Annotated in this window: 47 protein-coding genes (1 of these 47 running past the window's edge); 25 read left to right on the forward strand and 22 right to left on the reverse strand. The window is 69.3% G+C overall.

What is annotated here, in order from left to right:
- Nucleotides 1-150 precede the first annotated feature (150 nt).
- Both leuS and NF4_RS04330 read left to right on the forward strand, forming a co-directional pair.
- The gene (leuS, locus tag NF4_RS04325; protein WP_063125998.1) at nucleotides 151-3,045 is read left to right on the forward strand and encodes a leucine--tRNA ligase; all 2,895 of its coding nucleotides are present in this window, start codon (nucleotides 151-153) and stop codon (nucleotides 3,043-3,045) included.
- A gap of 130 nt (nucleotides 3,046-3,175) precedes the next feature.
- A complete protein-coding gene (locus tag NF4_RS04330; RefSeq protein WP_084532857.1) occupies nucleotides 3,176-5,215 on the forward strand; it encodes a PhoX family protein in 2,040 nt (679 codons plus the stop codon).
- Between the two features lie 211 nt (nucleotides 5,216-5,426).
- Here the strand turns inward: NF4_RS04330 and NF4_RS04335 are convergent, their stop codons facing one another.
- A complete protein-coding gene (locus NF4_RS04335) occupies nucleotides 5,427-6,230 on the reverse strand; it encodes a glycoside hydrolase family 25 protein (RefSeq protein ID WP_084532852.1) in 804 nt (267 codons plus the stop codon).
- 308 nt (nucleotides 6,231-6,538) lie between these two features.
- On the opposite strand from NF4_RS04335, the gene NF4_RS04340 reads away from it, so the two are divergent.
- Genes NF4_RS04340 through NF4_RS04350 form a run of 3 tightly spaced genes read left to right on the forward strand, consistent with a single transcriptional unit; the run spans nucleotide 6,539 to nucleotide 8,655 of the window.
- A complete protein-coding gene (locus tag NF4_RS04340; RefSeq protein WP_063126001.1) occupies nucleotides 6,539-7,441 on the forward strand; it encodes a TIGR04222 domain-containing membrane protein in 903 nt (300 codons plus the stop codon).
- Between the two features lie 3 nt (nucleotides 7,442-7,444).
- Nucleotides 7,445-8,305, forward strand: a complete 861-nt coding sequence (locus NF4_RS04345; RefSeq protein WP_063126002.1) for an MbnB/TglH/ChrH family RiPP precursor modification enzyme — start codon at nucleotides 7,445-7,447, stop codon at nucleotides 8,303-8,305.
- On the forward strand, nucleotides 8,302-8,655 hold the full coding sequence (locus NF4_RS04350) for an SCO6045 C-terminal-like domain-containing protein (protein ID WP_063814500.1): 354 nt from the start codon (nucleotides 8,302-8,304) through the stop codon (nucleotides 8,653-8,655). The genes NF4_RS04345 and NF4_RS04350 overlap by 4 nt, the downstream gene beginning before the upstream one ends.
- Before the next feature lie 197 nt (nucleotides 8,656-8,852).
- Here NF4_RS04350 and NF4_RS04355 read toward each other — a convergent pair whose 3' ends face one another.
- The gene (locus NF4_RS04355) at nucleotides 8,853-9,353 is read right to left on the reverse strand and encodes a hypothetical protein (RefSeq protein WP_063126003.1); all 501 of its coding nucleotides are present in this window, start codon (nucleotides 9,351-9,353) and stop codon (nucleotides 8,853-8,855) included.
- 188 nt (nucleotides 9,354-9,541) lie between these two features.
- Between NF4_RS04355 and NF4_RS04360 the strand changes: the two genes are divergently transcribed.
- Together NF4_RS04360 and NF4_RS04365 are read left to right on the forward strand one after the other, a co-directional pair.
- A complete protein-coding gene (locus tag NF4_RS04360; RefSeq protein WP_063126004.1) occupies nucleotides 9,542-10,054 on the forward strand; it encodes an EXLDI protein in 513 nt (170 codons plus the stop codon).
- Between the two features lie 179 nt (nucleotides 10,055-10,233).
- Nucleotides 10,234-10,455 carry an aldo/keto reductase gene (locus NF4_RS04365; RefSeq protein ID WP_063126005.1) on the forward strand — a complete coding sequence of 74 codons (222 nt, stop codon included), beginning with the start codon at nucleotides 10,234-10,236 and terminating at the stop codon, nucleotides 10,453-10,455.
- Between the two features lie 181 nt (nucleotides 10,456-10,636).
- Here NF4_RS04365 and NF4_RS04370 read toward each other — a convergent pair whose 3' ends face one another.
- Nucleotides 10,637-11,296 carry a YqgE/AlgH family protein gene (locus NF4_RS04370; RefSeq protein ID WP_084532853.1) on the reverse strand — a complete coding sequence of 220 codons (660 nt, stop codon included), beginning with the start codon at nucleotides 11,294-11,296 and terminating at the stop codon, nucleotides 10,637-10,639.
- A 127-nt stretch (nucleotides 11,297-11,423) separates the two neighbouring features.
- On the opposite strand from NF4_RS04370, the gene NF4_RS04375 reads away from it, so the two are divergent.
- A complete protein-coding gene (locus tag NF4_RS04375) occupies nucleotides 11,424-12,185 on the forward strand; it encodes a lysophospholipid acyltransferase family protein (protein ID WP_063126007.1) in 762 nt (253 codons plus the stop codon).
- Between the two features lie 322 nt (nucleotides 12,186-12,507).
- Here NF4_RS04375 and NF4_RS04380 read toward each other — a convergent pair whose 3' ends face one another.
- Together NF4_RS04380 and NF4_RS04385 are read right to left on the reverse strand one after the other, a co-directional pair.
- Nucleotides 12,508-12,819: a GNAT family N-acetyltransferase gene (locus NF4_RS04380; RefSeq protein ID WP_063126008.1), complete on the reverse strand. Its 312-nt coding sequence runs from the start codon at nucleotides 12,817-12,819 to the stop codon at nucleotides 12,508-12,510.
- 52 nt (nucleotides 12,820-12,871) lie between these two features.
- A complete protein-coding gene (locus NF4_RS04385; RefSeq protein WP_063126009.1) occupies nucleotides 12,872-13,969 on the reverse strand; it encodes a zinc-binding dehydrogenase in 1,098 nt (365 codons plus the stop codon).
- Nucleotides 13,970-14,233: 264 nt separating this feature from the next.
- On the opposite strand from NF4_RS04385, the gene NF4_RS04390 reads away from it, so the two are divergent.
- The gene (locus NF4_RS04390) at nucleotides 14,234-14,689 is read left to right on the forward strand and encodes a nitroreductase/quinone reductase family protein (RefSeq protein ID WP_063126010.1); all 456 of its coding nucleotides are present in this window, start codon (nucleotides 14,234-14,236) and stop codon (nucleotides 14,687-14,689) included.
- 21 nt (nucleotides 14,690-14,710) lie between these two features.
- Here the strand turns inward: NF4_RS04390 and aroQ are convergent, their stop codons facing one another.
- On the reverse strand, nucleotides 14,711-15,175 hold the full coding sequence (aroQ, locus tag NF4_RS04395) for a type II 3-dehydroquinate dehydratase (RefSeq protein ID WP_063126011.1): 465 nt from the start codon (nucleotides 15,173-15,175) through the stop codon (nucleotides 14,711-14,713).
- Nucleotides 15,176-15,563: 388 nt separating this feature from the next.
- Here aroQ and NF4_RS04400 point away from each other — a divergent pair, with 388 nt between their 5' ends.
- The gene (locus tag NF4_RS04400; protein ID WP_084532854.1) at nucleotides 15,564-17,159 is read left to right on the forward strand and encodes an NTF2-like N-terminal transpeptidase domain-containing protein; all 1,596 of its coding nucleotides are present in this window, start codon (nucleotides 15,564-15,566) and stop codon (nucleotides 17,157-17,159) included.
- Between the two features lie 15 nt (nucleotides 17,160-17,174).
- On the opposite strand, the gene NF4_RS04405 is transcribed toward NF4_RS04400, so the two are convergent.
- The 3 genes from NF4_RS04405 to NF4_RS04415 all read right to left on the reverse strand — a co-directional run bounded on the left by NF4_RS04405 (nucleotide 17,175) and on the right by NF4_RS04415 (nucleotide 20,254).
- A complete protein-coding gene (locus NF4_RS04405; protein ID WP_063126013.1) occupies nucleotides 17,175-17,543 on the reverse strand; it encodes a DUF3054 domain-containing protein in 369 nt (122 codons plus the stop codon).
- A gap of 54 nt (nucleotides 17,544-17,597) precedes the next feature.
- Nucleotides 17,598-18,701: a lysylphosphatidylglycerol synthase transmembrane domain-containing protein gene (locus tag NF4_RS04410; RefSeq protein WP_063126014.1), complete on the reverse strand. Its 1,104-nt coding sequence runs from the start codon at nucleotides 18,699-18,701 to the stop codon at nucleotides 17,598-17,600.
- 74 nt (nucleotides 18,702-18,775) lie between these two features.
- Complete coding sequence (locus tag NF4_RS04415; protein WP_030524890.1) at nucleotides 18,776-20,254, reverse strand: adenylate/guanylate cyclase domain-containing protein; 1,479 nt, start codon at nucleotides 20,252-20,254, stop codon at nucleotides 18,776-18,778.
- A gap of 204 nt (nucleotides 20,255-20,458) precedes the next feature.
- Here NF4_RS04415 and NF4_RS04420 point away from each other — a divergent pair, with 204 nt between their 5' ends.
- Together NF4_RS04420 and NF4_RS04425 are read left to right on the forward strand one after the other, a co-directional pair.
- Nucleotides 20,459-21,775: an AI-2E family transporter gene (locus tag NF4_RS04420; RefSeq protein ID WP_063126015.1), complete on the forward strand. Its 1,317-nt coding sequence runs from the start codon at nucleotides 20,459-20,461 to the stop codon at nucleotides 21,773-21,775.
- A 122-nt stretch (nucleotides 21,776-21,897) separates the two neighbouring features.
- Nucleotides 21,898-22,548 (forward strand): DUF1707 SHOCT-like domain-containing protein, encoded by a 651-nt coding sequence (locus NF4_RS04425; protein ID WP_157119963.1) that lies wholly within the window; start codon nucleotides 21,898-21,900, stop codon nucleotides 22,546-22,548.
- An 18-nt stretch (nucleotides 22,549-22,566) separates the two neighbouring features.
- Here NF4_RS04425 and NF4_RS04430 read toward each other — a convergent pair whose 3' ends face one another.
- From NF4_RS04430 to trmB, 3 genes are read right to left on the reverse strand one after another with little or no spacing between them, the layout of a single operon-like run.
- Nucleotides 22,567-26,211 (reverse strand): MMPL family transporter, encoded by a 3,645-nt coding sequence (locus tag NF4_RS04430; protein ID WP_063126017.1) that lies wholly within the window; start codon nucleotides 26,209-26,211, stop codon nucleotides 22,567-22,569.
- Nucleotides 26,212-26,940, reverse strand: a complete 729-nt coding sequence (locus NF4_RS04435) for an NYN domain-containing protein (protein ID WP_063126018.1) — start codon at nucleotides 26,938-26,940, stop codon at nucleotides 26,212-26,214.
- Nucleotides 26,940-27,758: a tRNA (guanosine(46)-N7)-methyltransferase TrmB gene (gene trmB / locus NF4_RS04440; RefSeq protein ID WP_063126019.1), complete on the reverse strand. Its 819-nt coding sequence runs from the start codon at nucleotides 27,756-27,758 to the stop codon at nucleotides 26,940-26,942. Before trmB ends, NF4_RS04435 begins: the two co-directional genes overlap by 1 nt.
- Nucleotides 27,759-27,883: 125 nt before the next feature.
- Here trmB and NF4_RS04445 point away from each other — a divergent pair, with 125 nt between their 5' ends.
- From NF4_RS04445 to NF4_RS04465, 5 genes are all read left to right on the forward strand, one after another.
- Entirely contained in the window at nucleotides 27,884-29,008 is a 1,125-nt protein-coding gene (locus tag NF4_RS04445; protein ID WP_063126020.1) for a hypothetical protein, read from the forward strand.
- Entirely contained in the window at nucleotides 28,995-30,551 is a 1,557-nt protein-coding gene (locus NF4_RS04450) for a hypothetical protein (RefSeq protein WP_084532855.1), read from the forward strand. The genes NF4_RS04445 and NF4_RS04450 overlap by 14 nt, the downstream gene beginning before the upstream one ends.
- A gap of 240 nt (nucleotides 30,552-30,791) precedes the next feature.
- The gene (locus tag NF4_RS04455) at nucleotides 30,792-32,624 is read left to right on the forward strand and encodes a phosphoenolpyruvate carboxykinase (GTP) (protein ID WP_063126021.1); all 1,833 of its coding nucleotides are present in this window, start codon (nucleotides 30,792-30,794) and stop codon (nucleotides 32,622-32,624) included.
- A 599-nt stretch (nucleotides 32,625-33,223) separates the two neighbouring features.
- A complete protein-coding gene (locus NF4_RS04460; RefSeq protein ID WP_063126022.1) occupies nucleotides 33,224-33,787 on the forward strand; it encodes a hypothetical protein in 564 nt (187 codons plus the stop codon).
- Between the two features lie 515 nt (nucleotides 33,788-34,302).
- Nucleotides 34,303-34,617, forward strand: a complete 315-nt coding sequence (locus NF4_RS04465; RefSeq protein WP_063126023.1) for a hypothetical protein — start codon at nucleotides 34,303-34,305, stop codon at nucleotides 34,615-34,617.
- A gap of 3 nt (nucleotides 34,618-34,620) precedes the next feature.
- Here NF4_RS04465 and NF4_RS04470 read toward each other — a convergent pair whose 3' ends face one another.
- A complete protein-coding gene (locus tag NF4_RS04470; RefSeq protein ID WP_439956730.1) occupies nucleotides 34,621-35,421 on the reverse strand; it encodes a class I SAM-dependent methyltransferase in 801 nt (266 codons plus the stop codon).
- Nucleotides 35,422-35,668: 247 nt separating this feature from the next.
- Here NF4_RS04470 and NF4_RS04475 point away from each other — a divergent pair, with 247 nt between their 5' ends.
- Nucleotides 35,669-36,877 carry a glycosyltransferase family 4 protein gene (locus NF4_RS04475; protein WP_063126024.1) on the forward strand — a complete coding sequence of 403 codons (1,209 nt, stop codon included), beginning with the start codon at nucleotides 35,669-35,671 and terminating at the stop codon, nucleotides 36,875-36,877.
- Between the two features lie 340 nt (nucleotides 36,878-37,217).
- Here NF4_RS04475 and NF4_RS04480 read toward each other — a convergent pair whose 3' ends face one another.
- Nucleotides 37,218-39,008, reverse strand: a complete 1,791-nt coding sequence (locus NF4_RS04480) for an MmpA family trehalose lipid delivery protein (protein ID WP_198165212.1) — start codon at nucleotides 39,006-39,008, stop codon at nucleotides 37,218-37,220.
- A 137-nt stretch (nucleotides 39,009-39,145) separates the two neighbouring features.
- Between NF4_RS04480 and NF4_RS04485 the strand changes: the two genes are divergently transcribed.
- The gene (locus NF4_RS04485; RefSeq protein WP_439956731.1) at nucleotides 39,146-40,342 is read left to right on the forward strand and encodes a polysaccharide biosynthesis protein; all 1,197 of its coding nucleotides are present in this window, start codon (nucleotides 39,146-39,148) and stop codon (nucleotides 40,340-40,342) included.
- Here the strand turns inward: NF4_RS04485 and NF4_RS04490 are convergent.
- The 4 genes from NF4_RS04490 to NF4_RS04500 form a co-directional block, all read right to left on the reverse strand.
- Nucleotides 40,299-44,579 (reverse strand): alpha-(1->3)-arabinofuranosyltransferase, encoded by a 4,281-nt coding sequence (locus NF4_RS04490; RefSeq protein WP_439956729.1) that lies wholly within the window; start codon nucleotides 44,577-44,579, stop codon nucleotides 40,299-40,301. The two genes, NF4_RS04485 and NF4_RS04490, sit on opposite strands and share 44 nt — an antisense overlap.
- Nucleotides 44,580-44,647: 68 nt before the next feature.
- Nucleotides 44,648-44,818, reverse strand: a complete 171-nt coding sequence (locus NF4_RS36260; RefSeq protein ID WP_081877246.1) for a DUF2613 domain-containing protein — start codon at nucleotides 44,816-44,818, stop codon at nucleotides 44,648-44,650.
- A 164-nt stretch (nucleotides 44,819-44,982) separates the two neighbouring features.
- On the reverse strand, nucleotides 44,983-46,083 hold the full coding sequence (locus NF4_RS04495; protein WP_063126026.1) for an isochorismate synthase: 1,101 nt from the start codon (nucleotides 46,081-46,083) through the stop codon (nucleotides 44,983-44,985).
- A gap of 31 nt (nucleotides 46,084-46,114) precedes the next feature.
- Complete coding sequence (locus NF4_RS04500) at nucleotides 46,115-46,627, reverse strand: universal stress protein (RefSeq protein WP_063126027.1); 513 nt, start codon at nucleotides 46,625-46,627, stop codon at nucleotides 46,115-46,117.
- 103 nt (nucleotides 46,628-46,730) lie between these two features.
- On the opposite strand from NF4_RS04500, the gene NF4_RS04505 reads away from it, so the two are divergent.
- The 3 genes from NF4_RS04505 (at nucleotide 46,731) to NF4_RS04515 (ending at nucleotide 50,002) form a co-directional block, all read left to right on the forward strand.
- On the forward strand, nucleotides 46,731-47,909 hold the full coding sequence (locus tag NF4_RS04505) for a glycoside hydrolase family 3 N-terminal domain-containing protein (protein ID WP_063126028.1): 1,179 nt from the start codon (nucleotides 46,731-46,733) through the stop codon (nucleotides 47,907-47,909).
- 161 nt (nucleotides 47,910-48,070) lie between these two features.
- Nucleotides 48,071-48,703, forward strand: coding sequence for a TetR/AcrR family transcriptional regulator (locus tag NF4_RS04510; protein ID WP_063126029.1), 633 nt, complete (start codon nucleotides 48,071-48,073; stop codon nucleotides 48,701-48,703).
- 63 nt (nucleotides 48,704-48,766) lie between these two features.
- Nucleotides 48,767-50,002 carry a DUF5685 family protein gene (locus tag NF4_RS04515; protein ID WP_232330316.1) on the forward strand — a complete coding sequence of 412 codons (1,236 nt, stop codon included), beginning with the start codon at nucleotides 48,767-48,769 and terminating at the stop codon, nucleotides 50,000-50,002.
- Nucleotides 50,003-50,011: 9 nt separating this feature from the next.
- Here the strand turns inward: NF4_RS04515 and NF4_RS04520 are convergent, their stop codons facing one another.
- Nucleotides 50,012-51,247, reverse strand: coding sequence for an acyltransferase family protein (locus tag NF4_RS04520; protein WP_063126030.1), 1,236 nt, complete (start codon nucleotides 51,245-51,247; stop codon nucleotides 50,012-50,014).
- A gap of 204 nt (nucleotides 51,248-51,451) precedes the next feature.
- On the opposite strand from NF4_RS04520, the gene pgfA reads away from it, so the two are divergent.
- Both pgfA and NF4_RS39945 read left to right on the forward strand, forming a co-directional pair.
- Nucleotides 51,452-52,627 (forward strand): cell envelope lipid trafficking protein PgfA, encoded by a 1,176-nt coding sequence (gene pgfA / locus NF4_RS04525; protein WP_063126031.1) that lies wholly within the window; start codon nucleotides 51,452-51,454, stop codon nucleotides 52,625-52,627.
- Between the two features lie 112 nt (nucleotides 52,628-52,739).
- Nucleotides 52,740-53,432: a GNAT family N-acetyltransferase gene (locus tag NF4_RS39945; RefSeq protein WP_198165213.1), complete on the forward strand. Its 693-nt coding sequence runs from the start codon at nucleotides 52,740-52,742 to the stop codon at nucleotides 53,430-53,432.
- A gap of 416 nt (nucleotides 53,433-53,848) precedes the next feature.
- Here NF4_RS39945 and NF4_RS04535 read toward each other — a convergent pair whose 3' ends face one another.
- The 3 genes from NF4_RS04535 to NF4_RS04545 form a co-directional block, all read right to left on the reverse strand.
- Nucleotides 53,849-54,685 (reverse strand): DUF418 domain-containing protein, encoded by an 837-nt coding sequence (locus tag NF4_RS04535; protein WP_063126033.1) that lies wholly within the window; start codon nucleotides 54,683-54,685, stop codon nucleotides 53,849-53,851.
- Between the two features lie 317 nt (nucleotides 54,686-55,002).
- A complete protein-coding gene (locus tag NF4_RS04540) occupies nucleotides 55,003-55,863 on the reverse strand; it encodes a MaoC family dehydratase (protein WP_063126034.1) in 861 nt (286 codons plus the stop codon).
- Nucleotides 55,863-57,221, reverse strand: a complete 1,359-nt coding sequence (locus tag NF4_RS04545) for a 3-oxoacyl-ACP reductase (protein WP_063126035.1) — start codon at nucleotides 57,219-57,221, stop codon at nucleotides 55,863-55,865. The genes NF4_RS04540 and NF4_RS04545 overlap by 1 nt, the downstream gene beginning before the upstream one ends.
- A gap of 190 nt (nucleotides 57,222-57,411) precedes the next feature.
- On the opposite strand from NF4_RS04545, the gene NF4_RS04550 reads away from it, so the two are divergent.
- Nucleotides 57,412-57,671: the beginning of an acetyl-CoA C-acetyltransferase gene (locus NF4_RS04550; protein WP_063126036.1), read on the forward strand. It continues 1,033 nt past the right edge of the window; only the first 260 of its 1,293 coding nucleotides appear in the window; its start codon is at nucleotides 57,412-57,414; its stop codon lies beyond the right edge, outside the window.

Raw genomic sequence — 57,671 nt, forward strand, 5'->3', positions numbered from 1 at the left:
ACCACGGATGTCGACCGTCCGGGGTAGGTAGAAAAATTGTGATCTCATTCCGGAGGCGGGCTCGCCTCCCTACCCTTTTGGGCTTGTCAGGGCGTAAGTCTTAGGCTGTCGAGACGGATTTTTCCACCAGCAGCTAGAGAAGGCAGGACCGTGCAGGACTCCCGCGCAACCGAGACGGCCGGGCAGGGCTCGGTAGACCACGGCGCACCCCAGGGTCGCGCCGGTGATACGCCCGCTCATCGGTACACCGCCGAGCTCGCCGGGGAGATCGAGCGCCGGTGGCAGCAGCGGTGGAACGAGCGCGGCACCTTCTTCGCCCCGAACCCGGTGGGTCCGCTGGCCGGTGAGGTCCCGGCCGACAAGCTGTTCGTCCAGGACATGTTCCCGTACCCGTCGGGGGCGGGGCTGCACGTGGGCCATCCGCTGGGCTATATCGCCACCGATGTGTTCGCCCGCTACCACCGGATGCGGGGCCGCAATGTGCTGCACGCGCTGGGGTACGACGCGTTCGGGCTGCCCGCCGAGCAGTACGCGGTGCAGACGGGGGCGCATCCGCGCGCCACCACCGAATCCAATATCGCCACCATGCAGCGGCAGCTGGACCGGCTGGGCCTGGGGCACGACCGGCGGCGTTCGTTCGCGACCACCGACCCCGAGTACTACAGGTGGACGCAGTGGATATTCCTGCGTATCTACAACGCCTGGTACGACCAGGAGATCGGCCGCGCCCGTCCGATCGCGGAGCTGGAACAGCAGTTCGCGACGGGGGCCCGGCCGGTGCCGGACGGTAAGGACTGGGCGACTATGCCCGCCGCCGAACGCAATGCCGTGCTCGACTCGTACCGGCTGGTCTACCAGACCGATTCGGTGGTGAACTGGTGTCCGGGGCTGGGCACGGTGCTCTCCAACGAAGAGGTCACCGCCGACGGCCGCAGTGAACGCGGTAACTTCCCGGTGTTCCGTAAACGCCTGTGGCAGTGGATGATGCGGATCACCGCCTACTCCGATCGGCTGATCGACGATCTGGACCGGGTGGACTGGCCGGAGAACGTCAAGGCCATGCAGCGCAACTGGATCGGGCGCTCGCGCGGCGCGCGGGTCGAGTTCGCTACCGCGGCAGGCGATGTGGAGGTCTTCACCACGCGCCCCGACACCCTGTTCGGCGCGACCTATATGGTGCTGGCCCCCGAGCACGAGACGGTGGACCGGTTGGTCGCCGCCGCCTGGCCGGAGGGCACCGATCCGCGCTGGACGGCCGGTAGTGCCACGCCGGCCGAAGCCGTGGCGGCCTACCGCAAATCCATTGCCGCGAAATCGGATCTGGAGCGCCAGGAGAACAAGGACAAGTCCGGCGTCTTCCTGGGCGCCTACGCCACCAACCCGGTCAACGGCGCGCAGATCCCGATCTTCATCGCCGACTACGTGCTGAGCGGCTACGGCACCGGCGCGATCATGGCGGTGCCCGGGCAGGATCAGCGCGACTGGGATTTCGCGACGACCTTCGGCCTGCCGATCATCCGGACCGTGCAACCGCCCGCGGATTTCGACGGCGAGGCCTACGCGGGTGAAGGGCCGGCGATCAACTCCGACTACCTGGACGGCCTGAACATCGCCGACGCCAAGGCGACCGTGATCGCCCGGCTGGAAGCCGACGGCCACGGCGCGGGCACCGTCCAGTACAAATTGCGGGACTGGCTGTTCGCGCGGCAGCGGTACTGGGGTGAACCGTTCCCGATCGTCTACGACGAGGCCGGCGCGCCGCACGCGCTGCCGGAATCGATGCTGCCGGTGCGGCTGCCCGAACTCGACGATTTCGCGCCCGTCACCTTCGACCCCGACGACGCGAACTCCGAACCGTCCCCGCCGCTGGCCAAGGCCACCGACTGGGTCGAGGTCGAGCTGGATCTGGGCGACGGCCCGCGCAGGTACCGCCGGGACACCAATGTGATGCCCAACTGGGCGGGGAGCTCCTGGTACCAGCTGCGCTACGCCGACCCGACCAACTCCGCGGAATTCTGCGCCGAAGAGAACGAGACCTACTGGCTGGGCCCGCGGCCCGCCGAGCACGGCGCCGACGATCCGGGCGGGGTCGACCTGTACGTCGGCGGCGTGGAGCACGCGGTGCTGCATCTGCTGTACGCGCGATTCTGGCAGAAGGTCCTGTTCGACCTGGGTGAGGTGAGCAGCAGCGAACCGTATCGGCGGCTGTTCAACCAGGGCTACATCCAGGCATTCGCCTATACCGACGCGCGCGGCGCCTACGTGCCCGCCGCCGAGGTGACCGAACGCGCCGGCCGGTTCTACTGGACCGACACCACGGGCACCGAGGTCGAGGTGCAGCAGGAGTACGGCAAGATCGGCAAATCGCTGAAGAACGCGATCGCCCCCGACGAGATCTGCGATCTCTACGGGGCCGACACCTTCCGCTTCTACGAGATGTCGATGGGCCCGCTGGACACCTCCCGGCCGTGGGCGACCAAGGACGTCATCGGCGCGCACCGGTTCCTGCAGCGGGTGTGGCGGCTGGTGGTGGACGAGGAGACCGGCGCGACCCGGGTCACCGAGGACAATCCCGCCGACGAGACGCTGCGGCTGCTGCACCGGACCATCGCCGGTGTCGACGAGGATCTGGCGGCCATGCGCGACAACACCGCGGGCGCCAAACTGATCGAACTGACCAACCACCTGACCAAGGCCTATCCCGGCGGCGCGCCGCGTTCGGCGGTGGAACCGGTGGTGCTCATGCTGGCCCCGCTGGCCCCGCATATGACCGAGGAGCTGTGGGAGCGGCTGGGGCACACCCACTCGCTGGCCCACGGACCGTTCCCGGTGGCCGACCCGGCGTTGCTCACCGCGGAAACGGTGGAATACCCGATCCAGGTCAACGGCAAGGTCCGCAGCCGGATCCAGGTCGATCCGGAGGCCGACCGGTCCGCCATCGAGGCGGCCGCGCTGGCCGACGAGAAGATCGCCGCCCTGCTCGACGGCAAGGCCCCGCGCAAATTGATCGTGGTCCCCGGCCGCTTGGTCAACATAGTCGCGTGAAGGTGACGGTCGACATGGTGGCCTGGGCTTTCCCAGGTCTCCGTGTTGGCCGGTCGTTAATCCGTCGGTCTCCTGAGACTCGCCTGGGTGGGCTAGCGTGCGTGCGTTCAGCCCGGAACAGGAGTCCACTGTGAAACCTCTAGCGCTCTTTGCCGCCCACGAACCCGCGGGGTCGCGGGCTCGCGTCACCTGTCAGTACAAATGCGGAAACGCCTGCTTCCACGAGGTGCCCAACACCTCGGCGAACACCTACTTCGGGGATATCGTCGCGGGGATCTCCCGGCGGCGCCTGCTGCAGGGCAGTGCGGCCGCGGTGGTCGCGATCGGCGCGGCGAGCGCGCTCGCCGCCTGCGGCGACGGGACCGAGGTCGGCCCGGCCGCGAATTCCGGGGGCACGGGGACCGGGTTCGCGCCGGTCGCGCCGAACACCGAGGACGCGCTCGTCGTTCCGGAGGGTTACGAGCAGGGCGTCGTCATCCGCTGGGGTGATCCGCTGTTCGAGGACGCGCCCGAATTCGATTTCTTCGGCCAGACCCCGGCCGCGCAGGCCGAGCAGTTCGGTTACAACAACGATTTCGCCGGCCTGCTGCCGATCGAGGGACAGCCGGGCAAGTACCTGCTCGTGGTGAACCACGAGTACACGACCGAACAGTTCATGTTCCCCGGCTACAAGCCCGAGGCGATCACCCGGGAACAGGTCGAGATCGCGATGGCCGCGCACGGTCTGTCCGTGGTCGAGGTGCACGGTGACCCCGGGAGTGGCCGGCTGAAACCCGTTTTCGGGAAGTACAACCGGCGCATCACCGCGACCACCGAGTTCCGGCTGACCGGGCCCGCGGCCGGCAGCCCGCTGCTGAAGACCTCCGCCGACCCCACCGGCACGAAGGTCCTCGGTACGATCAACAACTGTTCCGGCGGGGTGACCCCGTGGGGCACGGTGCTGTCCGGTGAGGAGAACTTCAACGCCTACTTCGTGGGCAAATCCGCCGATCCGGTGGCGGCGGCGCGGCTGAAACGCTACGGCATCGGCGAATCCGACGCCCCGCACTACTGGGAGAAGTTCGACAAGCGTTTCGATATCGCCGCCGAACCCAACGAATCCCACCGCTTCGGCTGGGTCGTCGAGGTGGACCCGTGGGATCCCGCCTCCACCCCGGTCAAGCACACCGCGCTGGGCCGGTTCAAGCACGAGGCGGCGAATATCCACGTCGCCGCCGACGGCACCGTCGTCGCCTACACCGGTGACGACGAGCGGTTCGACTACATGTACAAGTTCGTCTCCGCGCGCAAGGTCGAGCCCGGTACCGGGGCCGCGAGCCGCCGCCACAATATGACCATCCTGGCCGCCGGCACCCTCTACGTCGCGAAACTCACCGGCGATCACCCGGACCGGGTCGACGGTTCGGGCACCGTCCCCTCCGATCAGGGTTTCACCGGCACCGGGCAGTGGATCCCGATCCTGCGCACGGCCGAGGACGGTCGCGGCGAATCGCTGGTGGACGGGATGACCGCCGAGGAGGTCGCGGTGTTCACCCGCCTCGCCGGGGACAAGGTAGGCGCCACCAAGATGGACCGTCCCGAGGATTTCGAGGCCAACCCGAAAACCGGCAAGGTCTATGTGGCGCTGACCAACAACGACAAGCGCGGCACCGACGGCAAACCCGGGGTCGACGAGGCCAACCCGCGCAACAAGAACAAGAACGGCCAGGTACTCGAGCTCACCGACGATCACGCCGGCACCTCGTTCACCTGGACCCTGTTGCTGGTCTGCGGTGACCCGGCCGCCGCCGACACCTACTTCGCGGGCTACGACAAGACGAAGGTCAGCCCCATCTCCTGCCCCGACAACCTCGCCTTCGATCCGTACGGCAACCTGTGGATCAGCACCGACGGCAATGCGCTCGACGCCAACGACGGACTGTTCGCGGTGGTGCTCGACGGTGACCGGCGTGGCGAGACCAAACAGTTCCTGTCGGTTCCGGTCGGCGCCGAGACCTGCGGTCCGGTGATCACCGAGGAGCGGGTCATGGTGTGCGTCCAGCATCCGGGCGAAACCGACGATGCCTCGGTGGAGAACCCGGCCTCGCATTGGCCGGACGGCGGAACGACCCAGCCGCGCCCGGCCGTGGTGGCGGTATGGAAATCCGGGGGCGGCCGGATCGGCGTGTAGGCGTACCTCCGCCTTCGCTCCGGCCGTGCGCGTCGGTGCGTACCTCCGCCTTCGCTCGGGCCGTGCGCGTCGGTGCGTACCTCCGCCTTCGCTCCGGCCGTGCGCGTCGGTGCGTACCTCCGCCTTCGCTCGGGCCGTGCGCGTCCGTATATCGGGGCGTTCGGCCACAGCTCGGTTGGGGAGTTGTCCTCGGAGTGTGGCGGCGTACAGGCTATCCGCTGCCGGTGAGCCCGCCCATCCGGGCGAAGCGGGCGAAATCACCCTGTGCGCCGCTGTATACGTTGATATCGGTGTTGCCGTGGATACCCGGGATCGAGCCGGAGTCGGTCTGCTGCCAGAAGGCCCACGCGGGCCAGCGCCCGGGTACCTCCGGTTCGGCGCGGTCACGATAGTCGGCGATCCACAGCGGGTAGCGGTGGAACTGGTCGCTGTCGGCCATCGCGGTCTGCCAGAACCGCGGGTAGGTGTAGACGATCGGCACACGTCCGGTGAGGGTTTGCACGGTGTTGAGGTAGCGGTGGGTCCAGTCGATCAGCGCGCCCGGCGCCAGACCGCCGGAATGCTCGATATCCAGTACCGGCGGTAGGTCCAGCGGGCCGTTCTGGCCGAGGACGATCGTCGCGTAGAGGGCAGCCTGCGGTTCCGGCGGGAGTTCCGGGCGGGCGTAGTGATAGGTACCGCGCGCCATCCCGGCCAACCGCATCTGCAGACTGTCCTGAACGAAGAACGGGTTGACGTAGTCCAGGCCCTCGGTGGCCTTGACCATGGCGAAACGGTGACCCGCGGCGCGGACAGAGAACCAGTCGATGGGCCGTCCACCACTGTGTTGCCAGGACGAGACATCCGGGCCGGTGGGTTCGGCGTGCGCGGGTGCGGAAACGAGCGCGAGGCCCGCCACCAGCGCGAACGTCAGCAGGCCTACGCCGGTGGGCCGGCGGCGGACTCGAACGAAGCTGCCCGGCCCCAAGCGCGAGCCGGACTTTCGCACGGTCGATCTCAATCGGGCAGTGTTCATGGTCCGACCCTAGGCACGCGGAGCGGGACTCCTCGGTATTGCGCCGCCGTGTCCGACGGCGACGCGCTGTGTGGGCCTACTGAGGTTGGCCGAGGTGTACGTCCGTGTACACCTTTCGGCTACTCCGGGTGGTCAGCATTGATGGCCGGGGCCCGTCCCGTGTCCGGACCGACCGGCGGAAGGAAGGCTCGGGATCACCAGGGCCCCGAGCCCCCGTAGGCGGGACGAACAAGTCTCGAATCGTCGTGGCGTGGTCGGGATCCGGTCCGGATACTGGTTTCAATATTGTGCGGAGCCGGAGGTGGGTTATGCGCACTGTCGGATGGTCGGCGGCGGAAACGCAACTGTTCGCGGGAGAGACCTGGGGCGTCTCCGGCCCCGCGTTCCTGCTGCTCTACCTACCGATCGCGGTTGTCGCCGTGGTGATCGGATGGCGGCTGCGGCACCGTATCGTGCACGCGCCCGCGTCGGCTCCGCCCGGTGAGCTCACCGCACCCGAACTCGGTCTGCTGACCAGCGATCGGCGGGCAGTGATGGCTTCGGTCGCGCTGCTGCGCGGTCACGATCTCATCGACGCCGGTGGTAGTCCGGTCGGGTCCGCCGCCGCGGCGGTCGCGCTGGATCCGTTCACCGTCGCGGTGCGCGACCGGCTCGACGAGTCGAAGCAGAGCATCACCCTGGTGACCCATCGGCTCCGGGCCGAACTCGACCGAATGCGTAAGACTCTCGCAGATCGCGGTAATCTGGCCGACGGCCGGTACACGAAGCAGTTGCGGGAAGCCGCACTGCCCATTCTGGTCGTCGGCCTGTTCGGGGTGGCCCGGCTGGTCACCGGTCTGGCCAACGGAAAGCCGGTGCTCTTCCTCCTGCTCGTGCTGGTCGGGCTGGGAATCGCCGGATGGCGGGTCGCGACGCCGGTGCGGGTCACGCCCGCGGGCCGGGCGGCGCTGGCGGAGGCCGCCGACGGCAACCGGTATCTGCGCCCGGCGAACTCGCCCTCCTATCAGACCTACGGACCCGCGGCCGCCGGGTTGGCGGTCGCGCTGTTCGGCGTGCAGGCGCTGATACTGCTCGATCCGGCGCTGAACACCGCCATGTCCGGTTCCAGCGCCGACGGTGTCTCCGGGGGCGATTCCGGAGGGAGCGACGCGGGTGGCGGCGGTGGTTGCGGTGGGGGCAGCGGCTGCGGTGGGGGCGGTTGCGGTGGCTGACCGGTGACCGGCCCGCTACCGGAAACCGCGCTCGGGATCGGCTGGCGACCGGAGATCTGCGGTGTGATCGACCGGCTGGACGGTCTCGATTTCTGTGAGGTCATCGCGGAATCGCTACGTCCGGGCGCCCGCGGTGGGGTCGAGGTGCCGGTGGAACTGGCGGCGCTGCGCGACCGGGGTACCGCTGTTGTCCCGCACGGTATCTCGTTGTCGCTGGGCGGTGCCGAGCCGGTGGACGGGCGCCGCATCGAACATCTGGCCGCATGCGCGCGGGCGGTATCGGCGCCGCTGGTGAGTGAGCACATAGCCTTCGTGCGGGCGGGGGGACTCGAGGCCGGTCATCTGCTGCCGGTGCCGCGCAGCCGGGAAGCGCTCGACGTACTGTCCGCGAATATCGCCCGCACCCGGGCCGGTTTGGACGTGCCGCTCGCGGTGGAGAACATCGCGGCGCTGTTCGACTGGCCCGACGACGAATTCAGCGAGGCGGAATTCCTGACCGAGATCGTCGAACGCACCGGGGCGTATCTGCTGCTGGATATCGCCAATGTGTACGCGAACGCGCGCAACCGGGGCCGCGACCCGCGCACCGAACTGCGGCGCCTGCCCACCGAGCGGATCGCCTACTGCCATATCGCCGGCGGCCACGAATCCGGCGGTCGCTACCACGACACCCATCTGCATCCGATACCCGCGGAGGTGCTCGCGCTGGTCACCGAGTTCGTACCCGATCACCCGGTTCCGCTCATGCTCGAACGGGACGGTAACTATCCGCCTGCCCACGAGCTGCTCGACGAGCTGGACGCGATAGCCAACGCCGCGGCCCGCGCACCGGTCACCGCGGCCGCCCGGGCGGGATCGCGGTGACGGACGCGCAGGCGCCCGGATTGGCCGATCGGCAGGCGGCCCTGGTGCGTGCCCTGGTGGTGGGGGAAGCGGTCCCGGCGGGTTTCGACCCGGCCGCGGTGGGTGCGGCGGCACACGCACTGCGGCACAAACGGGCCCGGGAGGTCGCGGCCCGCCATCCCGAACTGGTGCACGCCACCGGTCCGGATTTCACCGAGCGGTTCGTCGAATGGGCGCGGAATCGGCCGAAGGACGCGACCGCGGCCGATGCCCTGCGTTTCGCCCGCGAGTGCGGTATCCCGTGGCCGCCGTCGCGTCCAGGACTCCTCGCCCCGGTGTCCGGGCTGCTACGGCGACTTCGCTCGTGGTGACCCGAAGTCATCGCCCCGCCGCGACCGCGGTTCGGTGCCGCGGGCCGATTCGGCCCGGCCGTTCGCCCATTCCATAGCCGGTGTCAGAGCCGGACACCCCGATGTGGAAACCCGCCACCTGCTTATTACAACGATTCACCAGATAATGAACCGCTAAACAACGGCAACTTGATGGCGTGTTTATCGACGCTGTCGGCTCAGGGGAGGCGCGGCAGGCCGGGCAGCGCGAACGGCAGTTGCGGCAGCGGCAGGTGAACCGCCGGCAGCAGGCTCGGCGCCGGCGCGGGGATGTGGGGGTTGGGTGTGTTCCAGACGGCCGGGCTCTCGGTGCCGCCGCCATGGCCCGCCCGGTCCCAACCCGCCGGCTGGTCGTAGCCGTTATCGTTGTGTGAGTCGCGGTCGGGGTACTGGTTGCCGCCACTGTTGAGGTGGTCTTCGTACCCGTCGTAGTTGTGCTGGTTGTGATCCACGTAGCCGTACTGGCCGTTGTCGTCCCAGCCGAAATCCCCGTTGCCGTTCCAGCTGTCGCTATCGCCGAAGCTGTCGCCGGAATCGTGGGAATCGCTGATCTGGGTCGCCTGGCCGGTGTCGGCGAAAGCGGAAGCGGCGGTGATGACCAGTGGTGTGAGGGCGATGACCGCGATCGCGGCGATTCGCGCGGCGAGGCGGCGGGTGCGCTGTGCGGGGTTCGTGTTCATCGGTGGGTCCTCACTCGATCGCACTTGCTGGAGTGCTTTATTGGAACATCGTCTACCGTACCGCTATCTAACGGCACGTTCAATAGATAGCCGTCAATGGGCGTGAACGGGCTCACTTCGGGACGACGCGCACCGTGGGCACTCCAGCTCTTGTTGCCTATACGTATATGTCTACGTATAGTTGGCTCATGCCGAACAAGACCATCTACGTCGCCGACGACGACCTGCCGCTGTTCCAGCGCGCGCAGGAGTTGGTCGGCGGCAATCTGTCCGGCGCGGTGGTCACCGCGCTCAAACGCTTCATCGAATTGGAGGAGGGCAAGGTCGAGGGGTACGAGGAAATCGTGCTCCGGGTCGGCCACAACGGTGTCCGGCAGGTGCGCTTCCAGGGCTCCCTGCTCGGTGAACATCGGGACGTGGGCGATGAGCGGATGGAACACATCCGGGTGTTCCGCGGCCGCAAGGGGAAATACGCGCTGCACGAGCAGTATTCGAATTGGTCGGACTATCCCGAATCGGCGAACTGGCTGCGTGACCTGAAGAACTGGCGCCGCATGCTCGGTATCGAGCACGACTGGGGAGACTATAGGTTCACGGTCGTGGACACCCTGGAGGAATTGCGGGACAAGATCCCGGACCAGCTCTACCAGCGGATCTCCGGGATCGCCGATCGTCCACCTGTGGAAGAACTCGATATCTGATCCGTTCCGGCCCGCAACGGCCGTGACCGCGTACTGAAAACACCGCACCGCGACCAGGGGGCGGTGTCGAACATCCCTACGTACGGAAACTCCGCGCGGCCGGTCGAGTTCGGACCCCGGATTCCCGGCCGGGCGAACCGCGACGGATCAGAGCCGATCCGGGCCGAGGAGAGTGGCGGGTGGGCTCTGCCGCCCGAGGCGCGTCCGCCGCCGACGTCGCCACCGCCTGGGCCATCGCCAAGGGGGCCACCCCGATCATCGGGGTCACGAAGGCGGGTTACATCGACGGGTTGGTCCGAGCTCACGGCATCGAGCTGGCCGACGAGGAGATCGCGGAGCTGGAGGCGCTGGCGGATGCTGCGGACGTCGACACGCACGGCAGCTGGGAGCACGACATGTAGCAGTCGTCGGCGGACCGAAGGAGAGACCACGCGGGAAAGGCCGTCACGATCATGCCGATCGTCTCGCCGGCGAGCGGCCTGGACGGTGTCCTCTGGTCGACCACGGTGTTCCGGCGCGCCAGGGCCGCTGACGCCCGCCTGTGCCGATCCCCGCCGGTTCGCCGGCGCGGATCGGGGCGAACTAGTTGCGTTCCACCTCGATCGGATGGGTGGCCAGCAGTGACAGCGGCAACGGCTGCCGGCGCAGCACCTGCGCCCACATATCGGTGCGCCGCCCGGCGATCGGATCACTGGGCAGGGCGGACACCACGATCCAGTCGTCGTTGGCCAGTTCGCTGTCCAATTGACCGAAGGTCCAGCCCGCGTACCCGGCGAAGATCCGGACGCCCTCGACCAGCGGGCCGATCCGGTCCGGTTCGGCATCCAGATCGACCAGCACCACCCGGCCGTCCACCCGGCGCAGCCCCGGCGTCCCGTCGATGGACGCGCCCACCCGCAAGGTGCCCAGGCACAGCGCGGCATCCCGTTTGACGGGCCCGCCCACGAACAGGGTGTGCGGCCGGGCCGAAAGCTCCGCCCATTGCGGCAGCACATCGTGCACCGGGGTGTCGCTGGGCCGGTTCAGCACCACTCCGAGCGTGCCCGCGTCGTTGTGCTCGATGATGTAGACCACCGTGCGGCGGAACGTGGGCTCGGCCAGGTCGGTCGAGGAAACGAGTAGTGTCCCGGCCCGCACCGTCTGCTCACCCTGCCGGTTACCGCGACGACCAGGTTCGGGCTCGTGCCCGTCACCGCGGCCGCCCCGGGTCTTGCGATCATCGGGGTCATCTGCCTGCGCCACCTGGCCATCATCGCAGTTATTGCCCGACTGTGCCGCTCTGATCAACTGTTCACTTCGCGCGAAGTTCGCTCGGGAGCCGTTTCCGCGCCATCTGGACATACCGCGACAGCCTCGTAGAGTCAGCCGTATGCGTCCCCCCGAGGTGCTCCTGGACAACAGCGACGATGTGTACGCCTTCTACCGCGAACACCGGCAGAACCGCCTGCAGGCGATGGGCGCCTACGCCCTGCTGGGGCGGCGCTACCGGCCGCGGGTCGCCTACGCGACCGGGGCACGTGAGGCGATCGGCGCCCTCATCCGCTCCCGGACCCCGCTGCTGATCGCGGTGAACCACCTGTCCCGGCTGGATCCCTACACCCTCGCGGCCGCCGCCTGGCGCAGTGAACTGCGGCCCATCATCGGCCGCACCCGGGTGCTGGCCAAGGACGAGCTGTTCGAGGAGGCCAAATTGCGCCGCCGCATCGACATGATGGGCGGCATCCCGGTGTTCCGCGGGCGCGACCACGGGCTGCGGGCGGTGAACGCGGCGGGGCAGCGGATGATGGATATCTGCGCCGAACGCCTGGCCGGTGGGGACAGCCTGGCGATCTTCCCGGAGGGCACCTGCAACGATGTCGACCCGGCGCAGGTGCAGGCGGTCGGAACGGGAATCGGGCATATCGCCTTCCGGACCACCAGACTCGGCGCCCGGCCCGCACTGATCGGTCTCGGTCTGAGTTACGGCCCACGCGCCGACCCGGCGGTCGAGCCGACCAAGGAGCAGGCGAAAGCGGCGAGCTTCTACTTCGGAATGCCCCGAACCGAACTGCCGACCCGGCCCGCGGAGATCGCCCGGCTGGTTCGCACCGACCTGCAACAGGCCCTCGACGGCGCCGTGGCCGCCTACTGAGACCTCTTCTGCGGTCCTACGGGGCGCGCTGTGAGCGGGGGTGTCTTTGCGGAAAGTTCCCTTTCCCGAGGCGCCGGTCTCTCGCCCCCTCGCACAAGCAGCAGCGCGCCTCGCGGGGGAGCGGGTGGAGTTCGTTTCCGGAGAGGATTCACCTCGGAGGCGCTGGAGGGCCCCTTTCGAGCAGATGTGCGCGCGCAGGTGTCCGACACCCGGATCGTCGCGTCCTCGAACAACTAGCTGCGGGGGCCGTGTGGGGCGTTTTGCGGATGGGTGTGCTTCTCAGGCGCTGGATTGTCGCAATCCCGAACGGTAACTGCGCGGCCTACTGCGGCAACCCCAGCCGGTCGCGAGCCCAGTGCGGCACCATCGACAGGTATTGCGGTCTGGTCTCGATGAAATGCTGGACCACCCGGCACATGGGCAACACGCCCAGCCCTTCGGCGTGGGTGGCGGCCAGGGCCGACTCGACGAGGACCCGGGCGTAATCCCGGTCGTCGAATCCCGGGTCGACCTCGGTGTGCACGAATGCGCGCTCGCCGGCGGTGTCCTGATATTCGGTATATCCCGCGACCTCGCCCTCGACCGTGATCTCGAAGCGTTCCAGTGCGGTGTTGTTGCGGACCTCCGTCGGCATGGCTCGACGTTACTCGCTCGGCGGTGAATTCTCGCATCGATTGCGCGGCGGGTCAGTCCATTTCGATGATCGCCCGCCCGACGATCTCGCCGCGGGCCAGTGCGCCGTAGGCCTCGTCGGCGCGGTCCAGCGAGTAGCGGCGGGTGATGACCTCCTGCGGCCGGACCGTATTCGCCGCGACCATCCGCAGCAGCGCGGGCATATCGGTGCGCGCCTTCGCGCCGTAGGAGCCGCGGATCTGCAGTTTGCGGCGCACCAGCCGGGCCAGGTCCACCGCGCCGGTGGCGCCGGCGGGTGCGATGCCCACCACCACCGCCCGGCCGCCGTCGTCCAGTACGTCCAGGGCCGTCGCGAACGTCGCGGCGCTGCCCAGCGCCTCGAACGCCACGTCCACCCCGTGCCCTTCGGTCAGCTCCCGGACCCGGGCCGCGGCGTCCTCGGTGCGGGAGTTGATCGTATGGGTGGCACCGAGTTTCGCGACCGCGGCCAGTTTGTCGTCGCTGATATCGATCGCGATGATCCGGGCGACCCCGGCCGCCGCCGCGAACTGCACGATCGACGACCCCACGCCACCGGCCGCGACCACCGCGATCCGGTCGCCGAGCGCGAGTTCGGCGGTGTGCACGGCGCCGAGCGCGGTGAACGAACTACAACCCAGAATCGATACGGCCTCGAGTCCGACATCCGCGGGTACTGCGAAGACATCGGAGGCGGGCACCACGCAGTATTCGGCGAGCCCGCCCATCGAGTACATGGCGAGTGGGGTTCCGTCGGCACGGGCGAGGCGGGTCGTACCGTCGTAGAGGGTGCCGCCCAGCCGGTTGTAGGCGAAGAATTTCTCGCACAGGTCCTCGGCGCCGCGGACACAGTGACGGCAGTCGCCGCAGGGCATGATGAAGCTGCAGACCACGTTGTCGCCGACCGCGATCGTCTCCACGCCTTCGCCGAGTTGTTCGACCACACCGGACACCTCATGGCCGAGCACCGCGGGCGCGGGAAATTTCACCTCGGAGCGCAGGACGTGCAGGTCGGTGTGGCAGACCCCGCAGGCGGTGACCCGCAACAGGACCTCGCCGCGCCGGGGGACCGGCACCGGGATGTCCTCGATCACCAATCGGGGTTCGGTTCCGTGGAAAACTGCGGCCCGCACGCCACTCTCCTTCATTCGTTCCGGCACACGCGCCCGATGTCCGCGTGGGAACAGCCGGGCTCGACCACCGTCTCAGAAAAAGGTGCTGTCGGGAGCCGGTTCGGCCGTCCGGCCGGTAATTGCCGCTCGAACCATCGCACGTGTGCGGTCCGTTATAGACCCTACCTGCGGGTTCATATAAACGAGAGCACTGCTCTTGACATGGCAGCCGGGAGATGCGATTGTTGTTCACAACAGAGAGCACCGCTCACAAAGGAGTAAACGATGACCGCCGCGACCCGCTACCTCGCCCCCACCGGTTTCGACCCGATCTTCAACCGGCTCGCCAACCTGCTGCCCAAGCTCGGGATCAGCGTCGCCGGTTCCCGGTTGCTGGCGGTGCGCGGGCGCAAGTCCGGGGAGTGGCGGACCACCATGGTCAACCTGATGACCGCCGCCGACGGGCAGCGTTATCTCGTGGCGCCGCGCGGCCACACGCAGTGGGTGCGCAATCTGCGGGTCGCCGGTACCGGTGAGCTGCGGCTGGGCCGGCGGACCGAAGCCTTCACCGGGATCGAGGTCGCCGACGCGGACAAGGTGCCGTTGCTGCGGCTCTACCTCGAACGCTGGGGCTGGGAGGTCGGCCGCTTCTTCGAGGGCATCACCAAGGACTCCACCGACGCCGAACTCGCCGAAATCGCCCCGGGCTTCCCGGTTTTCCGGATCGAGAACGCGAGTTGAGGCAGGGCCGGCAACCGGGTGTCAGGACCGCCGGGTCAGCAGGTATTCGATCGCGGCGGCATAGCCCTGGATGCCCATCCCGGCGACGACCGCGTCGGCGATGGGGGAGATGTAGGAGTGCCGGCGGAACTCCTCGCGTGCGTGCACATTGCTGATGTGCACCTCGACGATCGGCACCTCCGGAACGACCAGCGCATCGCGCAGCGCCACCGAGGTGTGGGTCAGGCCGCCGGGATTTATCACGATCGCCGACACCGTACCGCGCGCCTCGTGGATCCGGTCGATCAGCGCGCCCTCGGAATTCGACTGGAAATGGGCTATCTCCCACCCGTGCGCCGCCGCGACCCGACGACACAATTCGATTACATCGTCGAGGGTCTCCGACCCATATATCTCGGGTTGCCGAGTGCCGAGCATATTCAGGTTGGGCCCGTTGAGGACCAGAATCGGGCTGCTCGAGGTTTGCGGGACGGCGGCATCGGACATGACAGCAACCCTACCGACACCTCCCGCGCGGGCGGATGGTTCTGGGCTACCGTAACGGGGTATCTCTTCGATGAATGCGGACCTGCGGGGTAACGGCGCACCGCTTCTGATCGATCGGTAGCGTAGCGTCGCCGGGTGTTCTCGGGCGCTCCGATAATTGATCATGGTCCGCTGTGTGACGAGTTGGGCTCGGCCGCAACCGCACACGGTGGGGCAAGGTATGGTTTCGGGTTTGCGATGACTCGCAAGCAGGCATTTTTCAGGTACGGTGGTCTTGTTACCGGTGTGACAAGAGTGAAGAGTGGGCGACATGGACGTGAGGGGATCCCGCCGCTTTCGCTTCCGGGGCGCAATAGCCCTTACGGGGGTGGCGGCTCTGGCAATTGCGATGGGATCGTGCGGGTCCGGGACCGAGACGGCCGGACCCGAAGCGGTCGTCGACCAATTCACCGAACTGCTCGACGAGCACGACTACGCCGCTGCGGCGGAGTTGACCTCCTACCCCTCCGCGGCTTCGGCAACCCTTCAGCAAATGTTCGAGGGGCTCGAATCGGGCACCGCCGACTACGAGAAGGCGCAATTCATCGAACTCGACGCCGAATCCGGCATCTTCAGTCTCGATGTGCAGTGGAGCTTCGGCGAGCAGAAGAACTGGTCCTACGGGCTGGAGGGCACCGTCCGCAAGCTCGCGAACGGCTGGCGGATCTCCTGGGACCCGGCCGTGGTCATGCCCGAACTCAGCCAGAACCGCACCGTGCGGTTGGTGCGCACCACACCGGATCCGCCGCCGAAGGTCGTCGACAACATCGGTAAACCGTTGATGACCCAGCAGATCATCAATGTCGTCGAACTCGATCCGTCGCGGATGCCGGATCCGGTTGCCTCCACCGACGCGCTGGCCCGTGCCATCGAACCGGTGGCACCCCTGATCACTGGCGCCTCACTCCGCGACGACCTGGCCGCCGCCGGCGGAAAGCCGATCACGGCGGTCAGCCTGCGCGAGGGCGATTTCGCGATCCTGGAACCGCGGATGGCGCCGATCCCGGGCGTGGTGATGAAACAGGAGCCGCGGCTCATCGTCTCCGATCGCCGGATCTTCTCGCCGATGCTCGATGCCATGAAGAAGGTCTGGGAACAGAGCCAGGACCAGCATTCCGGCTGGGGGGTGCAACTGTTCGAGAACGGCCGCTTCGTCAAACAGCTGGCGGGCAACCAGGGCCCGGCCGGTCCCGATATCGCGGGCACCATGGACCAGCGGTTGCAGCGTGCCGCCGAGGACGCGGTGGTCAGCGTGGGTTCACCCGCCTCCATCGTGGTCACCCAGCCCTCCACGGGAGCCGTGGTGGCGGCGGCGCAGAACAACTACTCGAGCGCGCAGGGTCCGGTTGCGTTCACCGGGCTGTACCCGGTGGGCGGTGCCATCGAATTATTCAAGAAGGCGGCCGGGGCGGCCAAGGGCAAAGCGCCCGAGGACGTCACCGACCAGGAGGTGATCGAGGCGGCCGCGATGCTCGGCGTCGGCGTGGACTTCCGGGTCCCCGGGCTCGAGGAAGTGACCGGGCGCCCGGCCGGGGCGGGCGGCGCGGAACCGGTTCGCCAGGGCGGTGGAACGGACGCGCTGCTGGTCAGCCCGTTCGGCATGGCTATCGCGGCGGCGGCCATCACCAACGGTACGGCTCGCCCGCCGATGCTCGAACGGGGTCGGCCCGGCGACACCGACGCGCCCATGGGCCCGCTGCCGGGGCCTGTCGACGCGGCCCTGCGCGCGGCGATGCGCGACGGGATGAACGCGCCCCAGATGGCGCGGCTGCGCGGATTCCGTGACGTCACCGGGTTCTCGGCGAAGGCCGGCGACGACGGCTGGCTGATCGCGAGTATGGGTGACCTGGCCTTCGCCATCCACATCGCCGATGTCGACAGCGGCGATATGGTCGTCCGGATGGGCGAGCGGATGTTGCAGTCGCTGGCCAAGCCGGACGAATGAGCGGCGGCCGGGTGATCACCTGATCGCCGCGACGGCCCCGCGCCAGCCCAGCAGGAAGAACGCCAGCACCAGCGCCGCCACCACGATGAAACTGAAGGCGGTGCCCTGACCGGCGACCACCCGCAGCAGCATGCCGATCACCAGGGTGCACAACCAGATCACCACACCGGCGGGCCACAGGCGCGAGCCGTCGACCGGTTCGGTACCGGTCCGGCCGCGCTCGAACAGCACCGCCGCGACCCAGCCCACGGCCAGCCCGGCCACGAACGGCCACGCCGTGTTCAGCAGGCCGGTGAGCACGGCCTCGTCGTGACTGCGGCGGCCGATGGCGCAGAACAGCACCACCAGGACGAAGTCGGCACCGATCGCAACGATCCATTTCACTCCGAGCAGCCTAGTCGCGGCGTCGGCACCGCAGCGACGGTGTGCGCTGCCGGCTCAGGCGTTGCGCTGGGAGAATTCCTTCTCGTACTCGTCGTCCTCGGCATTGCGGGTGCGGAACAGGAACGCGAAGACGATCCAGCCGATGATCGCGATCAGCACGAAACTCACCAGCCGGTACACGAACGCGGCGGCGACCGCCTGCGCCGCGGGCAGCCCGGCGGCCGCGGTGAGACCGTAGATCAGGGTCGCGTCCACGTAGACGATCCCACCCGGCGCGAACGGGATCGAACCGACGGCCTTACCCGCCGCGAACGCGATCAGCAGCCCCGCCCACCGGGGGTCGCCGCCGATGGCATAGCAGGCAGCGCCCAGGCAGACGATATCGGCGAGCCGGTGGATCACCGCCCACCAGGTGACCCACGCGCCGTCCCGGGTGCCCAGTTTCACCGATTCGACCTGGTCGAGCATTTCCCGGATCTTGTCGATACCGGTCTCCGCGGACCGTTTGCGTGCCCGGTTCACCAGGAGCAGCGCGCGGTGCAGCACCTTCTCGAGCGTGCCGGGATGCCGCGAGACGTAGTTCCCCGCCCAGACCAGCGCCACCACCGCGGCCACCGAGACGATCAGATTCACCGGACCCACCCGGCCACCCGCGAGGACGGTGCCGAGTACGCCGATCAGGGCCAGACCCGCCGCGGAGACCACACCGGAGAAGACCAGCTGCCACGACGCGACCACCGGGCTGGCGCCCCAGCGCCGGGTCTGCCGATAGGTGAACGCGGTGGAGAACACCTGACCGGCGGGCAGGGTCACCGACATGGCGGTGGCGCCGTAGACGACCGCTACCGACCGATGCTGGCTCACCTCCACGCCGCCCGCGCGCAGCAGTTGTTTCTGGACGTGGCCGAACCCGGTCATGGACAGCATTTGCGCCGCAATACACAGCGCGACCCAGCCCCAATGGATTTCGGTGAGTTTGCGCCACGACTCGTGTAATCGCGGCCACAGATAAAATGCTTCGCCTATCAGCAGGATAAGCACGATCGAAACGGCCAGCCATTTGAGCCAGCGGACTTTGCGGCGGCGATTCTCGGTGTGTTCCGGTGCCCCGGCCCCGGGCACAGCAGCGGTGCCCGCTGCATCACCGTTGGCCGTCACGGGCCCAGCCTAATGGACACCCCCCGCCGAAGTCCGCTGCCTGGTCCGATACCGCCGCGAGCGCCGAGGTACGCCTAGTCCACCGTTTCGCTCGGCCAGGACAGCCGGGTCTTGCGGCGGCGTCCGCGCAGTTGCACCTCTTCGCCGGCCGTCCAGTGCCGCTGCTCGCCGTCCTCGGCGAAATACAGCGCCGAACCGGAGGCGAGCACCCGGCCGGGGTGGTCCTTGGCGAGTTCGGTGAGCCGGGACGCCTCGTTCACCGGATCGCCGATAACGGTGTATTCGAAGCGGTTGGCGGCACCGATATTCCCCGCGACCGCCAGGCCCGCGGAAACTCCGATACCTATATCCAGTCCGGCGACCGCGCGCAATGCCTCGCGCAGATCGCGGGCGGCGGCAAGTGCGGCCGTCGGTGCGTCCGGGCGGTCCAGCGGCGCGCCGAAAATCGCGAGCGCGGCGTCGCCGACGAATTTGTTGACGAACCCGTGGTGGCGGTCGATCACATCCACCACTACCCGGAAGAATTCGTTGAGCAGGCTGACCACTTCGGTGGGCGGGTGTTCGGCGGCGGTCGCGGTGGAGCCGACCATGTCCACGAACAGGACTGCCACGAATCGGGTTTCCCCGCCGAGTTCGGTGCCGTAGTCGAGGGCGCGCTGGGCCACCTCGGCGCCCACATGCTGGCCGAACAGTTCCTGCAGCCGCTGCCGGGTGGCCGCCTCCTCCATCATCCGGTTGAAACCGACCTGCAGCAGACCGATCTCGCTCCCGTCGAAGACCTCCACCTGAACATCGCGGGCACCGTTCTGCACCTGGTCGATGGCCTGACTGAGCTGACGGACCGGGTCGGAGATGCTGGACGCGGTGAGCATGGACAGGGCCAGCGCCTGCATGATCACCACCCCGCACAGCAGCAGGATCGATACCGCCAGCGACTGCGCGGAGAACTTCACATCCGACGAGATCTGGGTGACACACAGCAGCACGATGGCGATGGTCGGGGCGAAGGTGCCCAGCCCCCAGGTCATCGCCATCCGGGTCCCGACACCGGGAGTCAGGGTGTGGTCGAAACGCCCGGCGGTGAGTGCTTCGGCCGCCACCGGGCGCAGAATACGTTCACCGAGCATGTAGGTGAAACCGAACACGATGGTCGCGGCCATACATTCGGTGATGATCACGGTGCCGGCCAGGGCCGGGGTCTCGGAGATGATCGCCGCGCCCAGCACCCCGCCGCCGAGGATCCACAGGGCCAGATGCAGAATCGCCTGCCGCAGCGGCGCGTGCAGGGCGGCCATCTGTTCCTGCCGGCTGGGCGGACCACCGCGCACCTGCCAGCGCATCACCGGACGGAGCATCAGAGCCGAGGCCGCCACACTGAGGAAACCGCCGGTGAGGAAGACGATGGCCGGGACCAGCAATCCGACCTGCCGGGTACCGGGCTCCTCACCTTCGGGGACCGGCAGTCCGTACTGGATGAACGCCCACACCAATACGGCGCCGAAAGCATTCGCGAGCAGCATCGAGGTGAGGTACAGGGGCCAGCGCGTATGCATGGTCTGTTTGACCGCTTCCAATGGCGCTGACACGTGTACCAATCTAGCGTCAGGTGCCGACCGCTCTGTGTGCCCGGGTTATCGGCGTACCTCCGCGTTCGCTCCGGCGGTGCGCTCTATGCGTACCTCCGCGTTCGCTCGGCTCTACATCTGCTCCGGCAGTGCGCGGTCTGTGCGTGGGCTTCGCTCACTAGGCTCGGTCGGGTGACCGAGCCGAAACCATCTGCCGCAGACGCCGTTCACCCCATCGTCCGGCAGACCGCCGAATGGGCCTGGCGGCTGCTGGTGATCTTTGCCCTGGTCGCGGTGCTGGCGGCGGCGGTGCGGCGACTCGACACGGTGGTGATCCCGCTGGCCATCGCCATGCTGGCGGCCGCGCTGCTGGCACCGCTGGTCGACTGGATGCAGCGCCGCGGGGTGCCGCGCGGGCTCGGTGTTTTCGTCGCGCTGGTCGGTTCGCTCGGGCTGGTCGCCGGTGTGGTGACCTTCGTGGTGGAGCAGTTCGTGGTGGGTGTGCCACAGCTGTCCGACGAGTTCACCAACAGCATCCACAAGGTCCAGGACTGGGCCATCAACGGTCCGATGCACCTGAGCGACGACCAGATCCGCAATGCCGGCGATGCCACGGTCCGGGCCATCCAGTCCAATCAGGACACGCTCACCAGCGGCGCGCTGACCACCGCGACCATGATCGGCCACATCCTGACCGGCACCTTCCTCACCCTGTTCATCCTCATTTTCCTGCTCTACAGCGGCGACCAGATCTGGCGTTTCGTCACCCGCGTCGTGCCGACCGAGCATCGGGAACGGGTGCGCACCGCCGGGGAACTCGGGTTCGGCTCGCTGGTGGGCTTCGTGCGGGCCACCGTCGTGGTCGCCGCGGTGGACGCGATCGGGATCGGCGCCGGGCTGGCCCTGCTCGGTGTGCCGCTCGCGCTGCCGCTGGGCTCGCTGGTGTTCATCAGCGCGTTCATCCCGATCATCGGTGCGTTCCTGGCCGGTTCCGTGGCGGTGTTCATCGCGCTGGTGACCAAGGGTTTCGTGACCGCGCTCATCGTGCTCGGCATCATCGTCGCGGTGATGCAGCTGGAGGGGCATGTGCTGCAACCGTTGTTGCTCGGCCGCGCCGTACGGATCCATCCGCTGGCGGTGGTACTCGCGATCGCCGCGGGTGTGGTGCTGGGCGGTATCGCGGGCGGTCTGCTCGCGGTACCGCTGGTCGCGGTGCTCAACACCGCGATCCGCTCGCTGCTCGCCGCGGACCCCGAGGAGGTGCTCGGCGAACCGGCACCCGATCGTAAAGGGATCTATGTGGCCGAACCGGATTCACCGGAGGACGGCGAGCATTCCGTGAGCGGCCCCCAGGTGCTGGGCCGCTTCGATATCGGGGCCCTGCTCGCCGAAGCGCAGCGCCGGCTACCGCTGACCCGGACCGCCGATCCACAGCCGCGCCGGGACGGTGCGGATCCCGGGCCGAGCAGCTCCGCCACCCGGCGGGAAACCCGAGATGAGCAGGGCTGACCTGGTGCCTGCCACCCCCGCATCCGGGAATGCCCTGATGCGGGATCCGGGCTGGGCTGGGTAATCTCGGTCCTATGAACGGCCCCGATCCGGTATTCGACGGTGCGGGTTCCGGTGGCCAGGTGGGCAACCGGGACCTGCGTGTATCCGACGCCGAACGGGAACATGTCGGGCAGCTCCTGCAGCGCGCGGTGGGTCTGGGCATGCTCTCCCTGGGGGAGTTCACCGAGCGGATGGACACCGCGCTGGCCGCCAAGACCCGCGGCGAGCTGAACTCGGTGCTCGTCGACCTGCCCGGGGTCCGGTTGATCGGCGAACCCACCACCGAGCGGACCGGTCACGGCAAACCGGTACCGCTACCGCGACCCGGGGACGCCGCCCGCGCGGGGCTGTCGGGGATGGTGCAGGGCGGGGTCATCCGGCCGCGCATGTCGGGGTTGAACCGCCGGGGCAACTGGCAGGTCGCCCCGATGTTGCGGGTCAACAGCTGGCTGTCCGGGGTGACTCTGGATTTCACCCAGGCGATCATGACCACCCAGGTGGTGGAGATCCAGGTCGACGACTACGCCAGTTCCCTCACCCTGGTGGTGCCGCAGGAGGCGACGGTCGACCTGGACGGTCTCGAACTGGTCGGGTCCAGCGTGAACAACAAGGTGCGCAGCGGTCCGCCGATCGGACCGTTGCATCTGCTGGTGCACGGCCGGGTCCGGTTCGGCTCGGTCACCGCCAAACAACCCTTCGCTGCCCATTGGCGCCGGTTGCTCGGGCACTGACCTGTCTGCCCGGCGGCGTCAATCCTGTTCGCGGCGGCGCAGCAGTTCGTTCACGCTGACCGAACGGCCCTCGTTCTGCTGGTGGCGGCCCGAGTCGTCGGCCGGCATCCCGGCCTGCTGACGCCGCGCGGACCGCAGTCCCGCCATCCACGATTCGATGCTGTTGCGTTCGCGCGGGTCCGCGTTCTGCTGCGGGCCGACCTCACCGGCGGACTGCTGCGCCAGGCTGTCGGGCCGCGATCCGGTGGGGGCCGGACGTTCGGCGGGCCGGGTCGGTGGTTCCGGCGCGGGGTAGAGACCGGGTACCGCCGGGGGCTGAGCGCCCGGTACCCGGCGCGGGAGTTCGGGCAGACCCGAGGCGGGTCCGGCCGGGCCGGGGCTGCCGGGTTCGGGAGTCCGGGGTATCGGCCGCGGCTGCGAACCCTGGTCCTGCCGCAGGCGCGCGTCCGCCGGGCCCGGCTGTCCGTCCGGTCCGGGGCGGCGAGGCGGTGCGGGCGGTCGTGCCGGACCCTGGCCGGGTGCCGGGCGGTTACCGTCGCCTGCCCATCCGCCCGGCTGTCCGGGACCGGGACGACCGGGCGGCCGGCCCTCGGGCGCCGCGGGACGCGGCGGCGCGGGCGGGCGGGCCGCGCCGCCGGGCTGGCCGGGGAGCCGCGGTGAACTGTCCGGCCGGGGGCGGCCCGCGCCGCCGGTGGTCCGGGCCTGCTGCGGGGTGGGCGGTGCCGGGGGAGCGTCGGCGGGGCTCGGGTAGACGGTGCGGCCACCGGCGTTCTGGGTCTCGCCGTCCTCGGTCGGTTCGGAGGCGAACAGACCGCGCAGGTTCGGGGTGGCGAAACCTGGCCGGGGCGAGCCGGCCGACGGACGGGCCGGACCACCGGGCGGGGTGCGCTGCGCGTCCGACGGCGGCGTGGGCTGCTCCGGGCCCGGCTGATTGGGACGGCCTGGTCCGGGCTGACCGCCAGGGGTACGGGCGGGCAGCGGCCGGAAGTCGTTGCGCGGGCCGGGAACACGGCCCGGCTCGGCGGCGGTGCCGTCCGGACCGCGGCCGGGTTCGGGAGCTCGGCTCGGGAGACGGCCCGGTGCCGGGCCGGACGACGGTGCCGGGCCGGGCTGCTGTGGGTTCCGGTTCGGGGTCGCCGGGCTCTCTGCGGGCCGTGGTCCGCGTCCGGATTCCTCGGCGGTGCCGCGGCCGGGTTCGGCCGCGCCGTCCGCGGGCGGATTGGCGCGCGGCCGGGTCGGGTCCGGCGGGGTGGGCATCTGCTGTTTGGGTGCCGACTGTGCGGCGGGAGGCTGCTTGCCCCCGGCCTTGCGCGGCCCCTTGGGCACCGCCTGCATATGCGTGGTGGGCGCGGCGGCCTCGATCTCCTCGCGGGTGCGTTTGAGCACCGGGGTCTTGCGATGCTTCTCGGCGTCGAGCGCCGGCATCTGCATGGTGACCGGATCGGTGACCGGGGTGGTCTTGACCAGGTCGACCACATCGCCGCCGCCGGGACGCTCATCGTCCAGGATCGGTTCGCCCAGGCCGATCTTCTGCTGGATCCGTTTCATCCAGGCCGGAGCCCACCAGCAATCGTCGCCGAGCAGTTTCATGGTCGCCGGCACGAGCAGCATGCGCAGGATGGTGGCGTCGATGATGAGCGCCGCGATCATGCCGTAGGCGATGTACTGCATCATCACCAGATCGGAGAACGCGAACGCGCCGGTCACCACCAGCAGGATCAACGCCGCGGCGGTGATGATGCGTCCGGTGTGCGCGGTGCCGATCCGCACCGCCTCGGTGGTCGAGGCACCCATCGCGCGGGCCTCGACCATGCGCGAGAGCAGGAACACCTCGTAGTCGGTCGACAGGCCGTAGATGATCGCGATGATCAGCACCAGCACCGGCGACATGATCGGCTGCGGCGTGAAGTTCAGCAGACCGGCACCGTGACCGTCGACGAAGATCCAGGTCAGGATGCCGAGGGTGGAGCCGAGACCGAGCGCGCTCATCAGCGCGGCCTTGATGGGTAGCACGAGGGAGCCGAAGGTGAGGAACATCAGCACCGTGGTGACCAGCAGCACCAGGGCGATCATCAGCGGCATCCGGTCCAGCAGCGCGTCGATACTGTCGCCCTGCAGGGTCGGCTGACCGCCGACGTACATGGTCACGCCGTCGGGTACTTCGATCGCCCGCAGATACTCGACGGTCGGCCGGTAGTCCTCGGAATCGAGGAGCGTCGCGCTGCTCCGGAAGACTCCGGACTGCTCCGGCGACTCGGACGGCACCGAGAAACCGGACGCGTCGGCCAGGCCCGGCGCCTTGTCGGCCTCGCGTACCACCTTCGCGATGGCCCGGGTGTCCTCGCCGACGAACACCAGCTGGATGGGGTCGGACTGACGCAGTGGGAAGGTCTTGTCGAAATCCTCCTGCGCGACGCGGGTGGCGTTGTCCGGCGGCAGGTAGCGTTCGCTCATACCGCCGAAGGCCAGGTTCTTCACCGGGATGATCAGCAGCAGGAGCAACACACAGATCGGAATGGCGATCTTGAGCGGATGCTGCATGACCCAGGTGGTGGCCCGGCCCCAGAAACTGGCCTCCACCTCCTCGGCGGATTTGGTCTTGCGGATCTGCTTGAAGCTGAGCATGTCCACCCGTTTGCCCAGCACACTCAGCATGGCGGGCAGCAGGGTGATCGACGCCAGGGCGGCCAGCGCGACGGTCGCGATGGTGCCGTAGGCCATGGATTTGAGGAAGCCCTGCGGGAACAGCAACAGGCCGCCGAGGCTCGCGATGATCATGGTCGCGGAGAAGACGACCGTACGCCCGGCGGTGACCACCGAACGGCGGACCGCGGCGCGGGTGTCGTACCCCTCGGCCAATTCCTCACGGAACCGGCTGACGATGAACAGGCCGTAGTCGATGGCCAGCCCCAGACCGATCATGGAGACCACCGCGCCGACGAACGTGTTCACCTCGGTGACCTTCGTCAGCATCATGATGATGCCGTTGGCGCTGATGATGGTCAGGCCGCCGATGATCAGCGGCAGCGCCGCCGCGACCACGCCACCGAAGATGAAGAACAGCAGGATGCCCACGGCGGGGATGGCCAGGATCTCCATCCGGTGCTGGTCGTGGGCCATGGTGTCGTTGAGGGTGCCCGCCACCGGTTGCAGGCCCGCGACCTGCACGTTCACGCCCTCGATATCGAAGACGTCCTTGACCGCGCGGTAGTTGCGGACCATATCGGTGTCGTTGTCGCCGACGATCGCGATGGAAGCGAAGGTCTTCGTCTTGTCCTGGGAGCCGAACACCGCGGGCTGGGCTTCGCCGGTCTCGGTCTTCCAGTAGGCGCCGTTCACCTTGGCGATCTGGTCCGGATGTTCCCGGGGCAACCGGTTCAGGCTGTCGACGATCTTGTCCCGGAAGGCCGGATCGCTGTCGACGGTCTGGCCCTCGGGCGCGGTGTAGAGCACCAGCACATCGGCATTGTGGTCGCGGCCGAACGCCTCGTCGGACAGTTCGGCGGCCTTCACCGATTCGGAGTTCGGATCGAACAGACCGCTGGAGCTCAGATGGTCGGCCAGGCCGAGACCGTAGGCCCCCAGGCCCAGCATCCCGGCGACGACAACTCCGATGACGGCGAATCGCAACCGATAGACCAGATCGCCCCAGCGGGTGAACACTTAAGCGACTCCTTGTGCGGGGCGAGAGGTGAGCAGCGCCGACAGCGGCCGGAACGGCTGCAGCCAGGCACCCTCGTCGGGCAGCGAGTCGAGGCTCACCCGCGGCAGCGGTTCACGGAAAACTCCCGGGATGTCCTCGAGGTCGACGAATTCGAGAGTATCGGATGTTACTGCCCAACTCGCGTGCTCGCGGAAGCCGAGCACCTGAACCGGGATACCGTCGGAGGCGAGTTGCTCCAACGGCTCCCGGAAGGCCTGACCGTCGGCCGAGGCCACGATGATCCCGGCCAGGCCGGCACCCCGGGTGCGCTGGGTGATATGGCCGAGCATGTCCGAATCGACATCGGAATCCTCGTCGATCTTCGGTTTGGCGAAAACGGCGTAACCGACATTACGTAGCGCCTCGACCCACGGCCGGACCACATCCGCGGTGCCGGGGGCGATATTGGTGAACACGGTCGCTTCGGGTTCCAGTCGGCTGTTCTCGCCGGCGGAGAGTTCGGCGGTGCGCGCCAGCAGCCACCGGCCGAGCGCGTCGAAGCGAGGCCGGTAGGCGGCGGTGGGCCGTCCACCCAGGATGGCGCCCAGTCCCATGTCCAGGTTCGGCGCGTCCCAGACCAACAGGACCCGCCGCAGACCGTCCGTATCCGGCCCTACCGACTCGTCGCCGGATTCGTGCAGACTTCCGGCAACCTCGTCGCCGGCCGGGGCCATCTCACTGACGCTCATCATTCGATCTTGCCCCATATGAACTCGTTGATCGCACTACCGGCGGTGTGTGCCTTGCTCTCGAATTTGGTGACCGGCCGCTCGAAACCGATCGGCGCGGTGTCGCGTTGCGCGGTACCGGCTCCCCCCACGGCCCCATTCCACCCGATGAGCAGGGGTTCGGCCGCGCCGACCTCGGCGATGTGCTCGGCGTATCCGGCGTGGTCGGTCGCCACGTGCAGGATCCCGCCGGGCCGTAGCCGATCGGCGATGAGCGCGAGCGTGGCCGGTTGCAGCAGCCGGCGCTTGTGGTGCCGCGCCTTGGGCCACGGGTCCGGGAAGAATACGCGCACACCGGTCAGCGATCCGGGAGCAATCATGTTCTCCAGCACGTCCACGGCATCACCGCGCAGCAGCCGGATATTACCGATCTCCTCGCGTTCGATCCGCTGGACGAGCTGGGCCAGCCCGGGCTGGTAGACCTCGATACCGATCAGGTTCAGATGCGGTTCGGCCAGCGCCATGGCGGCGGTCGCCGTCCCGGTACCGCACCCGATCTCGATGACCAGGGGTGCCGAGCGGCCGAACCACGCCTCGGCGTCGAGCGGTTCGTCGGCGACCTCCCGGCCGAGCACCGGCCAGCTGCGATCCCAGGATTTCTGCTGGTTGGGGGTGAGGGCGCCGCGCCGGGACCGGAAGCTGGTGACCCGGGGGTAGAGCCGGGAACCGGCATGCCGTCGCCGCCGGTCTCCGGTATCGCCGGAGGTTTTCGAGAGGGCGACCGGAACGGACTCGGAGCTGGGGTGCACAGCGTCGTTCACAGCCCCATTGTCCAGCATGGCCGGTTCCGGGCCGCAGCGGACCGGTAGGGGGCTACCCGTTGGTAGGGCGTACGTGGTCCGCACCCGGGGCGTAGCGGCCTTGGTTCTGACAGAATGCGCACCGGAAGAAGGGGGTGTGGCGTATGTCGGCAGTCGAGGGATCGGACAGGTATATGCGGGAGGCCGGGGCCGGGGATCCGCTGGACCGGCTGATCTCCACGCTCCGGATGGGTGACGGTGCCGACGCGGGTATCGCGAACGGTATCGAGGTGGCGGTGCAGCGCTGGCGGACCCTGCCGCGCGCGCAGGTCGCCGGGCGCGCTCGGGCGGGACGCACCACCGTGGCCCGGGCACTGGGACTGCAGCAGGCGGTGGAGACCGCGCCCGTCGACGAACCGGGCTTCCCCGATCCGGTGCTCGACGCCGATATCGTCGTCTACGTCCTGGCCAGCACTCCGTCCCCGGGTGACCGGCGGTTGCTCGGGTCGCTGCGCCCGGAACGCACGATTCTGGTGCTGAACAAGGCCGACGCGATCGGCACCGGCTGGGCGGACGCGGTGGGCGCGGCCCGGCAGTTCGGCCGGGAATTCCGGCTGCCCGCGTTCCCGATGGTGGGTTCGCTGGCCGCGCGGACCATCTCCGGTGCCTTCCAGGAAACCGATCTGGCGCTGCTGCGCCGGCTGGCGCAGTCCGGTATCGCGGCGGCCCTGTCCGCCGAGGCATTCGTCTCGCCGGCGATGGGCCCCGATACCGCCGCACGCACGGAACTGCTCGAACGCTGGGATCTTTACGGGCTGGCCTGTGTACTGGCCGCCCTGGAACGCGACCCGGATCTCGCCCCGCAGACCGTGCTGCAGATCCTGCACACCGTCAGCGGGGTCGACCCGGTGGCCCAGCTGCTCGGTCAGCGCTATCGGCAGGCGGTATCGCGGCGGGCGGGTGTGCTGATCGATGAACTGACCAGGCTCGCGGCGCGTGCCGTGCCGCACGGGAGCAGCCGGGCGCGGGCACTGATCACCGAATACCTGGACACCGACGAGGCCCGGTGGCTGGCGCTGTGCGGCGGGCTGGTCGATCCGGAGGTCGCCCATCTGGCCGCGGGCTATCCCCGCCCCGAACCCGAGGACGCAGACGACGCGCTGGCCCGTGCCATCCGGTGGCGGGCGGTGGTGGCCGGGGATATGGCGCCGGGGGCGCGCCGTGCGGCCATCCGGGTCCACAACGGATACGTCCGGATGTGGGAGCGGATGAGCAGTGTCGGACTCTGACCCGGGGCCGCCGGGTCTCCCGGGCTCTTCCGATATCGCGGCGGCCGCGGACACCGCGGCGGTGCATACGCTGCCCGACACCGTGGCCGAGGTGGTGGCGCGCTGGAATCCGCAGGGTATGGCGTTGCTGCGCGCGATGCCGGTATCCGGTGGCGCGGCCGGGGTCCGGCTCATCGGCGCCGACGACGCGAACACCGCCCTGCTGCGCACCGAACTGACCCGCATCGAGCCTCGGATCGAGCTCGGCGCGCTCACGGCCGATCCTCGGGTGAGCGCCGCCCCGGGCAGTGTGGTGCTGCTGATCCTCGACGCCGGTGTGGTGATCGGCGCGGCGGAGCTGGATACGGTGCGCCGGCTGTGTACCGAGGGAGCCCGGGTACTACTGGTGCTGAACGGCACCGACGCGCACAAGGACTGGCAGCTGGTCCGCGACCGCAGCGCCGAACTGCTGGCCGCCGCGGCGCTGGACTGCGAGATCGTGCCGGTATCGGCCCGGTTGGCCCTGGCCGCCCGGACCGGGGCCGATTCGACGCTGCTCGACCGGTCCGGGCTGGTCGCGCTGCATACCCGGCTGGTCGCGCTCACCACCGATACCGCGACCGCGGGCGCCCGCCGCGCGGCGGCCCTCGCCCAGGTGGTCGCCGGAACCCGGGAACGCATCGTGCAGGAGGAAGCGCAGCTCCGGTCGGGTACCGAGGTGGAGCTGCTGCGGGCGGAACGGGCCCGGCTGCTCGCCGATCGCGACGGCGGGCGCGCGGTGGTGGTGTCCACCTTGCGGGCCCAGATCAACCTGGCCCGGGTGGACCTGCTCACCCAGGTCGGCTCCCGCGTAAGGGCACTGCACGCGGAGGCCCGGGCCGAACTGGACAGCATGGATCGCGCGGGCCGGCGCCACTTCCCGGAGCGGCTGCGGCAGGCGGTCGGGCAGCTGACCGGGACGGTGGATCTGGATATCGCCGCCCGGCTGACCGAACTGCGGGCGCGGGCGGCCGCCGCGCACCCGGCGAGCGTCCCACCTGCGGAGGGGACCCCCGCACCGCGGTACGAGCCCGCGCCCACGCTCGGTCCCGATCCGCAACCCCGGCGCGGGGGTGTCGAAGATCACCTGATGATCGTCCTGGGTGCCTCGGCCGGGGTCGGTCTGGGACGGCTGATGGTGTCGCCACTCGCGCTGGTACCGGCATTGGACGCCGCGAGCGTGCCGGTGACCCTGCTACTCGGCGCGGGCGCGGCCGCGTGGGTGGTGCGGGCGCGCCGTCAGCTCGCCGACCGCGATCATCTGCGACACTGGGTCGCCGACGCGGTGGCGAATGTGAAAGCCCAGCTCGAGCAGCGAGCGGTGACCGCGCTGGTGGAGACCGAATCCGACCTTTCCGACGAGATGGTGCGGGCCGCGGCGGCCGGCATGGTGGAGGTGGACCGGCGGGTCGCCGAACTGGAGGCGGCATTGCGCCGGGCCACCACCGGACAGCCCGGCCGGCTCGCCGCGTGTGCCCGTGACCGGCAGATACTGGACCAGTGGACCCCGACCGCCGGAAAATAGTTTGTCCACCCCTATTGATAGGCAACCCGCTTCCATAGGGGGCGCAATACCGCGTTAACCTCTAGACAGGAACCTGGGCGTCCGCTCCGCCCTATGTGCACCGCCTCGATCCGGCGGCGCGCACGACGGGCCGTTGCGGAAGCCTCACCCGCCAATGGTGGCGCTAGGTGTTTTCGCGCTGGTCACGGGCCCATGGGCCAGGGCGGAGGCGCCGGCGTCGCCCATTTCAGGAGAGTTTTCATGACCTCAGCGACCATTCCCGGTCTTCGTGGATCCGACGGCACCGCGCCGACCGAACACAGCGAACTGCTCGCATGGGTTCAGGAGGTCGCCGAACTGACTCAGCCGGATCGAGTCGTCTGGGCGGACGGTTCCGACGCCGAATGGGATCGGCTCACCACCCAGCTCGTCGAGGCGGGCACCTTCCGCAAGCTCGACGAGAAGAAGAAACCGAACTCGTTCCTGGCCTTATCCGATCCTTCCGACGTGGCCCGGGTCGAATCGCGCACCTTCATCTGTTCCAAGTCCGAGGCCGACGCCGGTCCCACCAACAATTGGATGGACCCGGCCGAGATGCGGGCCACGATGACCGAGCTCTACCGGGGCTCGATGAAGGGCCGCACCATGTACGTGGTGCCGTTCTGCATGGGCCCGCTCGGTGCCGAGGATCCCAAGCTGGGCGTCGAGATCACCGACTCGGAATATGTCGTGGTGTCCATGCGGGTGATGACCCGGATGGGCCGGGCGGCGCTGGAGCTGCTGGGCGCGGATCGGCCCTTCGTGAAGGCGCTGCACTCGGTGGGGGCCCCGCTGGCCGAGGGCCAGGCCGACGTCCCGTGGCCGTGCAACGACACCAAGTACATCACCCACTTCCCCGAGGACCGGGAGATCTGGAGCTACGGCTCCGGCTACGGCGGCAACGCGCTGCTGGGCAAGAAGTGCTACTCGCTGCGGATCGCCTCGGCCATGGCCCATGACGAGGGCTGGCTGGCCGAGCACATGCTCATCCTCAAGCTGATCTCCCCGGAGAACAAGGCCTACTACATCGCGGCGGCGTTCCCGAGCGCCTGCGGTAAGACCAACCTCGCCATGATCCAGCCGACCGTGCCGGGCTGGCGCGCGGAGACCCTGGGCGACGATATCGCCTGGATGCGGTTCGGCAAGGACGGCCGCCTCTACGCGGTGAACCCCGAGTTCGGTTTCTTCGGTGTCGCGCCCGGCACCAACCGTTCGTCCAACCCCAACGCCATGGAGACCCTGGAGGCGGGCAACACCGTCTACACCAATGTCGCCCGCACCGACGACAACGATGTGTGGTGGGAGGGCCTCGAGGGCGAGCCCGATCATCTGATCGACTGGAAGGGCAACGACTGGTACCTGCGGGATACCGAGACGCTGGCCGCGCACCCCAACTCCCGGTACTGCACCCCCATGTCGCAGTGCCCGACCCTGGCCCCCGAATGGGACGACCCCCAGGGTGTGCCGATCTCGGCGATCCTGTTCGGCGGGCGGCGCAAGACCACGGTGCCGCTGGTGACCGAATCCTTCGATTGGCAGCACGGCGTGTTCATGGGCGCCACGCTGTCGTCGGAGCAGACCGCGGCCGCCGAGGGCAAGGTCGGTACCGTCCGCCGTGACCCGATGGCCATGCTGCCGTTCCTCGGCTACCACGTGGGCGACTACCTGGGGCACTGGATCGATCTCGGCAAGAACGCCGACGCGGCCAAACTGCCCAAGATCTTCTACGTGAACTGGTTCCGGCGTGGTGACGACGGCCGTTTCCTGTGGCCGGGCTTCGGCGAGAACTCCCGGGTGCTGGAGTGGATCGTCGGCCGCATCGAGGGTTCCGCCGAGGCCGAGAGCACCGCGATCGGTCACGTGCCGACCGCCGCGCAGATGGATTTGGCCGGCCTGGACGTGGAAGCCGCTGACGTCGACGCGGCGCTCGCGGTGAACGTGGACGAATGGCGGGCCGAGATCCCGCTCATCGAGGAGTGGTTCGAGTTCGTCGGCGACAAGCTGCCCTCCGGTGTGCGCGACGAGTTCGAGGCGCTCAAACAGCGCGTGCAGTGAGTACGGCGGTCGTCCGGGCTCGCCCGGGTGACCGTACCGATTCCTCTCCGCGGCCCGCGGCGAACAGGTGTTCGCCGCGGGCCGCGTCGTATCGCGGGCAGTAACCGGCGCAGGCATGGCGGGCGGGGCAGGGGGCCTGGGTGCCTTACTCTGGATGTGTCCTGGATCTCAGACCACGCATTCCCCGATTGGACGTCCCGATATCGCCCGATCGGCTCCCGCCGTCGTTATCCGTGGCCGAGCCGATCACCCCTGAGAGGTGGTTGGAACATGGCCGACGAGTTCATGGCTTTGGAATGCTCCGACAGTGTGCCGGTCAGTACGCCGTTACGCCGCGCAGTGCGGGAGTTGCGTGCGGTTCTTCCGGCCGGCTGGCGGGTCGACGTGGTCGCGAGCGGCGATCCGGCTCATCGCGGCGCACCCGTTGTCCGGGCGTTGCCGGCTACCGATCAGTTCCCGTCCCGGTCTCGATGAAATGGAACGTCAGAGGTTCGTCGCGTTGGTCGACCGCGTGGTCTATTCGGTGGTCGGCCTGAAGCGACGAGCGGGCCGCGGCTCGGGGAGAATGGCGCCGGCCCAGCGAAACCGAGGACAACCCCATGACATCGAGCCTGCAGCAGCTGATCGACACCGGGCACCTGCCCTCGTCCGCTTCCCGGTTCGACTGGGACAACGTCGAAGACCGGCTTCAGGCGCCGGTACCGCCGGACTACCAGAAGCTCCTCGACGCCGGGGGTGGCGGGCTGTGGCTCGACTACATCCGGCTCTTCGTGCCGGGCGCGGGCTCGAGATCTGGGCTGGATCTGGCCGAGTCCGGGCTGGAGTTCGAGCAACTGCAGGAATTGTGGGAGGACGAAGTCATCGGTCGTCCCAGCGATCTTGCTTCCGATACCAGGTTGCTGCCCTGGGCATCCACCGGCGCCGGCGTCACGTTCTACTGGCAGGTTTCCGGGACGCCGTCCGGGGCCTACCCGATCCGCGTCTCGGATCCCGACGGCGTCGAGTGGGGGCGGTACGACCTGCTCACCACCGACCTCTTGCTGGGGATCGTTCGCGGCGAGATCCGCGATGCCGTGCTCAACCCGTCGTGGTTCGACTACGACATGGTCTTTCGCCCTTACTCCAGCCGGGCCGAGGGACCGGGTGTGGGGCAGGCACAGTAACGAGACCCCTGAAGCTGTCAGGGAAGGCAATGTTATGGCCCGACAGGCCTTCCGGCGGTTCCAGCGGCAGGCCGGCCGGCGCGGCCGCCGGCGGGCCCGGCATCTCCAGCAGCAGTTCCACCGGCAGCAGGAACTTGGCCCCGTGCCCGCACGAGGCACCGTCCTCGACGCCGCCGAACGCCGCGATCGGCAGGGCGTCGGCCCGGCCGAGATCGGCTGGCGTAGGCGTTGTTTCGCCCGACCGGCGTTTCGGCATGGCGGAAACCGGGCGCTGTGGCAAACTTTCGGATCCAGGGGTGTTGCGCTGTGCGCGAGGGGGCCTCGGGAAGTCCTTGCTGCGGGTGGGCCGTCGGTGAAGGGTTGCCGCAGGTAGTCGAGGCCACGAAATCCGACCTCCCGGTTCGTGTTTCATCGAACGCACTATTGCGTTTTGTTGCTGGAGGGCGCATGATGTTAGCCAGATATCAGCTCGCTCCATTCATCGAACCGAATACCCGCGATTGGGAGAGGCGTTCATGGCGGTGCAAGTGATCGGCCGGGCGTTGATGACCAGCGACCAGACCGACCATCAAGCGAAAAGCGTTGGCAGTGGCGGCTGGGTCGTCTCATTCCTACCGGGACGGACCCTGACCACCGAGCAGGCGATAGCGGCCATGCAGGCCGCCGAAGCCGTGGCGGTGGTCGGCGGGCTGGCCGATCTCGTGGGGCTCACCACTCTCGAAACCGTCGGCCTGGCCATCCAGGAATCACCGTGGACCAGAACCGAACCGGGGGTGCGCAGCGGTTGGCGCGGCCGGATCGGCCGGAGCCGCGCGCAGGTGGCGCTGTAGTTCTCAGCCGGGTTTGCTCGCGACGACCACGAGATTGCTGACCAGTAGCTCCCGGATGCCGGGTACTCGCACCAGCCACCAGGCCCAGCGGGGGTGGTAGCGGGGGAACAGCGCGAAGACCTGCGCCGAGGTGCTTTGCGACCAGCGCACACCGTCTGCCGCCCGGACTGCGAACAGTGAGGTGCCGAAACGGTTCTTCGGCTCCTTACCGTGCCGGCGCCGATACCGGCGGGCGGCGTACTCCCCGCCGAGATAGTGCCAGGGGCCGGTCTCGTGGCCGCCGAACGGTCCGAGCCACACCGTGTAGGACAGCACGATCATGCCTCCGGGCCGGGTGACCCGGACCATTTCGTCGGCCATCCGCCACGGCTCCGGTACGTGCTCGGCGACATTGGACGAGAAACAGATGTCCACCGCGTCGTCCCGGAACGGCAGCGCCATACCGGAGCCGCGGACCGCGGCCGGTACCGAGATACCGGCGGCGTGCATCTCCGACGGATCGGGCTCCACCGGGATATAGCGGGCACCGGCGCGGACGAACTCGTCGGCGAAGTAACCGGGACCGCCGCCGACATCGAGGACGGTGGCGCCGGCGAGATCGCGGCCGGTGAGGTCGGCGTAGAAATCGGCGAGCAGATGGGCGCTGTCGGTGGCGATACCGCCGTAGAAGCGCGCGGGATCGGTCTGTTCGAAACGGAAACTGTGCAACAGCCGCAATGACCGGCGCACGGAGGCACGACGCGCGAAGCGGAAACGCCTCGGCACCGACCGGGCCGGGAAGCCGGCGGAACCGGGCCGGGGCACGGTATCCGCGTCGCGGCCCGTCTCGGTCGATATCCGGTCCACAGCTGATTCCTCGGCATCGAGCACGATGCCGAGTTTCGCACATTGTGAAAGATGACAGATTTCGCAGCCGGTAAACCCCCTCGCGAGGTCTTCGATACCGAATGGACACGCAGGTGGGCGACTTGCCGGACGTGCTCGAGCGTTAAGGTGTACCGCGATGCCCATGTCCCGTGCCCGGGACCCGAGCCCACCGGAGAACCCCCACGTGCGCGAAGTACTCCTGCTCTGCTGGCGTGATACCGGTCATCCACAGGGCGGCGGTAGCGAACGGTACCTGGAACAGGTCGGCGCGCACCTCGCCGCCCGCGGGGTGAAGGTGACGCTGCGCACCGCCCGCTATCGGGGTGCGCCGAAGCGAGAGCGGATCGACGGTATCGAGATCAGCCGGGGTGGGGGCCGGTTCTCGGTGTATCCGCGCGCGCTGGCCGCCATCGCGCTGGGTCGGTGGGGTATCGGCCCGCTGCGCGGCATCCGCCCCGAGGCCGTGATCGACACGCAGAACGGCATCCCTTTCTTCGCCCGGCTGGTCTCGGGTGTGCCCTCGGTGGTGCTGGTCCATCACGGGCACCGCGAGCAGTGGCCGGTGGCCGGTGCGATCGTCGGCCGGATCGGCTGGTGGATCGAATCGGTGCTCTCGCCCCGGGTGCACCGCGCCGACCAGTACCTCACCGTCTCCTTGCCCTCGGCCGAGGAACTGGCGACGCTCGGTGTCGACCGATCCCGGATCGCGGTGGTCCGCAACGGGGCGGAACCGGTCCCCGCGCACGTGCCGACGGGCAGCGCGGTCGTCCGTTCGCCCGAACCCCGCGTAGTGGTGCTGTCGCGGCTCGTCCCGCACAAGCAGATCGAGGACGCACTCACCGCTGTCGCCCGGTTGCGGTCCCGGATCCCCGAGGTGCGGCTGGACGTGATCGGCGGCGGCTGGTGGGCGGACAAACTGCGGGATCAGGCCGCTGCCCTCGGTATCGCCGACGCGGTGACCTTTCACGGCCACGTCGACGAGGGCCGTAAACACGAGTTGCTCTCCCGCGCCTGGGTGCACGTCCTGCCCTCCCGTAAAGAGGGCTGGGGGCTGGCGGTCATCGAGGCAGCCCAGCACGGCGTGCCCACCGTCGGTTACCGGTCGTCGCGTGGTCTCACCGATTCCATCGTCGACGGCGTGACCGGGGTCCTGGCCGACGACGCCGATCAGCTGGCCGCCACGGTCGGCGAACTACTGGACGACGCGGCCGCGCGCACGATCATGGGCGAGAAGGCCCGGGCCCGGGCGCGCGAGTTCTCCTGGGAGCACACCGCCTCGGGGGTCCACCGCGTATTGGCAGCCGCCGCGGCGGGGCAGCGCGTCAGCGGACTGATCTCACCAGGGGAGGATGTCGCTGTCCAGCCGCGTGCCGAACTCCCGGCCGGCGCCTGAGGGTAGGCGCCCCGGCGCCCACGATCGGCGTCCCACCGGTCTCCACCGGTACGGCATCGGCGTACGCCGGCCCGGGCGCCGTCCCTGCACCGGCGCAACCGGCGTCTATCGAGCCCCGCGAGGCGCCTTCGTGGCGGCTCCTCCGGCTGCGCCGCCTCCGACGATCACAAAGCGATAGCCGTTTGGGCAATCGTTGCCGGCCATGCCGAGCTGTACCCGCGTCCGGTGGCGATTCCCGGCCTGCCGCATTTCGGCCTCGGGCGTAGGAGTCCGTTCGGTTTCCACGCTTCGGCGCTCACGCGGGTGTCCCCACCGGCGCTACGGCACCGGCGCGCGGACCTCAGCTCCTGACTCTGCGTACCACGAACCCGGAGACCTGGACGGCGAGCGGTGCCACCAGCAGCAGGGCCCACAGGATGTGCGCGGCCACCACCGGCGATCGGTGTTCGGGCGCGGGCCGCGGCCGGACGTCCGGGACCCGGTACAAGGCCAGTTCGCCGGTGCTGTGGACCGGTGCCAACTGCGCCAGCGTCGCCGCGGAGTTCCCGAGCGGGCCGGGGGTGTCCCGTTCGACGAGCACCCAGCCGACGCCGAGCTGTGCCAGTTCGTCCGCCGGCCCGCCGTCGAGGAGCAGGTTCTCCACGGTCTGCGCCCGGGTGCCCTCGCCGGTCACCGTCGCGCCGCGGACGGGTAATGCCCCGGTCTGCAGGACGTCGCGGGGCAGCAGCCGCGGTGCCGGGTCCAGTACCGGAGCCGATCCGGTGTAGGGGAAGCGGCGGAACATGCCGCCCGGCAGTACGGCGATATCACCGGGCCCGTCGACGCGCTCGGCGATTTCGTGCCAGGAGGCCGGATACTCGATCGTCCGCAGCTGCCCGCCGACCCCCCAGCCGAGATCGATCAGCGGCAGGGCCAGTACCCCGATGAACAGCGCGGCCAGACCCGGCGACCAGCGGGCGGGGTCACGGTGGTCATCGGCGGAGTCCGGCTGCTCGTCGTCCGGGGTGTCCGCCTTCGCGCTGCTACGCCTGAAGCCCAGGCAGGCGGCGGCCGCACACAGCGCGTAGCCGGGAGCGGCCAGCGCCACGTACTTCTGAGTGTCGCGCAGCAGTCCGGCGCCGGGTACTTCGACGACCAGCCATTCCATCACCGTGAGCCCTGCGGGGGTGGCCGCCAGCGCCGGGAGCAGTACGGCCGCGACGGCCAGGGCCAGCAGGATCCGGCGGGTCCGGGTGCGCTCGAGGTCCGCGTCGGCCGCCGCAACCCGCCGGAACCCGAGCAGGACCACCGCGAGCAGCAGGATCGTCGCGACGGCGGCCAGCGGAGTCGTCCGCGATACCGGTACCGCCTCGGCGTTCCAGATACCGCCCAGTCCGGCGAGGCTGCCCACCGTGGCGAGCCAGGGTTCCGCGCGGGCGGCGAAAGCGGTGACGCCCGCGGGGTCGGAGGGTTCGGCCGCGACCCCGGAGACGGCGGTGGCCACCAGCCACGGGGCGCAGGCCAGGAGCGCGAGAGCTGTCACCCCGGGCGCGCGGCGCCATCCGGCCACGGTCACCGCGACCACGGTGGCGAGCAGGGCGCCGGTGGGGGTCAGGCCCGCGGCCGCGAGGCAGCCCGCCAGTACCGACCGGTCCCGGAATTCATCGAATCGGGGCCGTCCGGCGGCGGTGCGCAACCGTCGTGCGGCCAGGGCCGTCCAGGGCAGCGCGGCGTAGCCGGTGAGCAGGCTCCAGTGTCCCTGGAGGAGCCGCTCGGCGATATAGGGGTTCCAGACGACGAGGGTGGTCGCCACCAGCTGCGCGGCGAGCGGAGCGCCGAGTAACTCCCGGACGAGCACCGCGGCGCCGTACCCGGCGGCCCAGAGCGCGGCCAGCAGGACGACCTTCACCAGCAACCCGCCGTCGATCAGCGGAGACAGCGCGGCGAGCAGGGCATCCTGGGGTACGGCCCGCGGTGCCGCGTCGCCCAGACCCAGCGCGGCGTCGGTGGGATAGGAGCGCGGCGTGCTCACGGCGTCGCGCAGCAGCAGGTAGCCGGGGCGCAGCAGGGGCGCGGTGATCAGCAGGGTGAGCAGCAGGCTGTAACCGGCCGGGAGCAGACGCGTCCACCGGCCTGTTCGTTGCGCACTCACGGCCAGTCACCCTACGTTCGCCGACCGCGGCGGGGCGGACCGGTATGGACGCCGGGGCGGGTGGGACACTTGCGCACGTGCAGTCCGTTCGCCGTCTCCCCGCTGTGGCGGACATGACCCTGGTGACCGCGGGGGCGATGACCGCGAATATCGCGAGCTATCTGCTGCAGCTGCTGGCCGGACGCTGGCTCGGCGTGGCCGGATACAGCGAGTTCGCCAGCCTGCTCGCCGTGCAGCTGCTGTGCGCGGTACCCGCGCTGGCCCTGCAGAACGTGGTGGCACGCGAGCTGGTGCACGGTGCCGATATCGCCGCGCTGCGCGCGCTGCGCCGGCGGTGCGCGCTGCTGGTGGCCGTGGCGGTCGTGGTGTTGGTACCGGTGGTGAGTGCGTTGCTGGAGGTCGGTATCGCGGCGTCGGCGGCAGCACTGGGTTCGGCGCCCGCGCTGGTGGTGCTGGCCGGGGACCAGGGGGTGCTGCAAGGGTCGCGCCGGTTCCGTGGTCTGGCGGTGGTGCTCGGTGTCACCGGTATCGCCAAGGTGGTTCCGGCGCTGGTGGTGCTCGCCTGCGGCGGCGGCGCGACCCCGGCGCTGTGGGCGGCCGCCGGTGGCATCGCCGCCGCCGCGGTATACGCCCGGGTGGTGGCGGGCAGCGGACGGCCGGTGGTTCCGGGAGGCGAATCGGCGGAAGGCTCCGCCGCGGCGTCCGTTGTGACGCCCGGTGTCGCGCGTGGGTTCGCCGGAGTGTTCGCGGTGCTGCAGGCCGCGCAGGTCCAGGCGGCGCTGATGGCGCTGTCTTCGGCCGATCTCATCGTGGTCCGCATAGTGCTGGACGAACCCGATGCCAGCCGCTACGCGCTGGGCACGATCGCCACCAAGGTCGCGTTCTGGTTACCGCAGGCGGTCGGGGTGGTGCTGTATCCGCGGATGGCGCAACCGGCCTCGTCCGGTTCGGCCGTGCGCTCGGCGCTCGCCGTTCTCTCCGGCATCGGGGTGGTCGCCGTGCTGGGCGCGGCGCTGGCCGCCCCGCTGGCGCCGATTTTCGCGGGCCGGGACTACGCCCCGATCGAGGGCCTGCTGTGGTTGTTCGCACTGCACGGGGCGATGCTGGCGGTACTCCAGGGGGCGTTGCTGTCGGCCATCGCGGTGCAGCGGACGGCGCTGGCGGGGATCGCGTGGGCGGGTCTGTTGGTGGAGGTGGTGCTCGTGCTCACTCTGGCGAGCAGTGTCACCGGACTGATCGCCACGGTCGCGTCCGTGGCCACCGTGACCACGACTCTCGTCGCGGTACTGGTCATCCGGACGGCGGCGGGTCGCCGGGTTCCGGCTCCCGCCTGATCCGGGGCAGCGCCGCCAGCCCGACCGCGACCACCGCGACCAGGGCCGGGAACTGGACCCACAGCGAATCACCCATATAACCGCCGGGCATCCGCCACGGGCCGGTGGACAGTGCAGCGGCCGAGACCGCCGTGCCCGCTCCGGCGACCGCGGCGAGGGCGCGGCGCGGCAGCCGGGGCACGAATCGCACGGCCGCCAGGCCCGCGACGGTGAGTACCGTGCCCGTCACTCCGGCGATCAGGGTCGCGGCGGCGATCAGGGCGAGCGCGGCCGGTATCCGCGGTGACCATACGCCCGGCGCCGCCACCACCGGCTCGGTGCGGGGGCGGCGCGGCACGGCGAGGGCGATGAGAGGGAGCAGCAGCAGGAGGCCGAGAAGCAGCGCGAGCCGGTACCAACTGTCGATCGGGAAGGAGACGGTCACCGGGCCGGTGGTATCGGCGGGCAGCAACCAGCCCTGCTGCCAGCCGTCGACCACGATCGGCTGCAGTTCGCGGCCGTCGGCGCTCTGGGCCGACCAGCCGGTATTGGTACTCAGTGGCAGGGTCAGCAGGCGGGTGCCGGTGCTCGGGGCGGGGGCGGCGGGCTGGGTGTTCACCAGGCGCAGCCGGTCGACGAAGAACAGTTCCGTGGGCGCGACCAGCAGGTCGACGTCCCCCACGGGCAGCGAGACCGGTTGTACGGCACCGGGCGCGGTGGCCGGGAACGCGGCCGCGTCCTGCGGCGCGTCGGGGCACACCTGAGCGGGAACCGGGTCGGCGGAACGTAGTTCGCCCACGGTGGCCGTGACGCTGGTGTGGACCAGGCGGCCGCCGACCGCGATGGTCGGCCCGGCGTCGCAACCGACGGTCACCGGCCGGTCCGCCGGGGCGGGCGGCGGATATTGCGGGCCCAGGACCCCGATTTCGGCGAGCCCGGGCGGTTGGGCCTGGTGATAGCCGAGCGCCGTCCGGTCCAGCACGGCTTCCCAGCTGCGGATGCTCAACTCGATCCGGTCGGTGACCTTGGGATGCAGATCGATCCGGGAGACCTCGTGGGGTTCCTCGATCTCCCGGACCTGCGGGCCGTCGCCCAGGTTCACCGTGACCGAGGTGGGCGCGGCGGGCAGGCCGCCCAGCGAAGGCGTCAATTCCAGGCCGGTCACCAGGGTCGGCTCCGGAAGTTCGATGGTCAGCGCGGGTTTGGGCCCCAGGGTGTCGCGGACCGTGTCCTCCGGCGCGGTCCAGCTGGTGCGGGGGTCGCCGTCGGTGGCGGCGAATGCGGAACCGCGCAGATCACCCACATCGGAGGCGCCGCGTGCCACGGGGCGCGCCGGGTCGGTCAGCAGTGCTTCCAGCGCGGGACCCTGCCGCGGGCGGACCATGAGCCGCGGTTCGACGGTGGCCGGTGCCGGAACGGAGAGCGTCCGGCCGAACGGGCCCAGTTCTTCGGGCGCCAGCGCCAGGCCCTTACCGCAGCGGACGCGATCGGGGCTGTCGAAACACGCGCTGCGCCCGGGGAATTCCTGGCCCAGATCCCACCCGGTGACCGTCGCGCCCGGAGGTGGCGGTGGGAGGACGGTCCGGTGCCGGATCTCGACCGGGACGCCGGCGTCACGCACGGTGTAGTCCTCCAGCCCCAGTTCGCTGATCCCGAACTGGCCGCCGGTAGTGCCGCGTTCGGTGCGGATGGCGGTGATCTTCACCCATTCGGTGGACCCCACCGGCAGCGCCACCGAAACCGGTTCGCCCGGTTCGCTGATCCGCGCCGAGACACTGCCGTTGTTGGTGCGCACCTCCACCCATTTCACCGGATCGCCGATGGCGGCGGGGGTGGTGGTGAACCGCAGCAGACCCGAGGTGAACGGTTTGTCGAGTTCGAGCCGGAGCCATTGACCCAGGGCGTATTCGCCCGCGTTGCTGATCCAGGCGGTCGCCGGGTCGCCGTCCACGGCGGCGGCGGTCGAGTTGCCGGGGGCGGCGCCGCCGATCTGCGTCGCGTCGGCCGCCGAACTCGACGCGGTGATGGTGGCCCCGGTCCAGCCGCCCTGCACCAGTTCGGCGCCCGGTACGTCGTAGTCGGGGGCCAGGTTGTGGGTGTGGCGTGCGTCGCCGGGGGCCCGCAGCGCGGAGTTGTGGTTGTCCACCCTGCCGAAATCGGTTTCCCGGTTCATCGGGGTATCGGTCACCGTCACCGGGCCCGCCGGCAGGCCCGCGGCCGCGGCGTCGGCGGCCAGCAGGGTGGGTTCGTGCGAGGTCGCGGGGTCGCGATGCAGTCTTTCCAGCACCTCCGGCCCGCCCTGGACCACCGGTACCGATTCGAGCGGCACGGTGTAGGCGCCGGGGAACCGTTCCGGTGCGCCGGTTCCGCCGCGCACCTCGGCGGGGGTGCCGGGCGCCGGGGCGTCGACCCGATAGATCTCCACCGCGGGGTAGTCGGGCCGCAGATCCGCGTCGACCACGAAATCGTCGCGGCCGGAATCGTTTTCCACCGGCTTCCCGAATTCGGCGACCTTGTGTAGCCCCGGCGACCCCTCCACCGCGTTGTGCGCCAGCAGCGGGCGGGTGGAGCGGGAGGTGTCCGGATCGAGATCGTTGCGCAGGACCAGTACCCCGATGCCCTGCCCGCGCAGTGCGGCGGCCAGACCGTCGGAGGGCCGGCCGTCGGCGATCAACCGCTGTATCGAATCCATCGCCCGGATGGTGCCGGGCGGGTTCAACGGGACCGCGTCCCGTACCGCCCACGGGGTCTGCGCCAGCGCCTGGAGGGGTTCGTCCCGGGTCAGGCCCCACACCTGGCTGCCGAAGGGGGCGCCGGGGACCACCAGGGCCCGGGTGTCGGCGGCGTTCGCACGTAACCAGTCCGCGGTCTGCTGCCAGTAGGGCGGGACCGCGTCGTAGGCGCCGCGCGGCGCGAGCTTCCCGGTCCAGGCCAGGGAACTGGACAGCGCGAGTGCCGCGAGGATCAGCATGGCGACCGCGACCCGGCGGTCGCGGTGCGGGTTGGCGAACGCCGCCCGCCACACCTGCGGCCGGACCGAGGCCGGCAGCGGTACCCGGGCCAGCAATTGGGCGATGCCCAGCACCAGCGGCAGCCGGATGAGCGGTTCGAGTTTGTGCACATTGCGCAGCGGTGCGCCACCGGAGTCGAGGAAGACGCGGATGGGTTCGGCGAACGGTCCGCCCAACTGCCCCACATAACCCGCGCAGATACCGGTCAGCCCGACGCACAGGATCAGCACCAGCCGCCCGCGGGCCGGCATGGACCGCAGCGCCAGCCCGGCCATCCCGGCCGCGGCGATCAGCCCGGTGGCCAGCACCGCGGCGGGCTGGGTGACCAGGACCGCGCCCGCGATTCGTTCCGGAGAGACGAACGGTGTCCAGCTGTCGGTGCCGCGCAGGACCTCACCCAGTGATGCCCACTGGGTGGTGACCCCGGAGGATTCGATGTAGTCGAGGAACGGCGGGCTCACCCGGCCCAGCAACAGCAGCGGTACCGCCCACCAGGCCACTGCCAGGACGAGCAGCGGCACCCAGCTCAGCGTGAACCGCCACCATGCGCGGTTGGGCCGGAAACTGGCCCACCACAGCAGCGCGGGCAGGAAGGCGGCCAGGGTGGCGACCGCGTTCACCGCTCCCATCAGCGCCAGCGCCATCGCGCTGCCCGCCGGGGACCGCGCGCCGCCGCGCCGATGCCTGCGGTAGGCGGTGCCCAGCGCGGCGGGCGCGAGCAGGACCCACGGCGCCAGCATCATGGGCAGGGTTTCCGAGGAGATCGAGCCGACGGTGGTCAGCACCCGGGGGGACAGGGCGTAGGCGGCGGCCGCGACCACCCGTGATCCGCGGCTGCCGATCCCGAGGGTTTCGCAGAGTTTGACCACGCCCCAGAAACCCGCGAGCAGCAGCAGCGCCCACCAGATCCGCTGGGTGACCCAGGCGGGCAGATGCAGCACATCACCGAGCGCGAAGAACGCGCCGTGCGGGAAGAAGTATCCGTAGGCCTGGTTCTGGACCTGGCCCATCGGCGCCTGGCTGCTCCACAGGTGGGCGGCACGGGCGAGGAAACCGAGTGGATTCTCGGCGAGATCGTATTTGGTGTCGGCGGCGGTGAGGCCCGGGGCCTGCAGGAAGGTCAGCAGGAAAGCGGAGAACGCGGTGCCGAGGAACCAGCGGCGGCCCAGTTCATCGGTGGGCGCCGCGTCGAGGGTGGAGCGGGGGGCCGCGTCGGCAGGTTCGACGGGATCGGACTGGACGGGCACCGTGGGTCAGACGTTTGCCGTCCCCGCCGACAGGCTCCGGCGGGGACGGGACGAGATCGGGCCGGGTCTCAGCGCTTGCCGTATTCGACGCTGTTCAGCAGCGAGCTGTCCGCGTTACCGCTGCGGTCGACTTCCGGCCGGCTGTCCTGCTGCAGCGCGGCGGTGATGGCGAAGACCGCGATGGCGCCCAGCAGGGCGCCGCCGACCGCACTTGCAACACCGGGGACAGCAAACTTCATCGCAGCACTCCAAACTCGAAGCAGGCAGACATCTGGGCCAACCTAGCAGGACCTGCCGGGTACGGGTAGGCACCGTCGGGCGTTTCACCCTAACGGTTGCCGCCGGCCGGGCCCGATCGCGGTCCGCGCCGGCCCACGGCAGCCCTGCCTCCGGACGCCCCGACTCACTCGTTGTCCGGTGGTACGGCGCAGTCGAGGGCGCCGAGCAGGGTGCGCAGTTTGGCGGTGGTCTCGGCCAGTTCGGCCGCGGGTTCGGAGGCCGCGACGATGCCGCCGCCGGCGTGGGCGCGCAACTCGCGGCCGCCCGCGGCCAGTTCCGCGCTGCGGATGGCGACCACCCAGGTCCCGTCGCCGTCGGCGGTGCACCAGCCGACCGCGCCGCCGTAGAATCCGCGGTCCTCTTCGTGGGTGGTGAGGTATTCGAGCGCGTCGGCGGTCGGGGTACCGCAGACCGCCGGGGTCGGGTGCAGCAGCAGGGCCAGTTCGAGGGCGCTGGGCGCCGGCGCCCGCAGCACGCCGTGGATCGGCGTCCCGAGATGCCATACATCGTGGGTGGCGACCAGTCGCGGCCGCTCCGGCACCGACAGGCCGATACATACGGGGGACAGTCGTTCGGTGATCCAGTCGACGACGAACGCGTGTTCGGCGTGGTTTTTCGCGCTCGTCGTCAGCCGATCGGCCTGCGCGGAATCGGCCACCTGGTGCGGGAGCCGGGGCAGGGTGCCGGCCAGCGGGTACAGCTCGATGGCCGTGCCCCGGCGATGGACCAGTAGTTCCGGGCTCGCGCCGATCAGCGTCGCGCCGGTACGGCCGGCGGGGGTGAGATCGACCGCGAAGACATTCGCCCGCGGGTTCCGCGTCAGCAGATACGCGGCGAGCAGCTCGGGGTCCAGTACGGCCGCCGCGGTGGCGCGTACGGAGCGGGCGGCCACCACTTTGCGCAGGCGAGGGGCGGGTTCGGTCAGCAGTTCCACCAATCGCGCGACCCGCGCGCGGTGCTCGGCCGGGCTCGGCGTCTGCTCCACGACCTCTACCCGCGGCAGCTCCGGGAGCGCGGCCGGGCGCCATGGACCCGCGGTGTGCAGGAGTTCGCCGGGCTCTACCAGCGCGGCCGGGTGTCGCGGATCGAACGGTAGCGCCCCGGCGATCGCCGCGGCGGTGCCCTCGCGGAGGGCGGACGCGGCCTGCCATGGATCGCGGTGCACCGTGCGCACACCGGTGCCGCGCACCACGCCGTCGGGGCGTGCCAGCAGGAACCCGGTCATGACCCGACCGTAAGCCACGCCCGCGGCGCCCCTATTTCGCGGCGTGGTCGTCGTGCCCGGTTTTCCGCGCGCCGGCCGGTTGCACCGGGGGAACCAGGAAAACGGGGCGGTGGCAGTGCTTGAGCACGGCGTCGGCCACGCTGCTGTGCACCAGCGCGCGCAACCCGGTCGCCCCCCGGGTACCCGCGACGATGATGTCGACGTCGAGTTCGTCGGCGACCTCCACGACCGCCTGCCAGGCACTGGCGGCGTATTCCTGGAGGCGCGCCTCGGCGTTCAGCCCCGCGAGCGCGGCCAGGTGCACGCCTTCGGCGTTGATATCGCGGGCGGTGGTGTAGGCGATGTCCTCGAGTTCCTCGTCGGGCACCCATTCCGGTTGGACCATCCCGGAGATACCCGAGATCCGGGCGGCCTGGCGCACCATCGGCTCCCAGGCGGTGAGGACCACCGCGCGGTCGGCGGCCAGGAACCGTCCGGCGTATTCGATCGCGCGTTTGGCGTGTTCGGAACCGTCGTAGGCGATGAGCATCAGATCGCAGGGCATCGCAGCTCCTCCGGGGTGTACTCCTGACGGTGTTACCAGATTACCTCTGTCCGGAAGCCGATCCGAAGTGTCGCGGCCGGGCCGCGCGGGCTACCGTCGAACGATGCGGAAGATACCGTTGGTCCTGCTCGCGGTGCTCGCCGCGCTCCTCACCGGTTGTTCCGGCACCGAGAGCGGCGGCTCCGGTACCGGTACCACCGCGACCCCGGGCGCCGGTACGAGCCCCGAGGCCGCGACCGGTGACGCGGCCGGCCCGACCACTACCGAAGGCGACTGCTCCGCCCGCTACCTGGCGCAGTTCAGCACGCGGGAGAAGCTCGCGCAGCTGCTCACCGTCGGGGTGACCGGTACCGACGACGCGCTCGCCGTGGTACGCGACCATCAGGTCGGCGGGATCTTCGTCGGCAGCTGGACCGATCAGTCGATGCTCACCGACGGCGGGCTCGCGCAGGTGACGGCCGCGGCGAAAACGCCGCTCATGGTGACCACCGACGAGGAGGGCGGCCGGGTGTCGCGTCTCGGGAATCTCATCGGGACCGCGCCCTCGGCCCGGGTCACCGCACAGACCATGACGCCCGACGAGTTCTACACCGCGACCCTGGACCGGGCGCGGGCCATGCAGGACCTGGGGATCACGGTAGATTTCGCCCCCGATATCGATGTGAGCTCCCAGCCCGACGATTCGGTGATCGGTGACCGCTCGTTCTCCGACGACCCGGCCGTGGTCACCGAATACGCCGACGCCTACATCCGGGCCATGCACGAGGTCGGTCTCGGGACGGTGCTCAAGCATTTCCCGGGCCACGGTTCCAGTACCGGCGATTCCCATCTCGGCGCCGTGCAGGTGCCGCCGCTGTCGGATCTGAGCACCAGCGACCTGGTGCCGTTCCGTGAGCTGATCGATACGGGTTCGGCGGTGATGGTCGGTCATCTCGACGTTCCCGGGCTGACCACCCCGGGCGTCCCGGCCAGTATCAGCCCGGAGGTGATGGCGCTGCTGCGCGAGGGTTCCGGCTATGGGGCGGCACCCTTCGACGGCGTGATCTTCACCGACGATCTCAGCGGTATGGCCGCGATCACCGAACGGCTGTCCATCGAGCAGGCGGTGGAGGCCGCGCTCGTGGCGGGCGCGGACAATGCGCTCTGGATCAGTACCGATGCCGTGGGCCAGGTGCTCGATCAGCTGGAGCAGGCGGTGGCGGCCGGCCGGTTGCCGATGGAGCGGGTGGACGCCTCGGTGCTGCGGATGGCCGACTACAAGCGGGTCCCCCGCACCTGCTGACGGTCCGGGCCGGGCCACGGGTCCGGCGCCGGGATGACGGGCCGGGGGTTTCCGGCCGCCTACCGGAAGAACACCGGCGCGCGGGTATCGCGGCCGGTGGTTTCGGTCCTGGGGAACTTACTTTGGAGTAATATAATGGGCTCACTGCGGTAGGAGACGTGATGGCGGGCGGTACGAAAAGGCTTCCGAGAGCGGTGCGCGAGCAGCAGATGCTCGATGCCGCGGTCGAGGTCTTCTCGCGCAAGGGCTTCCACGAAACCTCCATGGACGCCATCGCCGCCGAAGCCGAGATCTCCAAGCCGATGCTGTATCTCTACTACGGCTCCAAGGACGAACTGTTCCGCGCCTGTATCCAGCGGGAGGGCCTGCGTTTCCTCGAATCGGTCGCACCCGCCGGCAACCCGCTGCTCAGCCCGCACGAACAATTGCGCACCGCGCTGGAGGGTTTCCTCGGTTTCGTCGATGCCCACCGCAACTCCTGGCAGGTCCTCTATCGCCAGGCGCTCGGGCAGCAGGCCTTCGCCTCGGAGATCGAGAACGCCCGGGAGCGGGTCATCGAGCTGACCGCCAAGCTGCTGGAGTCCAGCGCCAAACACGCCGAACCCGGGACCAACTTCGATATCGTCGCCGTCGCGGTGATCGGCGCGGGGGAGGCCATCGCCGATTCCGTCGCGGCCGGCCGTATCGAGGTGGCCGAGGCCGTGGATCTGCTCGACGCGCTGGCCTGGCGCGGTCTGGCCGGCCGCAAACCCGGCGCGGCGGACACCGCGGAAACGGACAAGTTGCCCGAATAGTTCGTATCGCCCGCTCAGTGGCGCTTTCCCGGTTGCGCCGGGCCCGCGCGCTCCGTATTTTCGATGCGCGCAACGGATGTCGCGGAGGACGCATCCGGCCGGGAGGGCACAGTGTTCGGAATGTTGCGGCCGTGCCGGCACGGCGCCGCGAAATACGGGGTGGACCCACAGCTCTGGCAGGCCCATATGTGCGGTCTGTGCCTGGGGCTGCGCGACGGGCACGGACAGCTGGCCCGGAGTGCGACCAATACCGACGCGGTGGTGCTCGCGCTGCTGACCGAGGCCCAGGCCGCGGCACCCGCCGCGCGCCGCACCGCGGGACCGTGCCCGTTGCGCGGAATGCGCACCGCACGGGTTCCGGTCGGCACCTCGGCGCCGGTCCGGCTCGCCGCCACGGCATCCCTGCTCCTCGGCTCCGCCAAGGTCGCCGACCATATCGACGACGGTGACACCCGCCCCCGGCTGCACCGTCCCATGCGGCGGATCGCGACCGGCTGGTCGGCGGGCGCGCACGCCGGGGCCGCGGCCATCGGTCTGGATATCGCTCCGCTGGTGGCGGCCATCGAGGCCCAGGCGAGCGCCGAACGCCGGCTCGCCGCCGGGGCCGGGCCGGCCGGTGCCGCCGCCCTCGACGAACTGACCCACGCCAGCCGCCGCTGCGCCGCGGAGTTCTTCGCCCATACCGCGGTACTGGCCGATCGTCCGGACAATGTGGCGGCGTTGCGCGCCGCGGGAGACGAGTTCGGCCGGATCGCCCATCTGGCCGACGCGCTCACCGACTATCACGCCGACGCCGCCGCGGATCGATTCAATCCGCTCACCGCCACCGGCACCACGCGGGCCGAGGCCTACGCGCTCGTCCGGGAATCCCATCGTTCGCTGCGGTCGTCGCTGGGGACCGCCGGCCTGACCGGTCTGCCGACGCTGCGCTGGGCACTACTCGATCCGCTCACCACCGCACTGCGCCGGCTCGGCCGCACCATCGCGCCGCCGCCCACCGATTCCGCTGGGCAGAACCCGGCCGGTATCCGCCTCATCGACCCGCAGGCACCCGCCGGCCCGCAGCGGCCGGGGGTCGCCGAGTCCATCCAGCTGATCTGCACCCAGTACTGCACCGGTTACGCGTGCTGTGCCGAGCACACCCGGCCGTGCAGCGGCGAACGGAAGGAGTCCTGGGTCGGGCGGGGGTGTAACTGTGACGACTGCGGCAGCTGCTGCGATTGCTGCAGTTGCTGCAGTGACTGCGGGAGCTGCTGCGGTGACGGTTGCTGTTGCGACGGCTGCGGGTGCGACTGCTGAGCCGGCGGATCAGGTTTTCGCGGCGCGCGGCCGGTCCCGCCGCCGCGCCCACTGCCGGCACGGCTCCTCCACCAGGGCGTGACTCGCCGCGGCGATCGGCAGTGTGAACGCCACCGTCAGTACCAGCACCACCCCGAAACTGCCGTTGAACGGCAGGATGCCGAATACCGGGAAGATCACCGACAGCACGGCGAGATGCCAGATGAAGATCCCGTAGGACCAGCGTCCCGCCATCGCGACCGGCGCCGCGGTCAGCCAGCGATGCGGTTTGCCGGGCGGTCCCAGCACCAGCGGAGCCAGCAGGGCGAACCCGATCACCGCGCCGAGGCCCATCTTCGCGGCGTACTGCCAGGGTTCGGCCCGGGTCAGCCCGGCGACTCCGCCCAGGCGGGTCGCCGACGCCACGAAAGCGGCGGCGGCGATCGCCCACATCAACCGCTGGTTGCCCAGCAGCCGCAGGCGCGCTCGCCGCCGGTCGTCGCAGGTCAGCTCGGCGAGCAGCATGCCGCCCGCGAACCAGGGGATATAGGCGGGTAACCAGTTGTCGGCGTGGATGGCATCCGGGGTCGGTACCGGGATGAAGTTCCAGCCCAGGAAGACCAGCCCGAGCGTCAGGACGGCCGGTACCCGTGCCGCGGCCGCGCGGCCCCGCAATCCGTGCAGCAGCCAGGCCAGCAGCGGCAGCGCGATATAGAAGGCCACCTCGACCGACAGACTCCACATCTGGGTGAGTCCGTCGGTCAGCGTGAGCGGTACGAAAACCTGGAGGAGCAGCAGGTTGGATATCCACACCTGCAACCCGGCGGTACCGGCGGCGGCCGGGACCAGGATCAGCACAGCGCACACCACGACCCAGTAGGCGGGAACGATCCGAGCCACCCGGTGGCGCAGGTAGTAGCCGAGACCGGGGGCGTCGCCGAGTCCGCGGGCGGTGAGCGCGTGCGGGCGCCACAGCAGGAAACCGGACAGCGCGAAGAACACCGCGACCGCCATATCGAAGCGTTCCAGCAGGCGGCCGAGTGTCGGAATCCCGGTGGCACCCGTCTGGAAGGCGACATGGGTGAGCAGTACGCCCAGGGCGGCCAGACCGCGCATACCCTCGAGTGCGGGAAGAAAGCCCCGCTGACGCCCGACGGGTACCGGCGCCGTCCCCGCGGGAGCCGGGCCGTGACCGGGTCCGGCCCGGCGTTCTGCCTGTTCGGCGGGTGGCCAGGGGCCGGTATCGGTGGTCGGGGTGGTCGTCATCGGGTCCCAGTCTGCCGGGCCGTCCGTGCTCGTAGGAAGACGGTATTTCACAATGCGGGTTAGACTCCCCCCGTTTTCGGTCGGATTCCGGCCTCGCCAACCCCTGGGTAACCTCCAGGCTGTTAGTGTCAGGGCTCACGAGTGCCGCGGCGCCCCCCGCTGTACCCGCGGAACGACCTGTGTTCTACGACGAGGAGAGTTTGCATGGCACTGAGTGCCGGAACCAGAAGGACGGTTGCCTGCGTGCTCGTGGGTCTCGGCGCGTTGCTGATCGTCGCCGCGCTGATGATCCCCACCTACACCGTCAGCAAGATGGCCAAGACTCCTCTCGACCTCGAGATCACCACCGTCGCGGTCAATCAGAAGGATCAGGAGAGCCTGGTCCTGGATTCCTCGTCGCTGACGGCCGAGGGGCGCTCGGCCGAGGTCAACAAGAACGTGCCGCTGGTCTCCCAGCGGTTTCTCACGGTCGAGGATCCCTCCGACGCCGACGAGATGACCATCCAGGCCGGTAACACCCTGCGCCGGATCGACAAATCCGGCGACACCGGCGTGCTGACAGCCTACGTCGACCGGGTCACCATCGACCGCAAGACCGGTGAGCCGGTGGCCGCCGATCCCAACGGCTCGATCGCGATCACCACGAACTCCAAGGGCGAGGCGCTCGCGGATCCGGTGCAGCACACAGGGCTGCAATACCGGTTCCCGATCGGCACCGAGAAGAAGACCTACCCGTACTTCGACGTGCTCGCCCGGACCACCACCGATATGGAGTTCCAGGAAGAGACCGAGATCAACGGCACCAAGGTCTACCACTTCCGGCAGCAGGTCCCGGTGACCAAGCTGGCCGACGTCTCCAAGGCGCCGACCAACAAGCTGGAGCTGCCGGCGGCCAAGTGGGGCGTCGAGGGTGGCGAGGAACCGGTCACCATGTACCGCTTCTACGGCAACACCCGCGACGTCTGGGTGGAGCCGGAGACCGGCACCATTGTCAAGGGCGGCGAACAGCTCAACATCTTCTACAGCCGCACCGCCGACAAGGTGGAGGTGCCCGCGCTCAAGGCCAATATGGTCTTCGACACCGATACCGTGGAATCCCAGCTCGCGGTGGCCAAGGACAATATCGACAAGCTGTCGCTGTTCGGCCGGGTCCTGCCGATCGTCTTCGGCATCCTCGGCGCACTCGCGCTGATCGCCGGACTCGTGCTCGGTATCACCGGCGGTCGCGGCGGTCGGCCGGCTCGGCCCACCGGTCCGGCCCGGCGCCCCACCGGGGGCTCCTCGGTCGCCGCATCGGATGACGCACCGACCACCACGCTGCCTCGTACGGGTAACGCGGACGCCCCGACGGAGACCATCAAACTCCCGAAGAATCTCTGAGCGTACGAACACAGTGAGGCGCCCCGGACCGTAAGGTCCGGGGCGCTCTGGTTTGCGGGGCAGTGCGTAGCGCATGTAGCCGCGTCCAAGGCCGACGTTGATATCCTGAGCCGTGCTGGTTACGCCTTCTTTGTACTGGAGTTCTCAGACCTACGTCGGCTCGACCTCAACACTTCCCTCGAGTCTTCTGGGGAGGAAGACTCGGTTACGCTACGTCGAACCGGCCGACCATGCGACGTTCGTTCGTTTCGCCCGAACCGCCACAGCATCGGACGGGGCACGAGTAGGCGGTCATCAATACTGGGCAACGCATAGGAAAACTACGGCTGATCGATGCGGCGATCGCCAGTTCGCGATCGAGTCTCTGTACAGCCGAAGGGTTGTCGGGTCCCTACACGTTCGCGAGATCGATTCAGAGACCAAGTCGTTCAGCTACACCATCGGCATTGCGTCCATGTTCCGGCGATGCGGCTACGCGACAGAATCAATAATGCTGCTACTCGGATATATGTTCGACGAACACGCATACCATAAATGTGACATTTGGATCTACAGCGGCAATATCGGCTCCTTGATACTGCACGGCATCGTGGGATTCCGTGAACAAGGGTGCATTGCCGATGACGAGGTTCTTCGCGGGCACATCAGATATATGGTCCATATGAGTATCACGGCCGAGCACTTCGCAGAGCGTCACGCCCATCCAGTGCATGGGCTCCAACGCGAGTCGGTATCGCGCGGGCGACATTGGCGGCCGCTGCGCGGACGTCATTGGCAGACGAAACCACGGTTACCGATTTTCTAGTTCTTTCCCGGCCCTCGACGGGCTCCGCTCTACCGAATCCGGCGCGGTAACAGGGCGTTCCCGAGCATCCGAGCTGAACGCTAGGTGAGTTATCGGAGCAACAGTCCCCTTGCTGTTGCCGTCTTCGCGACCTCCAGGCGCCCATGATCACCGGAATCAGTATGCTCGGCTCGCGTTTCGAGCGAATCGGAGTGCCCCAACGATCGTGTCACCAGGTACATGAAGGTGTCCGAGCCTCGTAGGCGGAGGTCGGCGCAGCGCGGCTTCCGTCCGTGATGAGAGATCGAAGCCCGGCCGAGACGAGCTGGTCGACCGAGGCACGCCGACCACAAGGAACCGGGGCTGGTTGCCATAACGCCCACGACCTCGGGCCCCTGTCGTAGTCGCAGAGTGTGCCGGGTGACAAGCGTCATCGTTCAGCGCTCGCTGTATCGAACTCGCTGTCGCGCGCGAGATTTGCCATAGCTGAGCCGACGCAGTGCGACCTCCGCCGGCCCACGCATACCCCGGCGGCGCATCGAATCGGCGAGGACCACCGTGGCAAGCCACACGGCCGTCCCGACGCCGACGGCAGCAGCAGGGTAGGGAATTGGCAGGTCGAGCGTGTACGAGGCGAATAACACCGTCCACGCGACCGACTGCGCCGAATAGAAGGTCATGGAACGTTCGCCGAGAGCAGCCAGGGCGGTCGTCACCGGGCCCCGCCGGTCGGCAAGGCCGAGTGCTACCAAGGCGATGAGAGCTGCGTAACCGAGTCCGCCCGCATAACCCGTCAGCTGATGAATTCCGGCGGAGAGCAGGGCATCCAGCGGTGAATAACTTCTCCACATGCCGGCTTCGAACAATGCCAAGGGCACGCCGCCCAGTATGCCCAGGGAGATACCGGCGACGGCGCTCACTCGGAGGAGGCGCATATGTTTCGCCTGCTCTTCCAAGAGGTGGTGCCGTGCCGCCAGGATTCCGACGAGAAACGGGACGACGGTGCTGACGAACATCACCACCCCGATGGCCGCGAACGTGGTGAGGCGGAAGACGACCTGACCGACGAATCCGTCCGGTATCGGCGGGTTGCCGCTCTGTCCGGTGAGGACCTGATCGGCGGCGATCACGGCTCGGATGATCGCACCCAACGGCAACCAAGCCAACGCCAACAGAACCAGGGTCCGATCGCGGAAGCGCAGAACTCCCGCGAAAGTCAGCGCAACCAGACCGTAGACGGTCAGGAGCACGGGGCCGCTGATCCGCGATCCCACGAAAGCGACCCGTCATCGGCATTGCCCGACGCTTTGATGAGAGAGGTGTCCGGGCCCTGCGGGACTATCTCACTAAAGGCGTTTCCGGCGGTTTCCCTCAGAAAGTTCGGGCGTCGGGCCTGCGGTCAGCGAACGCGTTGACCGCAGGCTTCCAGCGCATCGTCCATCGTGCCCGACCCGCACCGGTCGGGTCGAGCGAACGAGTGACCGAATACGGCGCGATCGTGCGCCACCGATCCTCGGTCAGCGTGGCCCTGAGGATGCCGGGGTCGGAACCCCGCCCCGAAGATTTCGGAGCGGGGCTCGCGTGCGGCCCGTCAGCGCAGCGTGGCGGTGAGGTGCGGAAAGCCCTTCGTCGGGTGCCGCAGAGCCAGGTCCCAGCCCTGCTCGACCTGGTCGGCGTAGACGTTCACGGTGGACGGCAGCAGGATCGGTTTGCCGAATTTCACCGCGTAGGAGACCTTGTCGGGGATCCGGCCCTCGACGGTCGCGAGGATCGTTGCCGCCGACCACATCCCGTGCGCGATCGCCCGGGGGAAGCCGAAAGCCTTGGCACCCAATGCCGAGGTATGGATCGGGTTCTGATCACCGGAGGCGTTCGCGTAGCGGGTGATCGTCTTCTGGTCCACCTTCCACGTCCGCAGCGGGGGCGGCGGCACCTCCTCGGGTTTCGGTTCGGGCTTCGGTCCGCCCGACAGCGAGGTCTTCTGCTGGTGCAGGAAGGTGGTGACCTGCCGCCACACCAGCTCCCGGCCGACCCGGATCTCGCTGATCGCGTCGACCAGCAGGCCCTTGGGGTGTTCCCGCAGATTCTCGATATGCGCGGTGATATCGAGCGGTTCGCTCAACGAGATGTCCCGGGTGCGTTCGATGAGGTTCTCCGCGTGCACCGCGCCGACCGCCACGAACGGGAAGTCGCGCTGCACCACGAGTTTCATCACCAGCGGGAAGGTGATGATGAACGGGTAGGTCAGCGGCAGGGTGTCGCCGAAGCGCAGCCCGGTGGCCGTGCAGTAGGCCGCCAGGTGTTCCGGGTCGACCCGGTAGCCGTCGAGCCGGACGGCGCGGTCCGGGATCTCGGATTTTCGCGCCGAGACCAGCGGTATCGCGCCGAGCACGGCCTGTGCATACAGGCCGCCGTTCTTCGGCGGTGCGTCGAGGGTGATGGTCTCGGTCATCACGCGCCGATCATGCTCTGGCCGCAGACCCGGACGATATTGCCGTTCACCGCGTTCGAGGCCGGGCTGGCGAAGTAGGCGATGGTTTCGGCGACGTCCACGGTCTGGCCGCCCTGGTTCAGGGAGGCCATCAGCCGACCGCCCTCCCGGGTGGCCAGCGGGATCGCGGCGGTCATGGCGGTTTCGATGAAACCGGGCGCCACGGCGTTGATGGTGATGCCCTTGGCGGCCAGTTCCGGCGCCTCGGCGTTCACCATGCCGATGACCCCGGCCTTGGAGGCGCCGTAGTTGGTCTGCCCGCGGTTACCGGCGATACCCGCGATGGAGGAGACGTCCACGACCCGGCCGCCCTCCTTCAGCGCGCCCGCGGCCACCAGGCCCTGGGTGATGCGATGCGGCGCGGCCAGGTTCACGTTCAGGACGGCGTTCCAGCGGTCCTCGTCCATATTCGCCAGCAGTTTGTCCCGGGTGATCCCGGCGTTGTGCACGATGATGTCGATTCCGCCGAAACGTTCGGTGGCGAATTCGGCGAGCCGCTGCGCGGCGTCGGGCGCGGTGACGTCGAGTGCCAGTGCGGTGGCACCCACCTTGTTCGCGGTCTCGGTCAGCGCTTCACCGGCGGCCGGGATATCGGCGACGATGACCTTCGCGCCGTCGCGGGCGAAGACCTCGGCGATGGTGGCGCCGATCCCGCGGGCGGCACCGGTGACCACGGCGACCTTCCCGTCCAGCGGCTTGTCCCAGTTCGCGGGCGCGACCGCGTCGTCCTTACCGACGCGGATCACCTGACCGTCCACGAACGCCGATTTGGCGGACAGCACGAACCGCAGGGTCGAGGCGAGGCCGGTGGCCGCCGGGGAGGCGTCGGGGTGCAGGTACACCAGCTGCGCGGTGGCGCCGCGCAGCAGCTCCTTGCCCACCGACCGGGTGAAGCCTTCGAGCGCGCGCTGGGCGATCTGGCCGTCCACGCTGCCGGCGAGTTCGGGTGTGGTGCCGATGACCAGGACCCGGCCCGACGGCGCGATACTGCGCATCGCCGGCTGGAAGAACTCGAACAGCTGCGACAGATCCTCGATGCTGCCGATACCGGTGGCGTCGAAGACCAGGGCGCCGTATTTGGTTCCGGCGGTGAGGGAATCGGCGAAGGTGTATCCCTCGGCCAGCAGTGCCCGCAGCGGTTCGGCGACCCGGCCCTTACCGCCCAGCAGCACCGGTCCCGGCAGCGGCGGCTCGCCGGGCACGTAGCGCCGCAACTTCTCCGGCTTCGGCAGGCCCAGCTTGTTCGCGAGGAACCCGCCCGGCGCGGAGTTGACGAACGATCCATAGAGGTTGGGTGCACCCTTGCTCTTGGCTGCCACAGTTCCCACCTTTTCCTGTTGCTCGATGTGGTGTCGGGAGTCGCCGGAGGCGGTGTCGACATTGAACTTACTCCGGAGTAAGTTTATCGTAAACCGAGCGCGGGCGGGCGTCGGACGCCGTGGCGCGCAGCCGCGGCCCGGGCCCGGAGCACCCGACCCTCTCGCCAACTCGACAACCTGGGAGACCCGAGTGACCACCACATCCCGTTCGACCCGTCCGGTAGCGATCCTCGGCGGTAACCGCATCCCGTTCGCGCGTTCCGACAAGGCCTACGCCCACGCCTCCAACCAGGACATGTTCACCGCCACGCTGGACGGACTGGTGAGCCGCTTCGGCCTGCAATCGGAACGGCTGGGCATGGTCGCCGGTGGCGCGGTGCTCAAGCGGGTCGGTGAGCACGGCCTGATCCGGGAGAGCGTGCTGGGTAGCCGGCTCAGCCCCTACACCCC

The sequence above is a fragment of the Nocardia fusca NBRC 14340 genome, from assembly GCF_001618425.1.
Classification (GTDB): domain Bacteria; phylum Actinomycetota; class Actinomycetes; order Mycobacteriales; family Mycobacteriaceae; genus Nocardia; species Nocardia fusca.

Coding starts and splice junctions, on each gene's coding strand:
- NF4_RS04415 (WP_030524890.1), bottom strand. CDS start 20,254: ATGCATACGCGCTGGCCCCTGTACCTCACCTCGATGCTGCTCGCGAAT.
- NF4_RS04445 (WP_063126020.1), top strand. CDS start 27,884: ATGTCGGCAGTCGAGGGATCGGACAGGTATATGCGGGAGGCCGGGGCC.
- NF4_RS04360 (WP_063126004.1), top strand. CDS start 9,542: ATGCCGAACAAGACCATCTACGTCGCCGACGACGACCTGCCGCTGTTC.
- NF4_RS04375 (WP_063126007.1), top strand. CDS start 11,424: ATGCGTCCCCCCGAGGTGCTCCTGGACAACAGCGACGATGTGTACGCC.
- NF4_RS04485 (WP_439956731.1), top strand. CDS start 39,146: ATGACCGCGAATATCGCGAGCTATCTGCTGCAGCTGCTGGCCGGACGC.
- NF4_RS36260 (WP_081877246.1), bottom strand. CDS start 44,818: ATGAAGTTTGCTGTCCCCGGTGTTGCAAGTGCGGTCGGCGGCGCCCTG.
- NF4_RS04335 (WP_084532852.1), bottom strand. CDS start 6,230: ATGAACACTGCCCGATTGAGATCGACCGTGCGAAAGTCCGGCTCGCGC.
- NF4_RS04540 (WP_063126034.1), bottom strand. CDS start 55,863: ATGACCGAGACCATCACCCTCGACGCACCGCCGAAGAACGGCGGCCTG.
- aroQ (WP_063126011.1), bottom strand. CDS start 15,175: ATGTCCGATGCCGCCGTCCCGCAAACCTCGAGCAGCCCGATTCTGGTC.
- NF4_RS04510 (WP_063126029.1), top strand. CDS start 48,071: ATGGCGGGCGGTACGAAAAGGCTTCCGAGAGCGGTGCGCGAGCAGCAG.
- NF4_RS04465 (WP_063126023.1), top strand. CDS start 34,303: ATGGCGGTGCAAGTGATCGGCCGGGCGTTGATGACCAGCGACCAGACC.
- NF4_RS04355 (WP_063126003.1), bottom strand. CDS start 9,353: ATGAACACGAACCCCGCACAGCGCACCCGCCGCCTCGCCGCGCGAATC.
- NF4_RS04495 (WP_063126026.1), bottom strand. CDS start 46,083: ATGACCGGGTTCCTGCTGGCACGCCCCGACGGCGTGGTGCGCGGCACC.
- NF4_RS04340 (WP_063126001.1), top strand. CDS start 6,539: ATGCGCACTGTCGGATGGTCGGCGGCGGAAACGCAACTGTTCGCGGGA.
- NF4_RS04380 (WP_063126008.1), bottom strand. CDS start 12,819: ATGCCGACGGAGGTCCGCAACAACACCGCACTGGAACGCTTCGAGATC.
- NF4_RS04460 (WP_063126022.1), top strand. CDS start 33,224: ATGACATCGAGCCTGCAGCAGCTGATCGACACCGGGCACCTGCCCTCG.
- NF4_RS04455 (WP_063126021.1), top strand. CDS start 30,792: ATGACCTCAGCGACCATTCCCGGTCTTCGTGGATCCGACGGCACCGCG.
- NF4_RS04505 (WP_063126028.1), top strand. CDS start 46,731: ATGCGGAAGATACCGTTGGTCCTGCTCGCGGTGCTCGCCGCGCTCCTC.
- NF4_RS04500 (WP_063126027.1), bottom strand. CDS start 46,627: ATGCCCTGCGATCTGATGCTCATCGCCTACGACGGTTCCGAACACGCC.
- NF4_RS04520 (WP_063126030.1), bottom strand. CDS start 51,247: ATGACGACCACCCCGACCACCGATACCGGCCCCTGGCCACCCGCCGAA.
- NF4_RS04435 (WP_063126018.1), bottom strand. CDS start 26,940: ATGAGCGTCAGTGAGATGGCCCCGGCCGGCGACGAGGTTGCCGGAAGT.
- NF4_RS04390 (WP_063126010.1), top strand. CDS start 14,234: ATGACCGCCGCGACCCGCTACCTCGCCCCCACCGGTTTCGACCCGATC.
- pgfA (WP_063126031.1), top strand. CDS start 51,452: ATGGCACTGAGTGCCGGAACCAGAAGGACGGTTGCCTGCGTGCTCGTG.
- NF4_RS04400 (WP_084532854.1), top strand. CDS start 15,564: ATGGGATCGTGCGGGTCCGGGACCGAGACGGCCGGACCCGAAGCGGTC.
- NF4_RS04515 (WP_232330316.1), top strand. CDS start 48,767: ATGCGCGCAACGGATGTCGCGGAGGACGCATCCGGCCGGGAGGGCACA.
- trmB (WP_063126019.1), bottom strand. CDS start 27,758: ATGCTGGACAATGGGGCTGTGAACGACGCTGTGCACCCCAGCTCCGAG.